Consider the following 50,431-nt stretch of genomic DNA (forward strand, 5'->3'; position numbering starts at 1 on the left):
CGGTGTAACACGCAATCCTAATTATTTATTAGATTGTTCATTATTAAAGAAATGGATTTAATTATGTCTTAGCTTCATATAAACTAATTATGGTTTTAGTATCAATTGATCTCCTTTCGAGCCTGAAAGTGAGGTTTTATGATAATCTCCATTTACCCAGGCGTCAATTTGATCTTGATACCATTCACTCTTGTAATGACCAGCCTGTCCCGGGCCGACAATATGATAGCCGTTCTCCATATCGGAAGTATCGATCGCGAATCTCCATGAAGCTCCGTGATTCACGATACCTTCCTCATTATAACTGGCAGCCTCCACTGTTACCCTGCTTCCTCCCACAGGTACAGGCTCTCTGGCATTCAAGAACTTTTTTAAGATGGGCGAAGCACTTGATAATGGATGCTCAAAATATACTCTATGATACATCCCCCACTCCCATTCATCCATGGATGATCCATATGCTTCCTCAAGCTCGCTCAGTGCACTCGCAAGGGATTTCGCCAAAAATGTCTCGTATCCTTCTTGCTCTGCAAACCACTCGGACTCCTCCCCTTTATGTGCTTTTCGAATAAGCTCATCGACAACACTTTGACGCCCCTCAAAGAGCTTCATCATATCATCCGGTACATCCTTTTCAAAAAGTCCCGTCGATATTTCATTCATCCACTGATGAAAAATCAGAGGGGCGGCTAAGTTCTTATCATCAACATAGTTCCATGAGATTAGGATCTCTATGGCTTTTTTTTGCTCATCGGTCAATGACCCGGTCTCCAAATCCTCCGTAAGGATAGGTACAAACTCACGTGCGTGTAAATTCTTCTGATCCATTTGCAATGCTTTCATATCAGAAATCGTAAGCTCACTTTTTCCTTTTAAGTATTCTGAGATTCTCATATATCGATACGGTTGTGCCCAGTGATGACTGATATGGTAAGGATAATCATCATCTACTACTTTATTATTCGCAGTAGCCACAAATCCTGATTGGGGATTGATCACCTTCGGAAGTTCGTCAAAGGGTATGAATCCCTGCCAATCATAATCAGGATCCCATCCCGGAACAGGCAATAGCCCATCCCCTTTCTTCCTGATAGGAATCTTTCCATTTGCCTTGTATGCTATCGTGCCATCTTTAGAAGCAAATACGAAATTCTGGGTAGGAACATGAAAGTCCTCCAAGGCTTCTTCGAATTCATCCCAGTTCTTCGCCTTATTGATATTGATGATGGCGGAGAGCTCAAGACTGGGATCCAATGCGGTCCATCTCATGGCCATTACTTCTTTTGCCTCATCTTGATGAGCAAACTCTGAAATCACCGGCCCATGCCTCGTTATGGTGACTTTATAAGGTATGGTCTCACCATCCTTTACCTTGATCGGTTCTTGTACGATGGTTGCCTTTTCCCATTTCCCGTCATACAAAAACAGATCTGGATCTTTCTCGCTACGCTTTTCAATATACAAGTCCTGTACATCGGGACCCGTGTTGGTGACTCCCCATGCAATCTGTTCATTGTGACCCAGGATAATCCCCGGAATTCCGGCAAAGATCACTCCACTTACATTGACTTCAGGTGATTCGAGCTGCATTTGATACCATATGGAAGGTGTCCCCAATGATAGATGTGGATCATCTGCCAGTAATGGCTTTCCGCTTTTGGTCTTATCTCCGCTGACAACCCAGTTATTGCTTCCGTTAAATTCCGGCGGTATGACTGCTGCAGCGAATGATTGCTTGAAATCAATCTGTGGCTCTCCTATATCTGAGAGAATGGTAGGCGCATCTTTCGGATAAGTCGGAAAAAGGTCATAAGCCTTCTCCTTCGACAGATTATCCAACGCCCAATACCTGAAGGCCTGGCCCTGCCAATGCCCCCCCAAGTCGAAAGCCATGTATTTCCCTATGGTCAAAGAATCAATCGGTGTCCATTTCTCAGGTTTGTAGCCTAATAGAGTGAATTCAATAGGGAGCCTTCCCCCATCCTGGGCCTCTTCCATATATGCATTGACTCCCTCGGCATACCATTCCAGAAGCTGCTTTGCTTCATCCGGATAGGCGGTAAAAGATACCTCCGCTGCCCTCCTTAAACCAAATGTACGGAAGAACTTGTCCCTATCCACCGCCTTCTCCCCAACAACTTCACTCAATCTTCCCGATGCCTGGCGCCTGCTTAGATCCATTTGGAACAAACGATCCTGCGCTTGAACATATCCTTGTGCCATATAAAGATCTTTTTCATTTTGAGCCTGAATATGAGGCACGCCATCTTCGTCTCTTATGATTGTCACTTCCTTTGATAATCCCTTCAGTGTAAGGGTTCCGGTTGTAACGGGAAGAGACCTGTCAATATAATAATTTGCAAAGATCAAGAGTCCGAGGAGGATAAACAATATACTCCCTGCGGTCCACAGCGTTATTTTCAGACGTTTATTCTTTTTCTGATGCTGAAGCTCAATGCCTCCATCCATTCTAATATCCCCCAGTTTATATATAGAATTTTCTGAAAAATAATTATATCTTTAATATTAGCCCTTCAGGAGAAAAATCCTGCTCTCAAAAAGGAGAATTTTCATAATGGACGAATCAACAGCTAAAATAAAAAAGCATTCGATTGAATGGGGATCAATTGAATGCTTATGATTTCTTACCTTATTTTAGCAATGATTCCATTATGAACTTTAATGTACCCGTGCTGTAAAATATCCGCCCCATTTTCATATAAATACAGACCCATCTGTTCAATGGTCATCAATTCCCTGTATGTGTGGTTCATAACATCCGCCATCACTTCGTAATAGACTTTGGATTTAAGCTGAGCCCTTGGTGTAGTCAAGACCATGTATCCATTTGGCTTCAAAAATTTCCGATGCCACTCTATCACTTCTGACTTATAATCATCGGGAAAATGTTCTAATAGCCCGACACTCAAAACGATGTCAAACTCCCTTCCGAACGATAAATCCCTGATATCCGAGACGATGTATGTTGTCTTAAAGTCACCTTTATAATACGTTTTCAATCCGCCTGTGGAGGGATTTGGCCCGAGGAAGGGGTACGTTTCCGGAAATTCCCGATACCGAATATCACGACAAAACGAATCATAATCGACCATCACGATTTCACTGCCGGGATAGAGGGCAGAAAGCTGCATGGCTTCATACCCTTCAGCTGCCCCTAAAAATAATATTTTCGGCTTAACCACATCCAGTCCGCTGAATAAGGCTCTCTTCCCCCTGGGATCCCAAACACCATCCTGTATTCTGTGCACATAATTCCAGAGATGCAGCCTGAGGTGATCCCCTAATGCTTCCGTGGATTCTTTTATATTTAGTTTCAAAGCATTCCTGACGATGCGACTTCTACTTTCCTTCGTTTCTGCAGGCACATCTTTCACAAACCATTCATGGAAAGAGCGATTAAACATTTCCCAAGACGTATGGACGGGTAGTGATTTTCCTTTTTCTTTTTCCCAATCCTTTTTTTCTTTAGCAAAGGACGTCACCTCATAAGGACGACCAACGTCCTTCCAAGTTAATGTGGACCAATCCTTGACCCCCTTCAACTTTACAAATTTATTATATTCCTTTTCAGAAAACTGCCTTTTATCCACTCGATAAGATGCCGTCAAATATGTTTCTTCCTGAACAGATTCATTGTTTAAAGACGTTTCAACTTCAATCATATTTCTTCCCCCTCAAAAAAGAGCGCTTACATCCTTTCTATATACATTAAAGAAAAGACTTGAAAATCCTCTATTAGCATGAATTTTAATCTGGTTACCATAATATTATTATTGTAACTTTTCACAGAAACTCCTCTTCGTTTATCCGTATTAGGATTATGGGTAGAAGATAGTTAGGAGGTGAGGGTCTTGAGTTTTGATTATGACATGGATTTTGATTCCATAGATTTTCGTAAACACCCTGAAAAATACCGTGTAGGCCGCGGGGAACAAGGCGTTTTACTTGTAGAGCCCTATAAAAGCGAAATCCTTCCAGAATGGCGTTTTAAAACACCGGATATTGCAGAAGAATCCTCAAGTACCATTTATCGCATGTTTCTTCAATATAAGGAGGAGAATGATTTTGTGGGAATGGATATGGCAAGGAAATTCCTTCAGATGGGCTATACGAGGGCGAGAAGGTACGCCAATTATCCTGGGGGAAAAAAATACGATAACGATGGGGATATCAATGATCGAAAGATAGATGAACAGAAAGCTGAATCAGCCGCCATATTTGAAGAGAAATGGAAATTGGCGAGAGAGGATGAAGACTATCTGACAAGAAAAAAGGAACATCAAAACAAATATGGTTGAATGGGGATGAACCTTGTAAAGGCTCATCCCCATTCATTCCATTACATAATCCGTTTAAACATTTTTTCCATTTCATAGGTGGAATAATGAATGATAATCGGTCGACCGTGAGGACAGGTGAATGGATCGCTGGTTCTTCTTAATTCATCCAGCAGCGCCTGCATATCCTCATTCCTCAAATGATGATTTGCTTTGATGGACCCCTTGCAACTCATCATGATGGCTGCTTCTTCCCTGAGCTTTTTAATATCGACCTTGTTCATCTTGATGATCTGCTCAATCATGTCTTCGATGGTTTCCTGCTCTTCCCCTTTAGGAAACCACTGTGGATGGGCACGTACGATAAAACTGTTGTATCCGAAGGCCTCAAGGAAAACCCCTACTTCTTCAAGGAGTGAACGTGATTCATTGATCTTAATATACTCATCCGTGGAGAATTCAAGTGTAAGGGGAACAAGGAGTTCCTGAAGCTCTTTCGCGACCTGCCCCACCTTCTCTTTATAAAATTCATACTTTATCCGTTCCTGAGCCGCATGCTGATCAATGATATAAAGACCACGTTCATTTTGGGCGAATATATACGTACCATGCATTTGCCCGACAAGATAAAGAGTGGGAACCCTGGGTGTTTCCTTTTCCTCGTCGATTACTTGTATAGATTGTTCCCGGGATTCTTCTTCCTCGACAGGGTACCGTTGAAGAGGTTCCTCATTTGATACGATGCTGTCTTCCGCCTCAATGAGAGGTCGCTGCGGCTCATACAGCTTCACCATCTCTTCTTTAGGCAGCGACGGCTCCCGGACGGAGTCACTCTTACCATATCTACTTTCTTGTCGCTTAGCGGCGTGATCGAGATTCAAGTATGTCTGCTCCGACTTCGGTTGAGCCAGTTTAGGTGAGAGGGCTCCTGACGGAATCAGTTCCTTTCCTTTGAACACCCTCTTGATTCCTTCCGTCACCAACGCATTGAGCTCTGCTTCCTTACTGATGCGGACCTCCATTTTCGATGGATGCACATTCACATCCACCAGGATCGGGTCCATCTCGATACTAAGGAGCACGATGGGATGTCGTCCGATGGGGAGAAGTGTGTGATATCCTTCCCCGATCGCTTTCGCCAGTGCATAGTTCTTGATGAATCTCCCGTTGATCATCGTCGAAATATAATTCCTTGATGCCCTGGTGACCTCAGGAAGGGATATGAAGCCTTTTACTTTAAAATCAAGGGACTCCACTTCGATCGGTACCATCTTCTTCGCTATCCCGACACCGTAAATCGCGGCAAGGACCTGCCGGACATCCCCATTTCCATTCGTGTGCAAAAGGGATTTGCCGTTATGGAGAAGCTTGATCGAGACAAAAGGATGGGCAAGGGCAATCCGATTTACTACATCCGTTATATTGCCAAGCTCCGTATGGATGGTTTTCATGTATTTTAACCGAGCAGGGGTATTGAAGAACAGTTGTGAAACTGTGATGTCCGTTCCTTTTCTGGACGACGTGCTTTCAATCGATTGGACTTCTCCACCTTGGAGTTCAATACTCGTACCGGGACCTTCACCCGTACTGGTTTTTAATGTGAAATAAGAAACAGAAGCAATACTCGGAAGTGCTTCTCCCCTGAATCCCAACGTTCGGATACGGAACAGATCATTTTCGTCTTTGATCTTACTCGTTGCATGCCGCTTAAAGGCTGTTTGGACATCTTCCTTCTCAATTCCGTCGCCATTATCGATGATGCGTATGGATTGTAAACCTGCTTCCTCGATATGGATTTCGATGACGGTCCCACCTGCATCGATGCTATTTTCAAGGAGTTCTTTCACCACAGAAGCCGGTCGTTCCACCACTTCCCCTGCTGCAATTTTATTAGAAAGGGAATCATCAAGCTGAAATATTTTCACCACAGTTCCACCTCCTTATTGCTTTAATTTCTTTTGGATTCCGTATAATGTATTCATAGCATCCAATGGCGTCATTTCAAGGATATCCAATTTTTTTAATTCCTCTATACATTTCTTTTCTTTGGAATTCAGCTTTTCCTTCTTTTCCGATTTTTCAGCTCCAAAAAAGGATAGCTGGGCCAAATCTTCTTCACTTGTTTCCCGCTTTTCTACAAACGATTCCCTTGAAGCCGCTACTTCATTAGAAGATGAAGGCTCTTCCTTCCGTTCAAGCTCAAGAAGAATTTCATTCGCTCTCTGAATGAGGGCCTGTGGCAGTTCAGCGAGTTCTGCAACATGTATTCCATAACTTTTGTCCGCCGCACCCTCTTTGATTTTATGAAGAAAAACAAGTTTTCCATTTTGCTCCATCGCACTTACATGAACATTTTTCACTTTTGCCAACTCTTCCTCAAGAACCGTTAATTCATGGTAGTGAGTGGAGAATAAGGTTTTTGCCCCGATATGTTCATGGATGTACTCAATGATTGCCTGTGCCAATGCCATCCCGTCATAAGTGGATGTGCCCCGTCCAATTTCATCGAACAGAATCAGACTTTGTTGAGTTGCGTGAATGATGGCATTCTTGGCCTCAAGCATTTCTACCATGAATGTACTCTGACCGGAGATCAAATCATCCGCAGCTCCAATGCGGGTGAATACCTGATCGAATACAGGAAGATTTGCCTCACTTGCAGGCACATAACACCCGATTTGCGCAAGGATGCTCGTTAGGGCCACCTGTCTCATATAGGTGCTTTTACCCGACATATTGGGTCCAGTGATGAGAAAGACTTCTCTTTCCTCGTCCATATAACAGTCATTCGGAACGTACTCCTGGGCACCCATCACCTTTTCCACCACGGGATGCCGTCCATCCTTCAGCATGATCCTTCTTTCGTCATTGAAAACAGGGCGGGTGTAATGACGTTTCTCGCTGACTGTAGCAAAGCACTGTAGAACGTCCAGTTCACTGACAAGTTTCGCCAGTTTTTGCAGGCGCGGGATAAATTCCTTTACCCTTTCTCGTATTCCAATGAATAATTCATATTCTAAATCCACACTCTTTTCATCAGCCTGGAGGATGAGGGATTCTTTCTCTTTCAATTCCGGGGTGATGAACCGCTCCGCATTGGTTAAAGTCTGTTTCCGTTCATAACGTCCTTCTTCCAAGTGCTGCAGATTCGCTCTCGTTACTTCGATATAGTAACCAAATACCCGATTGAATCCTACTTTAAGTGACCTTATTCCTGTCCTTTCCCTTTCATCGCGTTCAAGCTTCGCAATCCACGATTTACCATTTTTACTAGCATCACGATATTGATCCAGTTCCTCATGATATCCATCCTGAATCAAACTTCCTTCTTTTATAGACAAGGGAGGATTTTCGATCAATGCCTTTTCGAGAAGATCCGTCAACTCTTCACAAGGGTCGAGCCTTGCGACAAGCTCATCGGTTGCATCATTTTCCAGCGATTGGATCAATTGCTTTAAGACGGGGATCTGTTGCAGGGATTTTTTCAACTGGATCAAATCACGTCCATTTACATTTCCGAAGGCGACGCGGCCAGCCAGCCTCTCGAGATCATACACTTCTTTCAGTCGTTCTCTCAGATCCTGCCTTTCAAAGAAGCGTTCCATTAACACCTCCACCACTGTCTGACGCCTTTCGATTTCCTGTTTGTTTATGAGGGGTCGATCGATCCATTGCTTCAAAAGTCGGGCACCCATCGCGGTCATCGTTTCATCCAACAGCCAAAGAAGTGACCCTTTCTTCCCTTTGGAACGGATGGTTTCTGTCAGCTCCAGGTTCCGCTTCGAATAATAATCCATTTTCATAAATTGGTGAAGCTGATACGTTTCCACGATTTGCAGGTGATCCAAACTCCTTTTCTGTGTTCGGAATAAATAATGGAACAGGAGTGAAGAGGCTTGGATGAGTTTCCCTTGCTTCAGTGGTTCCACCAGATGGGTGAAAGCATGTCCTGGATTCGATTCCTGCTCAAAGGATAAGGTAACATCGGTTCTCTCTTTGATCCTGCCCTGAATTTCATCAGAAAGATCAGGATGGATGACCACTTCTTTAGCCCCAATGGTGGCTAATTCATTCATCAACGCCTGGAGGCCTTCTGAAACGACCGTCACCTTGGTTTCACCTGTTGTAAGGTCACTATAAGCAAGTCCATACGTATCATCATCAAAAGCGGTGACGGAAGCAATATAGTTATTTTCTTTGTCATTCAGACCTTTCCCATCCATCACCGTACCTGGTGTAATGAGCTGGACAACTTCCCTTCTCACTACCCCCTTGGCTTGCTTAGGATCTTCGGTCTGTTCGCATATCGCTACTTTAAATCCTTTATCGATGAGCTGCTCTATGTAATTAGGAGCAGAATGATAGGGTACACCACACATGGGGATTCGTTCCTTTCCACCCCCATCACGGCTTGTTAAGGTTATTTCAAGTTCCTGGGATGCTTTGACGGCATCATCAAAGAACATCTCATAAAAATCGCCTAAACGAAAAAATAAAAAGGCATCCTGGTATTCTGCCTTTACTTGTAAGTATTGTTTTATCATTGGAGTGTATTGTGTCATGGTTTCATTCAAACCTTTCCAAGTAAATCTGCTATTCTCGACTATTCATTATATCATACAGATCAGGGTTGGAGCATGTAGTAGATTGAGGAAGCACATGATGTAATGTCCTGTAATCAAAAAAAATCCGCTTCCCATTTTCAGGAGCGAACTTTCCTTTATTTATTCAGCTTGCTTGGCGATAGTTGCTTCATCTTGTAAACAAGCGGACTTTGATTTTGGTTTATACACGAACTTATATAGCAGGTACCCAATCAGGAGCACAGCCCCTCCGATGAGAAGATAGGTCTGAATATGACTCATCAAGGATTGAACGGACTTCAAGTTACCATTTTTCCCGACTATTAACATCGTGAGGGTGATCGGGAATATACCTATAAAGGTTAATCCTCCAAATTTCCACTTATTCACTTTACTGATACCTGCAACATAGGAGACATAATTACCGATGCCGAGGGGTCTCGTAATCGCAATACTCCACAAACCACATTTCCGAAACCACTTCTGCCCCTTTTCAATTTTCTTCGAACTGGTTTTTTCCTTGATCTTATCCTTCAGTTTAAATCCGATACCATAAGGGATGAAACTAAAAATGGTATAGATGGCACTGCTGGTGAGCGCTAATATTAATAGCTTCATCGGGGATGGATCCAAGACGTATCCATAAGTCAGCGTCACAAGGGCGCCTGGAAAAGGCAATGAGGACGCTTCAATGGCATTTCCAGCGAATAACCCCCACATTCCCAATTCCTTGATTAATTTCATGACAAAGTCCACCATCGGTCTTTCCCTCCACGATTCATTTATATACTCTTTTCCCTCTTTCACCTAATGAAAACTCATATAAAGGATAAGATTTCACCCACTGGAGGGAATTAATGTTAGCTGATTCGTCCATTAATGGATTTCATCAGTAAATGTTGGTCCATCTATTTTCCATTGATCCTCCAATGAATCCCTGTGCAAATAAAAAACAGCATCCTTTTCCCCCTGTGAATGATTGGAGCTTATCCATTTCACCTTGAATGGTACTTTCATCGCCACTAGAGCAGGCAAGTCCTCCACGGGAAGTATGGATCTTTGGGTAATCAGGAAATGTTCCACCGAAGCAAGTACCTTTTTAATTGAACGTTTGTTTCCGGTCATTATTTTTGAAAGAAGTCCTTCATCGTGCTGATTAATGGCAATCTCAAGTACACTGATTAATTCATATGGATCCATGCGGTACAGGAAACTGTCCAGTTCCCCACCAGCTTTCAATATCATGACTTTATGGGCTAAGTCAGGATTTGGTGTCTTATGCGTCGTACTTCCGTAGAAATGGACACAGAAATGGCCTGGAAAATTATTTTGGAGTGCTCCGGCACCATGAGGCATTCCATTCATGGAGGCAGAGATGAATTGGTCATGAACCAATACCAGAATGGCACGACGATCCCAACTCCACTTTCCCCCGTAAATGGCTTTCATTATTTTCGTGTCTTTATCTGTGACCGGCTGAACATCCGCGTGTTTACTTCCTGCCCTTCTCTGCACGTTGAAAGACAATCCTGTATCTATATCAATAATCGTAAAATAAGAGTGGTTTGGAATGATTTCCTTTACTTGTTCCCATGGGAGTACCTCTACCTGAAAACTTGGAAAGGCATCGGCCGATTTTACTCCAAAGGCAAGGAGCATTGACAGGACGATTGTAAATCTCATCATAAAAAGCATGTACGAAACCTCATTTTTTTCCTTAGTTTTGGTCACCTTATTGGCGGTTCATTCGCTCAATTTTTGGAAATGGCAGCCGAACATGAAATAGCTATTTTATACGGATACTACCCATGAAAGGGAGGATTCATATGCTTTTGCTTAACCTGACTGCGATTGGTCTGTTAGTATTTCCGGTAATGGGAAGTCATGATCACCTACATATCCAGTCACCAAATCACACACCCATTTCAGTTGACCGCCACTACCTGGAAGTACCATTACTGGATGAACCATTAATGAATGAGAAACACTTTGAAGATGTTGTTTCACAGGTCCAGAATAAGGTCTACACCCCTCCGCAAAATGCCTATATTAATGAACTTAACCGGATAGTACCTGAAGAAGCCGGATATAAGCTTCATGAAAGGAAGTTCCGTGGTCTGGTTGAAGGTTTCTTGTTATCTAAGGGATCGGGAGTGATCGAACCTCCTTTGTTGACGTTATATCCAAAGGTGGACAGTGAAATCCTCTCTCATATACGAACACAAAAGATCGGGCAGTATGTTACGTTCTTTAATAAACGTAATGAAGAGCGAACGCAAAATATTACCCTGGCAACCAAAAAAATCAACAATACGGTTGTATTTCCAGGGGAAGTATTCTCTTTTAATGGCGTGGTAGGAAAAAGAACGAAAGAAAAGGGGTATAAAAAAGCCCCAGTCATTGTAAGGGGGGAACTTTCAGAAGATATCGGTGGTGGTATCTGCCAGGTATCATCAACCTTATATAATGCAGTAGATCAAGCGGGCGTTACCATATTGGAAAGGTATCACCACTCAAAACGAGTGCCATATGTCCCTGAAGGCAGAGATGCTACCGTGAGCTGGTACGGTCCCGATTTCACCTTTAAAAATGCTTATAATCAGCCCCTTCTCATCCGGGCAAAAATTGCAGGTGGGCAAGTGATCATCACCGTACATTCATCTGACCTTATCAATGTAAAAAAAAGAAAGGTCCCAAGCGCCTCACGGGAATTACCCCAGGAAAAACAAGTCGATCATTCCATACAAAATTAAAGGCATCTGCACTTGCAGATGCCTTTAACCTGATTATTTAAGGTGTTGAATCCCCTTGATCACAGTCGATACCAGTCGTTCCAGATCTTCTTCTTCGATGTTTAACGGAGGTGATATGGTCAGGACATTGTTGAATCCTGCCACGGTCGCACCATTTTTTCCGATGATGACTCCATTCTGTTTGCAATATCCTATGACTGCGTTAACTTTATCCAGTTCCAATGGCTTCTTGGTTTCCTTATGAGTCACCATCTCAATTCCGATCAATAATCCCTTTCCTCTGACATCCCCTACATAGGGGTGATCCTGGAGGTGATTTTTCAAGGAATTCAATGTTTTTTCCCCCAGGTCTTTTGACCGTTCAAAGAGTTTCTCATTTTCCATGATTTCAATGTTCTTCAAAGCCAGCGCACAGGCTGCAGGATTTCCTCCGAATGTGTTGATATGACGGAAATAATCATATTCTTCAGATCCCTTAAAGGCTTCATAGATCTCACGTTTTACAGCAGTGGCGGATAACGGAAGATAGGCACTGGTGATACCCTTGGCCATTGTGATGATATCTGGCTTTACGTCATAATTCATAAAGCCGAATGCCTTTCCTGTCCGTCCAAAACCACAAATCACTTCATCTACTATTAAGAGAGCACCGTGCTTCACACACACCTCTTTGGCTGCCTTCATATAGCCATCCTGCGGCATTAGGATTCCACCGCCTGTAATTATTGGTTCCATAATCAATGCCGCGACTGTTTCACTTAATTCCCATGTCATGGCCTGGTCAATCGCTTTCACTCCTGGAAGATCGTGGGGATCCCCCCCTGTCACTTCATCACGGTATGCGTCAGGAGGAGCAATATGATGAAATCCAGGCGCCAATGGTTCATACTTAAATTTACGCTGAGCCTGCCCTGTAGCAGCCAGGGCCCCCATGGAATTACCGTGATACCCTCTATACCGGGAGAAAATTTTATATCTTCCGTGCTCACCGTTTTGTTGATGATATTGGCGAGCGATCTTAAAGGCCGTTTCATTGGCTTCAGATCCACTGTTGGAGAAGAAAATCACATATTCATCACCAAGTAATTGATTTAACTTCTCTGCAAGTTCAATGGCCGGCTGATGACTTTGTGTAAGAGGAAAGTAAGCCATTTTCTTTAGCTGTTCGTAAGCTGCCTCTGCTAACTCCTGTCTTCCATATCCAACGTTAACACACCATAATCCTGCCATACCATCAAGATACTTCTCTCCATCCTGATCAGTTATCCACGATCCGTGAGATTCCGTCACAACCATCGTTCCCCCGGGATTGTATGGTTTCATGGAGTGCCAAATAAGTTTCTCGTCCTGCTTCAACCATACATCTTGAGAGTGACCTGCTTTTACCATGAAGATTCCCCCTAACCTTGATTAAAAATCAAATCGAGAAGTGATCATTTTCTTCCTAGTATAGAAATTTACTCCATCCTTCCCATTTACATGCATATCTCCATAGAAAGAGTCTTTCCACCCTGAAAACGGGAAGAATGCCATTGTCGCAGGAACCCCCACATTAATACCCAGCATCCCTGCGTCTGCTTCCTCCCTGAACTGTCGGACGGCGCCTGCGTCTTTCGTGTAGATCGTAGCCCCATTACCGTATCTTGACTGGCGGATGTAATCCAATCCCCCGTCCAGATCTTCAGCTCTTAAAAGGCTGAGGATGGGTGCAAACATTTCTTCTTTTGCAATTGTCATTTCTGGAGTCACATGATCAAAGATTGTGGCCCCCAAGAAGTTCCCTTCCTTGAAATCTTCCATCTCTTTACGGCCATCCCTAATGAGTGACGCTCCTTCCTGTATGCCTTTTTCTATATAACCGAGAGTCTTCTCCCGATTTTCCTTTCGAATGACCGGAGTCAGCAGCACTTCCTCATCCATCCCGTCCCCTATACATAATTCGTCTGCCTTTTTATTTAGAGCCTTTACAAACTCTTCGTTGTCTCCAACCACCACTACTGCACTGCATGCCATGCATCTCTGTCCTGCACTGCCGAATGCTGAGCTGATGATATGTTCAGCCGCTTTATTGAAATCTGCATCAGGCATGACGATATGATGGTTCTTTGCCCCTGATAGTGCCTGCACCCTTTTCCCTTGTGAGGCAGCTTGTTGATATACATATTTCGCAACAGGCTGGCTTCCGACAAATGATATGGCCGCAATGTCCTTGTTCTCCAGTAAGCCATTCACCACATCGTGTGCACCGTGTACGACGTTTAAGACCCCATCAGGCATTCCCGCTTCCGATAACAGCTCAGCAAGTCTATTGGCTAAGATCGGGGTTCTTTCAGATGGCTTCAATACGAACGTATTTCCACAGGCGATGGCAAGGGGGAACATCCATAACGGGACCATCATCGGGAAGTTGAATGGAGTAATCCCCCCTACAACACCTAGTGGATAGCGGAACATTTCGGAGTCAATATCTTCCGCGATCCCACTGAGCGTCTCTCCCATCATGAGGGTGGGTGCTCCACAAGCGAATTCCACACATTCTAATCCACGCTGTACTTCACCATACGCTTCTTTGAATGATTTCCCATTCTCCTGCACCACCAATCTGGCAAGTTCATCGTGATTGTCTGAAAGCAATGTATGATATTTATACAGAATTCGGGCACGTTTTGGCACCGGGGTTCTCTTCCACGTTTCTGAAGCATGCTTCGCAGCTTTTACTGCCATCGCCACGTCTTCTTTAGTAGATATCGGAACCCTCGCAATTTCTTCATTTGTGGCTGGATTTAAGACTTCCAATGTTTGTGAGCTGAGGGAATCCACCCACTTACCCCCAATGTAATTTTTCAATACTGCTACCTCTTTTTTTATTACAGTCATATTCAGTTCCTCCTTATTATTTTTTAAAAATACCCCAAAGAAGTTCAGAACTTTCTGTATACTCGATAGTTTCATTATGAAAGAAAACGTCAGGTCATTCATTAGACATTGTGTAACATAACCAGGGATTCCCGTTGGACACTATACCTGAAAGCTGTCTTTAATGTACCTTTGTCTTCTTCAATACACTTTGAGGCTGCAAATATTCATGAGCCGCCAATAGAAATTCGATGGTCACACGTTTATCCGATCTCATGAAATCCTCGCCAAGCATATCTTCTATTTTCTTCAGTCGATGATAAAGTGTTTGTCTCACAATAAATAATCTTTTGGAGGTTTCTTGCTTTGACCCCTGACAAGCAAGGAAAACTTTAAGTGTTTTCAATAAATCCCCATCGTGGTCCCTGTCATATTTTATTAACGGAGAAAGAAATTCTTCTATCATTTCCCACATGTTCACATTCTCGTTGACGATTGAAATCAATCTGAATAAATGAAGGTCGTCAAAGAAACAATAATGGTCTCCTCCATCGACTTTCGTTTGAAACTCAAGGGTATCTTTCGCAGTTTCATAGCTTCTATGAATATCCATCATCTCGAGCTGATATTTACCTGTAGCAAATATGGCACCTGACGACTTTTTGAAAAATCCTGATTTTAAAATCTTTTCATAAGCACTGATCAATCGTGCCTTCCAATCTCCGGTTCTCCGGGTATCAAGGAGAATGAAGACTAAATCATGATCGAACCTTTCGGGCACCACTTTGAATCCATATTGTTCAAATATGCTTTTTATTACTAGATTGAAGAAGGTTAAATCAAGCATTTCTTTATCAGCCAGTGTATTCATCTTGCAAATACATACGACACCACCGTGAATCGATACGTTTAGGTCATCCATGAAAGCGGCAAGTCCCTCGTATGATTGCTCTCCTTTTAACCAGGACATGATCCATTTTGATTCTTCCAAGCGTTTTTGTTCATCAAAATACAATTCCCTCATCCAATATTGAGCAAGGGCGGTGGATGTCCGGTCAAGTATCAGTAGCTCATATTCACTAAACGGATGATTGTACCTGCAGATGCAAAGCTCTGCATACTCCTGATCAAATAGGATGACCTTCGTTGAAGCAACATGATGATCTTTACTGTCTTTGCTTTTATAATAGTTTTGCAGGAAGAGCTCTTCTTCAGACGAACACATTAAGGGATGAACCTTAACATCTTGTTCTTTCAATTGAAAAAGTACCGGTACATTCAATTCTTTATGTAATACTTGAAGGATATCCCTGCAGTGCTTGACTGACAGCAGCAATTTATTCAGGTTTTGAGCATAGAAATCAAGTTTCTTGATCATCTCATATTGCTGATTGATGATTACGGCGTGTATATCCTGTGTGATACTGACAAACGGGACTTCTTTTTCAAAAACAATGATGGGAAAATCAAATTCATCCGCCCACTCCAATACAGCTGCGGGTATGGTAGAGATATTCGTATCAAGTTCGATACAAAGGGCCGCTGCATCACAAGCTCCCAACTGTTGAATCAGTGATAGGAAACTCCCTTCCTCCTTCAAGGCAAGACCAGTTGAAAGAATCAATTCATTCCCGTTAAGAAGATTTTTAATAGAAGTGACTTCGACAATGTGTACCCATTTTACTTGTCTGGAGAGACCTCTGTGTCCAGCCATCACCTTAGCGTGTTCAAAGTACTTTCTTTCCAGGATATCTTTCACTGAAAAATAGAAATGACTTTTCATCCTTCTCTCCCTTTTTGTTTGGCGTTGTAAATGGAGAAAAAGGATTGGTAGAACCAATCCTTCACTCCTCTTCGGTATGGGGGATTGCAAACTGTATCTCCTCCCCCCACCACTTCACTAATTGTTCGTCAGTCAAGTGATTAGAAGACAAGACGGATAATATCCAATGTATTAATTCATCCGTCGTTTGCATATTTCCGGGGGCAATCGTCAACTCTATGTCTGCGGGCAGATCCCTCATGCCACTCGGCCCCCTTTCAATGTTGTGCTTGAAATAATAGATTTGAAAAATACTTTCGTGCATTCGCCGTTTTTACATGCAAAGTGGCGCTTCTCTTATTTTCAGTATGTTTAAATACAACAAAAGCCCCACTGAGATTTTCAGTGACCTTTTCTATTTTAAAACCCTTTTGCAGAAGAAAATCAATCTTGTCTCTTTCGCTTAAGAACTCTTGATAATCGGACATTTCGACACCCTTTCATCATCCTATTTGGTACCACTGCAGCCCACTCAAGACAAACTTGTACCTGTTGGGGATTTTTCGATAACGTTTTCCTCTGCTTCCTCAATGATCCAATCACGGCCTACCGACATTCCCAGATACTTCTCATCACTGGGATCGGAAAGTTCTGCCTGCTCATACTTCTTGAACCACCAATACTTAGCCAAAACGTAATAGCAGAGGGCTCCTATACCAAATCCAACCAGAAACGAGAAGTTAGGAACGAAATATGAAGCGACTGCCCCAAGGATCCATGATATGAAGCCAGCAAGATTGATACCTTTCATATAGCTGAATTGTCCCCTGTCTTCATATAATGCGGGGACATTGACCCGGCGTTTTCTTATAAAATAGTAATCTGATATCAATATTCCGACGATGGCGGATAATATCCCCCCTACAAACAGCAGAACGGGAATGATGATATCGAAAAGGTTCCATGGCTGGACTATCGTCCCCACGACCCCGGCTGTCAACACACCGGCCCAAAAAGGAAATTTAGGTCCCCCTACATTTGAAAAAATGGTGGCTGCAGGTACTATATTGGCCGCAATATTCGTAGACCATTGTGCCAGGACGATCATCAGGAGCAGGACACCTAAAACAAATCCGCTTGCCGCCTCCTGCAGGGCAACTACAGGATCATAATTCAGTACGGCTATATACGAAATACCGCCGATTAATACCATAAATGCTTGTGTAATCGGAAGGGCTATAAGATTACCTATGAGTGCACTCCGATTTCTCTTGAACCAATTCCTTTCATTGCTTGGAGCCTTCATGAAGCGTGAAATGGAAGGAATATCTGCTGAAAGTGTTGCCCAAAATCCCATATTACTAAAAATCACAACAAGGAAAGCAGTGAATGTGGCTGCCCCCGTCACCGGACTTTCAACCCAACTCCAGATATCTCTTCCCTGGGAGGCTGCGGAGTCTGATAATGAAGAATACATCCATACGGAGATGAGAATGATGACTGGGGCGGCAAGGTCCGCAAAACGTTCCACAGCTTTAATCCCAAGTGCCGTATTCACCAATTGAAGAATCGCAAAAATCATGAAGCAAACAAACCAGTTATCAAAACCTGATAATATATTAAGAATTCCGTTCATCGCGGTAGCCCCGAAGTATGTGTTGATTCCGAACCACATGGAAGCAGCCAGGCCTCGAACCACGGATGGAATATGCGTCCCGATCGTTCCGAAGGGTGCTCTCATGTATACAGGGAAGGATAAACCATGTTCAATCCCTATATCGCCTGTTAAGGTAATAAATAATCCAATGGCAAGGGATCCTATGATGGTGGCTAAAACAACAAGGGGTAATGGTAACGACACGACGCCTGCCCCACCGATTGCGAAGGTTGCAAGTACGACGACCATCCCCACCCACATAAAGGAATAGCCAAGCTTTGTAACTTTCCTTTCACTTTCTTTGATAGGTAATAGATCGGGAGACTTTAAATAACTTCTTTTCAACATGAACACCCCACTTTGTTTGCTTCGAATGGCTTTACCAATCTTCTTAACAAGAGAGGCGAGCGGGCGCAGTCCCTGCACCCGTCCCGCGAGGAGTCGTTCTAGGATTAGGATGGATGTTTATCTATAATGGTTTTCAGCTCTTAGAGGATTGAAGTGCTGCACTCTCTTCATTTACCAGCAGTTCACCGTATTTCGCTCTCTTAATATACTTGCCGGTACCCTGCTTTCCTACAAACTTTTTATCTTTGATGACATATTCACCCCTGGATAATACAGAAACCGGTTCGCCTTTGATTTTCATGCCTTCAAACGGGTTATAATCTGCTGCCATATGATGGGTCGCAGCAGAGATGACTCTTTCTGCATCCGGATCAAAGATGACGATATCTGCATCCGATCCAACGGCAACGGTCCCTTTCTGAGGATACAATCCAAACAATTTGGCACTCCTTGTTGACATGATATCTACAAACTGATTCAAGCTTATGCGTCCTTTTTCCACCCCTTCTGAGAATAATATGGATACCCGGTCCTCAATGATCGGTCCGCCATTCGGAATTTTAGTGAAATCTTCTTTTCCTAGATCCTTCTGTCCCTGGAAATCAAAAGAACATTGATCAGATCCCAATGTTTGGAGCTGCCCGCTTTTCAATGCGTTCCATAAAACGTCCTGATGCCACTTTTCCCTGAGTGGAGGTGACCATACGTATTTGGCCCCTTCAAAGTTGGGGCGCTCTAAATAGGTTTGGTCAAGGACAAGGTATTGTGGACAAGTCTCCCCCCATACATTCAACCCTTTACTCCTCGCCGCTGAAATCTGTTCCACAGCCTCCGAGCACGAAACATGAACAACATATAATTGGGAATCGGCTAATCCCGTTAATTTAGCTGCTCTGCCGGTGGCTTCCCCTTCAAGTTCAGGAGGTCTCGTCAAAGCATGATAAATCGGTTCCGTTTTCCCTTCATCTAATGCCTTCTCGGTTAAGTACTCAATGACATCTCCATTCTCAGCGTGAACCATGACGAGTCCCCCGAGTTCCCTTGCAGCAACCAGTGTTCTGAATAGGGTTTCATCATCTGCCTGAAATACATTTTTGTACGCCATAAACACTTTGAACGAGGTGATGCCTTCCTGCTGAATGACATCGGGCAGCTGAGAGAGTACCTCTTGATTGATCTCCCCGATCATCAGGTGGAAGCTATAATCGATAACGGCTTTATCCTTTGATTTTGCATGCCATGTATCGATGGCACTTTGAAGAGTTTCTCCTTTATTCGTTAAACAGAAATCTATGAGGGTCGTTGTCCCACCAAATGCAGCGGCGATTGTTCCCGTTTCAAAGTCATCCTTTGAAACCGTGCCACCAAATGGCATTTCCAGATGTGTATGGGGATCGACTCCTCCTGGAAAAATGAATTTCCCACTTGCATCGATCACTTCAGCCTCCCCTGGATCAAACCCTTTTCCAATCGCTGCAATCTTTCCGTCTTGTATCAGGATATCTGCTTTATACGTATCGGTTGCTGTGACAATCGTTCCATTTTGAATGATTTTTTCCATTACGGTACCTCCTGGGTTATTTTACTGCATTTACTTTAGAGCCCGACAGGTTACTCATGACTGCTTGACGTTGGTTCCAGGTCATCGGCATCTGACCACTCGGAACTTCAATCATGTCTATGGCACCATCAACCGGACAGACAATCGAGCATAGATTACATCCGACACAATCTTCCTCCCGCACCTTTAAATAGCTATTTCCATCAGGATCCTTCAGCATATCAATACACTGATGAGATGTATCTTCACATGCAATGTGGCACTTATTACAATTGATGCATACGTCATTATTAATCTGGGCAACTACGCTATAATTCAAATCCAGATTACCCCAATCGGAAAATCTAGGCACTGACTTTCCGACGATCTCCTGAACGCTTGATATTCCTTTTTCATCTAAATAATTATTCAATCCATCCAGCATATCCTCGACAATCCTGAAACCGTGGTGCATGGCTGCCGTGCATACTTGCACCCCGGAAGCACCCATGAGCATGAACTCAACGGCGTCCTGCCAGTTCGACACTCCCCCCATGCCTGAAATCGGGACATTGATCCTCGGATTCCTGGCACATTCTGCCACCATGTTCAATGAAATAGGCTTCACTGCAGGCCCGCAATAGCCACCGTGAGCTCCCTTACCGGCCACATGAGGTATGGTGTTCCATGAATCCAGATCCACTCCCGCAAGACTATTGATCGTATTGATCATACTGACAGCATCCGCTCCGCCTCGGACGGCTGCTTCGGCTGTCACGGTGATATCTGTTATATTGGGTGTCAGCTTAACAATGACCGGTGTCCTGGCCACTTCCTTTGCCCAATGAGTTTGTTTCTCGACAAGCTCAGGTACTTGACCGGAGGCCGACCCCATCCCGCGTTCAGCCATCCCATGGGGACATCCGAAATTCAGTTCCAATCCATCAACGCCTACATCCTCCACTTTTTTGACGATTTCATGCCACTTTTCCTGCTTCGGCTCTACCATTAGTGAAGCAATGATGGCGTGATTCGGGAATCTCTTCTTGGTTTCATATATCTCTTTTAAGTTCACTTCCAATGGACGATCCGTAATCAGTTCGATATTGTTGAAACCCGCTACCCTCTGGCCGTTAAAGCTTACGGCTGCGAACCTGGAAGAAACATTTATGATAGGTTCACCCAACGTTTTCCAAACCGCACCTCCCCAACCAGCCTCGAAAGCCCTTTGAACCTGATACCCTGAGTTCGTTGGCGGCGCAGATGCCAACCAAAATGGATTAGGTGATTTGATCCCCGCTAAATCTATGCTTAAATTCGCCATGGAATTCCCCCCTCTTTAACAGTTTTAATTCATTTTTACTGTCGAACAGATCTCATGTAAATGGTATGCTGCCTGCTTCCCTTGCTCTGCTGCCGTAACAACCATCGCCTCCCCGATACCTTTACCAAATACAATGTCCCCACAGGCAAAAATCGTAGGATTCGACGTTTGAAAAGTACCGGGATCAACCTTCACCACGCCTTCAGAGTGGTCCAACCCGAATTGTTCAATGAGTGTAAGATGACGGGTCTGTCCTATGGCTTTAATGACAACGTCAACAGGTAAAATGAATTCGGAGCCATTAACCGGAATGGGGCGCCTTCTTCCATCAGTCCCTTGTTCACCAAGCTCCATCTTGATACATTCAATCCCAGTAACCTCTCCTTTTTCATTTCCGATAATTCTTTGGGAAGCCGTCAACCAACGAAATTCCACACCGTCCTGCTTGGCAAATTCGTATTCGAAATCATAAGCTGTCATTTCTTCTTGAGTACGCCGGTATAATATTTTCACATTTTCTGCGCCTAGGCGAATGGAGCATGTGGCTCCATCAATGGCTGTGTTTCCTGCACCGATCACCACTACTTTTTTACCGATGTACTCGTGATTCAACTTGCCGCTTTTGGTGGATTTCACAAACTCGATGGCATCATGCACGCCTATCAGTTCTTCTCCTTCAATCCGTAAGTCCGGTACACTTGACATTCCTGCAGCCAGGATGACAAAGTCATGGTTCATTAGGATTTCCTCGGCAGAAATATCCTGACCCACTTTTACACTTGTACGGATCTTTACATTCAGTTTCTTTACCTGTTCCACTTCCCAATAAGAAATGCTCTGAGGAAGGCGGAACGAAACGATGCCATAAGTATTTAAGCCCCCAGCTTCGTTTTCAGCCTCATAAATCGTTACATCATATCCAAATCGCGCAAGTTCCCTTGCTGCAGAAAGCCCTGCCGGTCCCCCTCCGATGATTCCGACTTTCTTTCCGTTAGGCTCTCCCGCTTCAAAGAGCACAGTGTCATTATGTCGTGCCCAATCTGTTGCATAGCGTTGAAGATCGCCGATCATAATGGGTTTGGTTGAAGAATTAAGTACGCATGCTCCTTCACATAGCTCCTCTGTCGGACAGACCCTTGAGCAGCTCGCCCCAACGGGATTGGCAGACATGATTGTCTTAGCGGAACCCTTTAAATTCCCTGAGGCAATCTTTTTAATGAATGATGGTATATCGATGCTTGTCGGGCAGGCTTGAATGCAAGGTGCATCATAACAGTACAAACATCGATTCGCTTCCTCCAATGCCTCCCTACCCGTTAATCCCTTATGGGTTTCCTGAAAATTCTTCTCGAGATTGAGTAATGAAAGTGTGTTAGACAAACTGACTTCCCCCTCTTCATTTCCGATTAATGAATCAAAATGATGGAGCACTCTTTATCGTTCCAGCTTTGTTAAGGAAGTAACGCCGTCATATCGTTATAGGTTTCGGGCCTCCTGTCACGGTAAAACTGCCACGTGTCCCTTACTTCCCTTAATAACTTTTTATTCATTTCCCCGATGATCACTTCATCCTGATCCCTGCTTCCAACTGAAACAAAGCTCCCTCTCGGATCGACGAGGTAGGACTGGCCGTAGAATTCACCCATATTCCAGGGACCTTCATATCCGACACGATTGATGGCTCCCAAATAGTACCCATTTGCCACTGCATGCGCAGGTTGTTCAAGTTTCCATAAGTATTCGGAAAGACCCGCCACGGTCGCTGACGGATTAAAGACAATTTCCGCCCCCTTCAACCCTAATAAACGTGCCCCTTCAGGGAAATGCCTGTCATAACAAATGTAGACCCCTACCTTGGCATAAGCCGTATCAAATACCGGATATCCAAGATTTCCAGGTTTGAAATAATATTTCTCCCAGAACCCGTATCCTTCCTCCCCGACACCCACGTGAGGGATATGCTGCTTTCGATATTTGCCCAAGTATGTTCCATCTGCGTCGATGACAGCTGCCGTATTATAGTAGGTTGCTATTCCTTCCCTCTCATAGATCGGCAGGACGATGACCACACTCAGCTCTTTGGCCAACTCCTGGAATTGTTTTGTAGTCGGACCATTCGGAATTTCTTCTGCTGAGTCATACCATTTAGGATTTTGTTCTGAACAAAAGTACGGCCCATAGAATATCTCCTGCAAGCATATGATTTGAGCACCTTTTTTCGCTGCATCCCTCACTAGTTCCACATGCTTTTTGATTGCATTCTTTTTATGGACGTCCACTGTTTCATTCCCGTCCACATCATGAGAAGCCTGAATGAGTCCGATTGTAACCAAATCTGACATTCCAATTCCCCCATTACATTAAGATTTTTATAAAATAGTAAGCGCTTTCATTGTTATAGTTTCATATGTAAACACTTACTAGATTCACTGCCTTTAAATGAATTCTGAATTTTTATTATTTTCACTTAATTTTAACCCGTCCTAAAATAGATTGCATTATACATTTTGTTACACGAACTACCTTCACCATTTGTCATTATGTATTGTCCTATTTTTATGAGTCTTCTTGTCCGTTTCTCATAAGGTATCATAGGCACTCCGCGAAATTTGTAGAATAATTTGTCTAAATATTATAAAAATTAAGATTTTAATCGACAAAGTTCACATATCTCTCCTTTACCTTATTTTTCATCCACAAAAAAACAGCCTTCTCAAATGAAAAGGCTGTTTCTTCTATTAACGGTATGAATTGACTGATTTCATTTTCAATGACTGCTGTCTTTCCGGTCTGTACTTTACTACTTGTCCAATAAACCAGACCAATACGGCTGCCCAGATGATGACACCAAGAACCATGGAGGTTGAATAGGAAAGACCGAACCCTTCCGGTGCATAAAAAATATACGAACTTACCACTCCTGTCATAAACAGTGCGGGAAGGCTGCAAATCCAGTGAAATCTTGCTTTCTGCAATAAGTAGATGGAAGCGGTCCAAAGCATGACCGTCGCAACTACTTGATTCGACCAGCCCACATATCTCCAAAGAAAAGTATAATCGATTTGAGTCAGCAGGAAAGTAGGTACTGCAACAGGGATGACGAGTAACCCTGGAAGCCATTTCCCTTTCAATTCTTTCTTCCTAAAATCGCTCAGTAAATCTGCGAGCATCATACGTGACGATCTGAGGGCGGTATCCCCTGTCGTCACCGGGAGGATGATGACACCAAGGACGGCCAGTATCCCGCCGAGAGTCCCAAGTGTCGTTTTGCTGATCTCATTAACCACCCCTGCAGGTCCTCCTGAAGCCAATGCTTCTTGCAAACCGGCGGTTCCATTAAAGAATGCCATCCCTGCAGCAGCCCAGATAAGCGCTATGATTCCTTCAGCAACCATCGCCCCATAAAATACTTTCCGACCCTCGCTCTCCCGTTTCAGAGTCCTGGCCAAGATCGGACTTTGAGTGGAATGGAACCCGGAAATGGCTCCGCATGACACGGTGACCATTAAGAGAGGCCATAAAGGCAGGTCGCCTGGATGCATGTTCTCAAATGTTAAATTCGGGACCGGGTGTTCAAAGAAGAATAATCCGATTCCGATTGCCACCGCCATAAATATAAGTATCGCACCGAAAATCGGATAAATCCTACCGATGATTTTATTGATCGGTAAAACTGTTGCAATCAGAAAATATGTAAAGATAATAACCAGAGAGGTCATAAAGTTAAGTGGCGTCACCTCTGCCATAAGTTGCGCCGGGCCAGATGTAAAGGCTGCCGCTACAAGGATCATTAACACGATGGACAAAATGTTCATGACGGACTGAACGGGTTTCCCTAAATATTTCCCTACGATTGTCGGGAACTGTGCCCCATTATGTCTGAGAGAAAGCATCCCGGAAAAATAATCATGTACGGCTCCAGCGAACAATGTTCCTATCACAATCCACAGAAATGCGACAGGACCGTATAAAGCACCCAGGATCGCACCGAAGATCGGACCCAATCCCGCAATGTTCAAGAGTTGTACCAGACTTGCTTTCCACCAGCTCATGGGCATATAATCCAAGCCGTCTTTTTTTGCATATGCAGGTGTGATATTGGAATCATCCACCCCGAAAATCTTTTCTACCACCTTTGAATAAAAGAAATAACCAACTACCAGAATACAGATGGATGCAAGAAATGTGAGCATCACGATGTCCTCCCTTCACTATTTGAAATTAACGTTTATTCTAATACGAAAAACGACAAATAACAACAGAATTTTCTAAAAACATTATTTTTTCAGAATATAAAATCATAAGTAGATCCAGATAAAGCCTATTAAACCAACAATGAAACCGTGTACAATCCATAAAAAATTTTTTCAATATAGCAAAACGCACCCCCACTTGGGAATGCGCCTCATCGGATTCTATATTTTCGTTTTAACAAATTTCTCGTGAGCCTTCAAGAAATCCTTATTATTTCGTTCAGTAGCGATCTCCAAGGGAGATTGGGTATCTTCTGATTGGTTGGCTCGATCGTCTCCATAAGCCAGTAGCAATGACACGATCTCTGCAGAACCATCGAATGCAGCAATATGTAATGGTGTATGACCGGATGAATCACTCTGATTTACATTCGCTCCCTGATCAAGCAGGAATTCCACTAATTCTTTTGACGCTTTACCGGCAATTCCTGCATGTAATGCTGTGTTGGATGGAATATAGGCTACCTTTGAATTGGAAACGGAATTGATATCTGCTCCAAAATTCAGAAGAATCTCCACAATTTCCTTTTGATCAAAATGTGACGCCACCCCGAGAGCAGTTAAACCTTGTTCATTCTCTGCATTACAAAGATTTGTATCATTTCTTAACGTTTGTTCGACTACCGCTTTATCGCCCGTTTCGATTGCCTCAAAAAACTCTTCAATTGTAAAGGATGTCACTGACTTCACCTCGTTTTTTCATAATTACAAATATTCTACCAATTAATTATGATAAAAGATAGGGATGATTGCCAAAATAGGCACTCATCCCCAGGAATGGCTACTGATCCAATTTTAATTTTGCTAAGGCATCAGCTAATGCTGTATTGACCGGCTCTTCCTTCTGTTGTGTTTTTAAATATTTATTAACATCCCTTTTTGTCGCTTTACTATTCTTTTCTTTTTTTCTTCTATCATTGAATGTCGATAATTTTTCTCTATGTCCACAAACACAAGTGAATGTCTGGCCTTCCCCTTCTCCTCTTAAGTCCAGGCGTTTATGGCAATTCGGACACCGGGCATTCGTTTTCTTGCTGATATTTTTCCGGTGACCACACTCCCTGTCTTGGCAAACCAGTTTCTTTCCATGCTTATTCTTAATTTCCAACATTAAATTCCCACAGTCCGGACATTTGGTACCTGTCAGGTTATCATGGGTGAATTTTTGAGTTGAATGTTTGATTTCACTGACGGACTTCTTCGTATATTCCTTGATTTCTTTCAGAAATTCCTGCTTCTTCAGGGAGCCGTTAGCGATTTTCTCAAGCTTTTGCTCCCACACCGCTGTCAAGGTAGGTGACCTGAGATCCAGAGGTGCAAGTTCCAATAGTTGCTTCCCTTTGGAAGTTATATGAATATCTTTTCCTTTTGACTCTATTACCCCTGAATTGAAGAGTTTCTCAATGATATCTGCCCTTGTTGCGACAGTCCCAAGGCCGCCTGCCTCAGAAATGGTAGCGAGCAGGTCTTTATTGCTTTCTTTCATGAACTTCTTAGGGTTCTCCATGGCAGACAACAGTGTTCCCTCATTAAATCTTCCTGGAGGATTGGTTTGTCCTTCCGTTTCTTTGATTGACAGAACCGGATAGGCAGTCCCTTCTTCCATTTTGGAAAGTAGTTGGTCCGCTTCTGTGTTGTGATCATAGAGTTCTTTCCATCCGGAGTCTACAATCCGCTTCCCTTTTGTTTGAAATGTTTCTGACCCGATTGAGGCGTCTACAGTCGTTTGTTCGTACTGATAGGGAGGAAGGAATACGGCTAGGAAACGCTTGACGATCAAATCATATATTTTTATTTCCCTGTCCTGCAGCTTCTGAATAAAAGGTGTTTCTTCCGTCGGGATGATCGCATGGTGATCTGTCACCTTTTGATCATCTACATAAGCTTTTGACAATTGCACCGAGCCCTGTAACGCCCTGTTGGCCATCTTTCGGTATGGTTGAACGTTCACCGCTTTCAATCTGTCCTTGAGTGTTGAAACCATATCACTTGATAAATGTTTACTATCTGTCCTTGGATACGTCACCAATTTATGCTGCTCATACAATTTCTGCATGATAGAAAGCGTTTCTTTAGCAGAAAATCCAAAGATCTTATGGGCATCTCTTTGTAATTCAGTCAAATCATAAAGGGAAGGTGCAACATTTTTCTTCAATGTTTTCTTCACAGACTGAATGACGATTTCCTTCCTGTCTTTTAATGACTCCATGATTGAAGTGATTTCTTCTTTGGAGAACGTTCTCGTATCTTTGTTTTTCCTGTTGGACCACACAAAGGTCCCTTTATCCGTCACAGCTTGTATTCCGTAAAAAGGTTTGGGGGTGAAATTCTTTATTTCCTCCTCTCGCTGCGCAATGATACTTATCGTCGGTGTTTGTACACGTCCGCAAGACAATTGGGCATTGTGCTTGGTGGTCAAGGCTCTTGTTGCATTCATCCCCACGTACCAATCAGCTTCGGATCGTGCCTCGGCAGCAGCATATAAATTTTCGAAGCTTTTCGCATCTTTCAGTCTTTTGAATCCATCCTTGATGGCCTTGTCGGTGACAGATGAAATCCACAACCGTTTTAACGGCTTATTCACCCGGGCTTTTTCAATGATCCAACGGGCGACAAGCTCCCCTTCACGACCAGCATCGGTGGCAATGACGATCTCTTTTACATCAGGGCGGTTCATTTGCGCTTTGACCGTGCTGAATTGTTTTCCTGTTTTCTTAATCACGACAAGATTAAGGGACGGTGGGAGCATGGGAAGATCCTCGAGCTTCCATGATTTATATCGATCGTCATAGCTTTCAGGTTCTGCAAGGGTCACCAGGTGTCCAAGAGCCCAAGTGACGATATACTCGTTCCCTTCCAAGAATCCATTTCCACTTTTCGTACATTGAAGTACTCTGGCAATATCTCTACCGACAGAAGGTTTTTCTGCCAGGACCAAAATCTTTTTCATGTAAAAAATCCTTTCATTACTGGGTCTATATTTTCTATATCTTTTCTATTTTAACATACAATAAATAGAGTAGTGCATTTTGGTTCACGCCATTAGGGAGATTGTACTATACTTATACATGGTCGATTTTAATAAAGGAGCTAATGAATTTTGCAACATGACAAACACAAAGGCTCCATTCTTCCGAGAGAAGCCTGGGGCCTCTTCATCATCCTATTAATCAGTTTATTATCAAGGGGGTTGGGCATTCTTCTTCCACTGATCGGCAGCTTGTTATTTGCGATCTTGATCGGGGCGATCCTCCAAAACACAATAAAACTCCCAAAAGCCTTCGATCCGGGAATACAGTTTACTTTGAAGGTTCTATTGAAAGTGGCCATCGTTTTTCTAGGTGTCGGATTGAGCCTTTATGATATCCTCCATATCGGTCAAAGAGCTCTATGGGTGATATTTTTCTCTGTCACCATAGGCATTTCAGTGACTTATGTTGTCGGGAAATGGCTTCGTATCGATAAAAGGTTGAGCTTATTGATCGGGATCGGCACCAGCATATGTGGAGCCACAGCGATCTCAGCCGTTAAAGGGATCGTCGGTGCTAAAGAGGATGAAACCGCTTATGCATTATCCACGATCGTCTTCTTTAATTTAATTGCATTTGTTACGTATCCCATCATCGGTCAACTTCTCGACATGTCTGATATATCGTTTGGGATCTGGGCGGGTACCGCCGTACATGATACTTCTTCGGCGGTTGCCGTTGGTTATGCATATGGAGACGAAGCAGGTGAAGTTGCGACGACGGTGAAGCTTGCCAGAACATTATTCCTGATTCCTGTGATGTTTATCCTTCCGTTTATCTTAAGAAAGAAAAGTACAAAGGGAGCTCATTATAAGAAGGCCTTTCCGTGGTTCATATTTTTGTTCCTTGCGGTGTCACTGCTCCATACGTTTGGACTGATTCCAATGACCATGGAGTCATACCTTAAGAGTTCGTCCAAGTTCATGATCATCATGGTGATGACGGCTGTGGGTCTTCAAGTAAAAGGAAAAGATATCATCCGTCTAGGAATTAAACCTCTCCTGACGGGATTGATCGCTTCTATCACATGCGCTGTCATCAGTTTATTGCTTATCCTCTAAGCGAAAACAGTAACGACATTTCCATAAAAAAAGAGCATCTGCACAGATGCCCGTTGGTTCATATCCATTTTCCGACTGCTTACGTGCTAAGAAGAAAAAACTAGGAAGAGGCCGTCTTCCTAGTCTATTTTATTCTTCGTCGCCTTCTAAGAAGTCTGGGTCTAACTCTTCAAATTCTTCATCATCCAAGTCGCAATCCCAGTCTTCATCGTCACAACCTTCAGGATTCACTAGGACACATACTTTCGTTTCTCCGATAACTTCCACCAGGAATTCACGTTCGACGTGAACGATGATCTTGTTACCGTTCGGTGAAATGACCGCTTCGCAGCAATTTGGCTGTTGCAGTACTCTCGCACATACTTCAATGTCATCTAAGCAGTCTGGATCACGGTATTTCAATTTAATGCAATCTGTATATTCTACTCTCTCGGTTACAACCGAAGTTTTCGTGTTGTCACTGTGGGAGTACCATACGTTGATTTCGTAAAAACCGTGAACTTCGACCTTCTTGCCGACTTTGTGTGCTTCATACTGATGGTTAATGATCCAGCAGCCTAAAATGCTCGATGGATTATGCGGTGGGCAAATCGTATGATGAGACTGTGTAAATTTACGTCCCTTCGCTACGACCGCTTTAGTGATAATCTCTCTATATTCTGCCATTCGAGCGAACCTCCTCATTCATTTTCAATTCATCTTATGCGACTATCTAGGTGTTTGTGCGAGTAAATTTTATTACATAATGGGATTGTTGCTTAGATAATGTATTGTATGCGAATCCCAATTGAATGTTCCGGAATGCGCTTGACGGGAATGGTGAAATAACAAACAAAAAAAAACGATCTATACAGGAAAGGGAAATCCCTTTCCTGTATAGATCGTTATGACCTGTGTTTGTATGGCGTTTAATATGATCCCTGAATTAGGAACAGCTGCCAGGTGCTGAATTTTTCACATGTGAACCTGTTTCCCCACGGAGTAGGTCACCACCCGTAGTCTCGATGATATGATCTGTCACATTATTTGAAATCACCGAAGCAACGATTTGCAGTAAATCATTCACATCCGTTTGGGATTCCTTAAATTGTTGAACAACCGGAATCTCATCGATTTCCTTTTCAAGGTTTTCAATTTTCGCCTCAACCATTTTCAGGGCTTCGATTTTCCCGTAGTGTTGGAAGTTAACGGCTTGTTTTTGTAAACTCTTGATACTTGCGATCATTTCACGGACTTTTTGATTTTCGTGGATCTGTGCTTCCGCCCGCTTGAAGAAATCCACTTCTTCCGTTTCAGCAATCATCGTTGCCAGTTCTTCTGCACGTTTCATAATATCGTCTTTTGTATACTTTGCCATATTATTTCACCTCTACTGCTTCCTGGAATTCTGTTCCGATTTGGCCTTCTCCTGCCATTTCCCCATCCAATGACCAGGACTTGGCATCTGTGATCTTCACTTTCACTATTTTCCCAATGGCTGTCTTAGGAGCCTTGAAGTTTACGAGCTTACTGCGTCTTGTGTAGCCTGCCAGAATGTCAGGATTTTTCTTGCTTTCCCCATCCACAAGTACTTCAACGATTCGACCCGTATATTTCTTCATCGCTTCAGCAGAATACTCTTTCACCACTGCATTCAGCCTTTGAAGGCGTTCTTTCTTCACTTCCATCGGCACGTTGTCATTCATCTTCGCTGCAGGGGTACCTTCCCGTGGAGAGTAGATGTAAGTATATGCTGATTCAAAGCCAACTTCCTTATATAAAGAAAGGGTTTCTTCAAATTGTTCATTGGTCTCATTGGGATAGCCAACGATAATATCTGTCGTAAGCGCCACGTCCGGCATGGCTTTTTTAATTTTACCCACTAATTCCAGGAATTGTTCCCTTGTATACTTTCGTGCCATGATTTTCAGGACATCTGTCGAACCTGATTGAACAGGTAAATGAATGTGCTCGACCAGATTTCCTTTCTTGGCAAGAACTTCGATTAAATGATCATCGAAATCCCTTGGATGACTGGTAGTGAACCGGATACGTGGAATATCCACCTTACGAAGATCATCCATTAAGTCACCCAACCCATACTGAAGGTCTTCAATATCCTTACCGTATGCGTTGACGTTTTGACCAAGGAGAGTGATTTCCTGGTATCCTTGTGCAGCCAGATGGCGGACTTCCTGAATGATTTCTTCAGGACGGCGGCTTCTTTCTTTCCCTCGTGTATACGGTACGATACAGTATGTACAGAACTTGTCACATCCGTACATGATATTGACCCATGCCTTGATATTGCCACGGCGGACCTTCGGAAGGTTCTCAATGACGTCCCCTTCTTTCGACCAGACCTCAACGACCATCGCCTTGGACATATAAGCATCTGATAATATTTGAGGAAGACGATGAATATTATGCGTTCCAAAGATCATGTCCACCTGTTGATAGGTTTTCAGGATTTTGTTGACAACCGATTCTTCCTGGGACATACATCCGCATACTCCAATTAATAGATCAGGCTTTTCCCGTTTTAAATGTTTGAGATGTCCTAATTCGCCGAACACCTTATTCTCAGCATTTTCACGAATGGCACAGGTATTCAATAGGATGACATCCGCATCATCTGTCGAATTCGTTGCTTCATAGCCGAGTGCCATGAAGATCCCTGCCATCACTTCTGTATCATGTTCATTCATTTGACAACCATAGGTACGGATATAGAATTTCTTTCCTTCCCCGAGTCCTCTATATTGATCATCGATTGTAAAGTCATTATGGTATTGAATTTCTTCTTTCCCACGCTTCTTGGCATCTTTTAACGACGGCGGGATATAGACACTTTCAAAGTACTTGCTGTAATCCTTAACAGATTTTTGGTCTGCTGGAGATACAGACTTCGATTGTTGTCCATGTTTTCGCTGTTCTTCGTTCATGAATAATCCCCTTTCTACCTCTATAACCAAACCGTTTTCTTCTATATATAAAGCCGGCCGAATTAACAGGATAAACATTGTTGCACATTACTATAGTATAAAGGTTTTCAATCCCACATACAATAGAGTCGCTTAACTGTTGAAAAATGTTTCATTCCTATCATAGCTACTGTTTGTTTCGTTTCATTACATATATTTTCTCCTTTCAGCCACTCAGGGAAACACTTTCTTCTATCAAATCCTATACACTGATTAACTACCAATTATGTACCTGAAATCTATTTTTATCACTTTAGGCTAGAGGCTCAATCGAATATTCCCTTATGAACGTATGATAATTAGTAGTAAATTGTAAAGGAGTGTTAAAGAATGAGTTATAGTCAGAAATCAAATGCTCAGGACACCTATTTCCATGAAGATTATCAAAAGAACAAATGCCATGACTCCCGCTCCAGGCATTATGATCATTGTGTCGAAGACGTTTTGGAAGCAATCCTTGAAGCTCAGAAAAAAGCAAAAAAAGATCATGGTTGTGATACTTCGTGTAAAAAGTCCATAGAGGATTTACTTTGTGAAAAAAAGAAACACAAAAAGAATACCATCCCTTTTATTTTGTATTGTGGCTGCGAGCCATTTAAGGGCACTGGTGTTACGACCTATCATTGTCATTCAAAAAAGAAAAAAACCTTCAAGTGCATCGAGACCTATGTCTTTAAGTTAATAGACCTTGATCATAAATGTGCGACTCTTGAATTATTGACCTTTAAATCCGACCACCACAAGGGCGATTCCCATCATCATGAAAGTAAATGCGCACTTTCTTCACCTTGTAAACAGATCGACCACAAAAGTGTGGATGATTTGATGGGAACGGGAATTTGTATAACTGTAGACTTGTCTTGTTTCTGTGCAATCACCTGCCTGCCTGCTGTTCATTTATAGATACATCCCCAATGAAAAAAGGTGAACGAAAGTCGTTCACCTTTTTCATCCTCCAAAAGCTTCAAGTAAATCGTCAATTTCTTTCATTCCAACGGAAGTATGATCCTGTTCTTTTGGACTTTTGACGGTGTATTCGTTCAAGTTCTTGGAGGAATCATTTCCATTTTGAAGCAGCAGTCTCTTCAGTTCCAATAGTTCTTCTAATATGGCATGTTCGGATTGTCTATGAACTTGAACCGGTTTAACGTGGTGCAGGTAATCATCCAGTGCAGAAAAAACAAGATGAATCAATGTATTATTTTTTGCATGATAGGCGACTTGCTCTACAACCTTTGAAGTGATGGCTTTCGTTTCACCGGTTTTAACATTTACGAAGCTCTCGGGGATCGTTAGAATTGTATCCTGAAAGTAATCTGCATATTTTTTAGGCATATTCATCACCCTTTAGCTTTTTGTATATTCAATGTGCGCAGGATTATTTTTTAGTTGATTCAATTTTGCAAGGATCATTAATCCTGATACATTTAATTTTTCCATATTTTGCGGGAAGAATAATTCAATAGGGCGTCCCCTTTCTGCCCATTTAACGGCCGCTTCCCTGATATGGGATTCGGCTATTTTTGCGGCACCGCCAACTGCAATGTATTTGACCGCCCCTTTGATTTCATTTGAGCTGTTCCTGACCCGATCGAAATGTTCCAAGTATTTAATGGCCAATGATTTTAACTGAGGAATGATATATTTACTTATATCTTTTTTCACACCGGCGAATGGTTCTACATACCACTCGGATTGACCTGCGACCAGTTTCTCCTCCAGCTCAGACCTTGAGTCGAACTTGTATAGCTCATACTTACTTACCTTTTGTATGATATGATCTAAAAACTGGTTGATCCCGAAAGGCTCTCCCTCAATGGAGGCTACAGGCTTATTGTGTTTGACCCCTACAAAATCCACTGAATCCCCCCCCAGATCACCGATCAGGATCCCTTTGGCAGAGTCCTGTAAGAGAGATTCATCTTTAACCCCCAGTGTCTCACTATCCCGTGTTAACGCGAGGTACGCACAGGCTCCTTCAGCCCCGATAATGACATCTTTAATCTGAAGTCTTACGATGATTTCTTTTGGGGCAATCATTCCAGGAACCTTGTGTAGATATACTGTATGGGTTCCGATTAAACGGCTTTTTAACGTATCTTTGCGCTCTTTATACTGAGTGGTCGGCAGGGAGACCGCCAATTGATCGATCTCAAAGGATAGATCTGTATCAAAATGGCTGCTCATTACAGCATGATGGGCCAACATACCAAATAAAAGGGTGTAAGTACGGTCTTCATCTACCTTCTGATTATTAAAGGATGTTAAACTTACATTTCGCTGTCTGGCTGCTGCTTTCCCGATATAATATGGATCCCTTTTTTCATGAAGTGCTGAACTGTTCACTTCCACAATCAAATTGTCTTGTAGCAAAACATCCTCGTCGTCGTAAGGTTTCTCATAAAATTCTTCATCAAATAACGCAATTGCATTCGGCATGGAATACTCTTTCACTTTACCTTGAGTTGATACAATGGCTTTATAAAAGCTGTTCCCTAAGTCCACAGCTGCATAATTATGCCTATCCATTACATCCTCCTCCTTCCCTTAAGCTTATGCCGGGAGAGAAAACATCTGTGCACGTACCCAGTCATAAATTTTTCCGGGGGGTAACGTAATATGGATTTATTTCTGCTAATACTTTTTCTCTATTAAATTTCCACTCTTATACTGATTCATATATCCACTCTTAATAGATTCTGTCAGCATACTATAAAGTGTAGTTTAAATATTGTTTATTAAATAGGAGGAAAAAAAATGAGTGATTATAATAAGAATAAAAATTGTGTGAACGTAGACAAGTCTGCTTCACTCGATCACTGCGACAATACTGCCGTAGATCCCATTCTAACCCCGGCAGGTGAAAGAATTGTCCATGTTCCAGTAGATTTGGGAGTATATCGTGTATCAAGTAACCTTGAAGCACACATTAAATTTCCAGAGCCTGTAATGGAAATCAAAGATGTAAAAAAGAAAGTCGAAATCGTACAATGCCGTTTAATGACGATTCCAACCAGCGATGGCGACTTCAGTGAAGATGGTGCACAATTTCCTCTTCTATTATCAGGGTATGTGCGCAAAAACATTCAATATGCTACACCATGCGGAGGGTCGGGATTTGATGGATCCTGTATATCTTCTGACATTAAATCATTAACGGTCCGCGTGCCCTTTAAATGCATGACTACGATTACCCTGGATTCTCCAGTCCAGCTCCCAAGAACGAATAACCGTCAGGAATTTGACTTCTTCAGAGCTCAAGACTTAGGGACAGGCTATCCAGAGAAGGATCAATATTTATCAAATGATATTTCCCAATTCCATCAATACAGCAATCAATACTACAATCAACTTCCTTATTGTGAATTGCTTTCAAGCAGCATTTTAGAATGGGATGAATCAACAGATCGTGTATCCGAAGGTCCTGTAGGTGAAGGATATTTCTACAATATGCTAGAAAAAATGTCCCTCAACTTTACCATTAAAGTCTTACAAAAACAGCAAATCCGTCTTACTGCAGAATAAGCAGTAACCTACCATCATCAGCACTCCCCCTACTGTTATCGATAACAGTAGGGGGAGTGCATTTTCTTTCTGTACATCATTCTCATCAGTATTATTGGCAGGCTTTCCATAATTAGTCTCTATACATATAGGCTCAGGCCCAAACATCTATCAATCTAAATCATAAGATGGCATTATCTTGCTTTAGGAGGCACCTTATGTTTGATAATGATCATAAAATATCCAATTGTCATGCAACATCAAAGATGCATGAGTGTAAAAACCATTGTCACCACCCAAAAGTCAGTATTGGAAAAATCGTGACCAAGGTACCTGTCGTATTGGCTGAACTGACACTACAGGTAAATGTAGATGCAACGATTACCTTTCCAGAAGCCGTTCTGGAAATTAAGGATATTAAAAAGACAATAAAATTAACACAGTGCAGACTGCTTCTTCCTTCTAATAAACTTTTTGTAAAAGGGTTTGTACGAAAAAACATCCTATATGCAAGCCCTTGTAAAGAAATAGAAGAAACATCCCTTACTTCTATTGCATCAGATCTACACTCATACACTGTAGATATACCTTTTCAATGTGTAACAGACATTAAGCATTTTTTATCAATGCCTGTCATGCCGGAAGTGAATAACCGTCAGGAATTTGATTTCTTTATTTCGAAACCGCTGCCTTCCGGATATCCGGAAAAAGATGAACTACAAACCCATGATTTATCTCAATTCCATCAGGAAAGCCATCAATTCTATAACGAAATTCCTTATTGCGAGTTGGTTTCTAGCAAAATCATCGAGTGGGATGAAGCTATCGACCGGTGTCCCCTCCCTCATTCCGGTCCTATTGGAGAAGGATACTTCCGTACAATTGAAGAGAAAATGGTCATAGATATATGTGTAAAAGTCCTACAGAATCAACAAATACGGGTTACCTCCACCACGAATGATGATTGCGAATGAACATGACTATTCAATCATTTTTAGAGAGGAGGTAAATGATTAGGTGTGATGTTAAAGCGCACCGATATCACCATGATTATGAGAGAAGACAATAATGATATAGAAAGCTATTTTCTGAATAAAATGAATGAAAATGAAAAAAACAGCCGAAAATCTCCATCATTTTCTTTATTTAACCTTACTCAGAAGCAAGATCTTTCCTTACAAGATCATGTGACGAATAAAAAAAGTCCCATAAAAGATAACGACCTGCCAAAGGGATCTCAGGAAAAAATTCATTCCCACCCGACGTTTTTCCCTCCACCTAAGGTGATGGATATGGCGGTAAACCAAGAAAATAAACTGAGCAAAATCGATGGTTCAGCTGATGAGCAGGAACAAGGGGACTTGAAGTCCGATAAAACTGTAAAGGAATTATCTGAAACCCTGAACAATACCGCCCCTTCGAATTCAAATGAAAAGAATGAGATCGAGCCCTCTGTGGAGGAAGAAGTTCTTATTGAGGGTTCTGAAGCAGGAAATGAACCTGTATCGATCCGGGAAGAGATATTCATGATGCTGGAGGAAGAGCTGGAGGAACAACGAAATCTCTATCAAGACCAAGAAAACCATCACGAACGAAATCAGAATCCCACCGATGCTTCTCCTCCTGCACTTGAAGAAGAAATGCTTTATTCGGATCATGAATTTGATCATAATGGAAATCACCTACCTTCATTTAGTCATTACTTAGAAACAATATATTGTGAAAATAAATCAAGTCCGCTGACAAGTAAGCAGACTGATTTCGTTCATTGCATTGGTTCCTTAACCTCGGTTCTCAAAAAAATTTCCACAGAGCGGGAAACGTTCATGGAGCATGAAGAGGATATGGACCACAAACATGAACATCAAGAGGAGACCGATGAAGTCAAGCATGAACATCAAGAGGATGTCGAGGAAACCGAACCCGAACAGCCAAATCTGACGGCATTAAAAGAGCGTTTCGAAAAGGAACTATTTTCAGAAGAACAACACCTGGAAATTGGGACTGAAACCACTGTACCCGACTCTCGCTCTTTAACTGTAAAGATTCCCGTTGTACTGTCCACTTTGCAGATTGAGGTCGCCATCTTTGAAGACGTTGAATTACCGTTTCCAATTGAACATATCCTTTCTATACAGTGGTCCATCCAATCTCTTAAAACGAATATTCCCATTCCTGCTGGAGTTGTGTTTGTGAAAGGGACGCTTGTTGCTTCGATTCAATATGTAAAAACAGGCGAAACAGCTTCTATACACTCTATCAACATCCCGATTCAATGGGATCGCACCATTCCCATTCGTTGGATACTTCCGCCTATTATCCCTGTGAGTGAGAAGAGAGAATACACATTCCTGGCAGAAAACACCCAAGAACCAAGCACTCATCATGAATGTCATCATTCCTTCTGTGAACCAATTGAACATTTTCTACAAGATTTCACGTTTATCAGTCACCATGGATCCTTTAAGCAGAATGGCCAGTCAACTTTAAAGATTCAAGGTTGTTTACAGGTAAGCCTTTATTTAACACAAGAACAATTTGTGCACGTTTAGTCAGATGATCTGGTTCAATGATATGTAAAAAGAGGAAGGGGTTCACCTTCAAGGTGAACCCCTTTTCAACTCATCACTCTGCCCTCTCACCGTTATCTTCATAATCTCTTACAATGCTTTTCAAGAAAGCATGCTCCATCATTTAGTCATTATTGTTGGATGATATTTCTGAAACGATTATAGATTACTTCTGGACCTTGCTCTTCTCCTCCACCTGTATCCCCGTCTCCAGCCATTTGCTGTTTCTTCTGAGTTAATTTAATAAGCAGATTGATGTCCATTTTTTCTGTGATTTTATTAAAGCGTCCCCAGTTGTCAAAGTTCTCGGTAATATCCCACTGATTAACAGCAGAAGCAAGAAGTTTGCAATTGATCGGTTCATTATTGATTTCAAACGTCAATGATCCAAATTCGCATCGGTTAGCTCCCATTCCGTCCTTGGCAAGTTCTCTTCTTTGCAATACATTCTTCTTAATGCTGAAGTCAATTCCGAACGGATTGTTGACTGGGGTAGCCAATTGCACTCGATCATACGCTTTAAAAGGAATGTCAACACTATAATCTTTTACAACTCCGTAGGAACCTTCTACATATTGAATGTTCTTATGGACAATCCCTTCTACGAATAATTTCACGTAATCCGGAAACCCTGGTACAGGAATTGCTTTACATTGTGTGAGCGAGACGTTTTTCTCGATGTTTTTAATGGCACTAGCATAGGTTGGCAGATAAATATCCGCTTCTGTTAAAGATTGAAGAAATACATCTCCAAGAACAACTGTTACTTCTTCCAAATCAATGTCTGGCACGTATGTTTCTGTAAATAAGCTTTTTGATTTTGCCTTATCGCTTGATGGTTGTGGAGGGCATCCCTGATGACCAAATCCGCAGCCTGTATTCTTTTTCATATCCATTCACTCCTGATAGTCATAAATTAATCAATGGAAAAGGTCATAGTTGTAATAAAAACAGTGAGAATTCCTTTTCTATTGACTTACTATAATCTATGAATTTTTTGAAGAAATGAGTGGACGACTGTCGGTAGGCTTGAACATATTTCTAGCATTACTTCTAGTAATCTATGATACATGCTATGAACTCATACACAGTAAGCTTTTTATCAATCTTTACAGCTTGGGTATTTGTAACGTTTAGCCAATTGGGTCCATACAATAGAGTAAAAGTCTTTAGGAGGAGATTATCATAAGGGAGGATGCGAAATTACCACCGATGTACACCATTTCCGATCAAGAGGTCCTCTATTTGAAATCTGAGATCGAGAACTTGAATAAAACGATTCGGACTCTGAAAAGCAGTTATTTGTATGCTGAAAATGAGTACCATAAGGAACAACTTCAGAAGGCGCAGGAGGAATTAACGCTTGCTTACCGCCGGATCGATGAGAACGAAACCGTTGAGAGGGAACTCATTAAAGACCGAAACCTGTTTATGGAAGGGAAAGAGAAGTTGGAAAGTCAGGTAAGGGAGCTTCATGACGCCTTACATGGCAAGGATGAGCTGTTGCAGCAGTCGCAAGTGAGCAAAAATGACTTCCAACAGGAACTCCTTTCCATCAAGCTTGAAAATAAACAATTATCTCAAAAAATAACGGAAATTGAGAAGGACCAGCAAGATCTTTTCAGTAAAAATCAATCCCTTTTGGAGGAAAACATCCTGCACCTAAGAAAAATAGACAGCTTAAACAGTGAACTGCAAGGAAAGAAACTTCATATTTCAGATTTAAACTCAGCTTTGGCCCATTCAGAAGATACGAAGAAAGAAATATTTTATAACCTGATAGCTAAAACCGAAGAGTTGGAAAAGGCCCTGTCAGAAAGGAAACATACCCTTGATTCATTGCAATTTGCAAAGGAGCAACTAATTCAAGCAGAAAAGCAAAAGATGGAGTATATTAAAACATTCATCAGTCAATATCAAAAACATTTTGAAGAAAATGAATGGTGGCTTTCCTCCCAATTTGCTGATATCGATCAACGTACCAAACTGCAGGATGAACGAATCGAAGCGGTTGAACAAGTACAGGACATTCACTTTACTCTACAGAATGAGGTACTCGAGGGGAAATTTGAGCAAGTGGAGCAAAAGTTTATTGATTTTCTTAAGGAGGTCGACTCCATACGGGAATATAATGTAACCTTGACCCATAGTCTATTGGAGCTCAAACGGCTGGTAGCGAGCCAAAAACGCAGGCAGGCTCCTATCATTACAACACGTCAAACTGCAGAAAAACTCCCAGCTCCGATGGATTATTACTTCATGGAAAATGAAAAGGAATGAAAAAACGATGCCACAGTCGATTCCGTGGCATCGTCTTCTTGTTAAAATGTAATTTTTATCTTGTTATTTGAGCTTAGCTGAAGCTCCTGCTCTTCAAATAGTACAAATCCTAAAATGGTTGAAACTTCCTGTTCTTCAAGAGGTTCAATCGTAAATTGCAGCCCCTCCACTGCTATCGTTTCACCTGTGGGGATGAATGATTCCTGTATCGATTCTATCCAATATTCTCCAGTGGAATAGGCCTTTTCCAACCAATCCTTCCCCATATACTTCCATCCTTGTGCCCCGTTTTGACCTTGCAGGGAAAAGATTTCGCTCATTTCAGGTGGCAGGATCTGTCCACCTATTTCAATCTTATCCGGCGGATCCATTCGAAAGCAGATCTTCGGATTCATCAAGTCTACATTTCCTGTGTTCTTTATGAAGAAATCGGCTTTGATGGAATAGCGTTCTGATTTTCGATTGGGTATGACATTGTAATCAAAATATATTTCCGCATATGGCTTTTTTTCCTGAGCTTTTTGAACTTTACGATTTGCTTTTCGCATTTTGATTTCTTCGTACGTTTTATCATCCATTTGGATGTCTTTACTTGGCTTCTTCTGATCTTTATGACTGCTTGCTTCCGCTGTCGGATTCCTTACCGTTTGGAATAGATGAAGAACATTAAGATCCAATAAACTTGGCTTCTGATTTCCGAGTAATGTTTTCAACACACAATGTGTTAGTAAGACAGGGCTTTCTTTTAATAGAAATTCCTCATCTTTACACTTAATCGAGCATCTCAGATGGGGAATGGAGTGGTGTTCAGGTATCAAGTAGTATCCCTTGAAGGGAAGTTCATTCTTATATATTAAAAGATTTTTCTTTACATTGATGGAATTCAGCCTTTCATTATAACCGACCGAAACAGACTTGCCCTCACCCTGTGAATGACTGGACACCAATTCAACTAACAAATCCCCCTCCCTGATCCTTTCTGTATCACGTTTTAAAGAAACGTCAATTCCATATTCAGTTAATGCGCCTATCACTTTTTCATTTATTTCATTGTTTATATTTGTATTCTGTGTGTTCACTGATACCCATACTTTCTTTCCATGAAGGGAACTTCTCACTTCCACCCTTTGTTCTTCTTCATCCAAATGAAATTGATGATTATTCTCCGCACAATAAAATTGGATGGCAGCTACGGAATGTGATGGAATCGTCCCCCAATCATGGTTGTTGATAAATAATTTCATGTACAGGCTCACCACCCTTAATTCTTATTTGGTCTCTTTAGCTTATGATTCAAATCGATCAACTATGATGGGATAGCCATTCGAAATCCGGGAACACCAACAGAGTTTATATACATAAGATAAACTGATGGATAAAGAATTGAAGGAGAGAGTATGAAGTGCATAAGGATCATTCAAAGGTATCAATTATCTTTCCTGTGAAAAATGAAGGGTCAAACGTAGAAAAGACACTGGATTCACTATTTTCCACTGTTACTAAAACTGAATATGAGGTTATTATAGTGGACGATGCTTCTGAAGATGGATGCTGTGATTTCTTGGAACACTCCCCTTTGAAAAACAAAGTGAAGTTCATTAGAACGAAGGGAGTGGGACCATCTATAGCCCGGAATATGGGGGCAGAAAACGCTACCTCTGACTATTTGATGTTCTGTGATGCTCATTTAACTTTCCAGCCATTTTGGATAGATAAATTGTTGACCCCTATAGCCTCAAATTTGACGGATGTTGTTTGTCCTGCGATAGCCTCAATGGACGACCCGAAGATTGTAGGGTATGGGCAAACGTTAAATAGTGGCTTAAGAATACAATGGCATAAGAAAAAGCAATGGCTATTTAATACCGCCATCATTCCAGGGGGATGTTTCTTAATTAAACGAGATGTCTTCTTTAAGGTGGGTGGATTCGAAACGGGCTTTAAAACCTGGGGACATGAAGATGTAGAATTATCCATAAAATTATGGTTATTCGGTTATAGATGCAGCTGTGAGCCATCGGTAACGATTCTGCACCTGTTCAGAAAATCCCATCCATACAAAGTTGATTATGACGGGGTGTATTATAACCTACTAAGGATGGCCTACCTTCACTTTGATCAGGAAAGAATCAAAAAGACCAAGGATTTAATCATTCACCGAAGTCCAAAAAAAATCGAAAGTTCAGTTCTCAAGGATGGAGTAGAAAAACAGAGAAGACATTATCTTCAAAAAAGGGCATTTAACGACGAATGGTATTTCAAACACTTTAAAATACCATTTTAAAAGCAACAAACCATTTCTTATTGCATTTATAGAAATGGTTTGTTGCTTTTATTCTTCCATTTATTTAGTTAAAAACCCGTTTACACTCTGAATAATAGATTGTTGAAGTTCAAAAGGAAGGGTGGGATAAATAGGGAGGGAGATAATTTCATCAGAGATTTTTTCTGCTATTGGAAAGTCACCTTTCTGATGATTCAAGTAGTTGAACGCTGTTTGAAGATGTAGAGGAATCGGATAATATATCATAGTCGATATCCCTTTTCCTTTTAAATAATCCATAAATTCTTCTCTTTTTTCTACCCTGAATGAGTATTGATGATAGGTGTGTTCTCTGGATTGTACATGTTCAGTTAAATGAAAGTTATTATTCAATCCCTTATAATACGTTTTAGCAATGAAATTTCTTTTATCTAACATATCTTCAAAATGCTTTAATTTCACTAACAGGATAGCAGCCTGTATTTCATCTAATCTACTGTTAACTCCTATACTGCTATGAACATACCTCTCTTCTGAACCATGATTTCTTAATTGTATGACTTTATCTTTTATTTCCTCTGAATTTGTAGTAAGCATGCCTGCATCTCCGCACGCTCCTAAGTTCTTTGTAGGATAAAATGAAAAACATCCAATGTCTCCTATGCTTCCTGCCTTCTTCCCTTTGTATACTGTTCCTAACGCCTGGCATGCATCTTCGATTACGTACAAGTCGTTCTCTTTGGCTATTTTCATTATCTCATCCATTTTCGCAGACAGTCCAAATAGATGGACAACGATAATGGCTTTTGTTTTATTTGTTACCTTCTTACTGATTTCCTCAGGATCCATATTAAACGTTTCCTCTTCAATATCGACAAAAACCGGTTTAGCACCTACATGGGCTATTGATTCGGCCGTTGCAAAAAAAGTGAATGGAGTCGTTATCACTTCATCACCTTCTTTGATTCCCAAGGCTTTCAACGCCAGTATAAGGGCATCTGTCCCATTTGCTAGGCCTAGTGCATACTTCACTCCCAAGTATTCACTAATTTCTTTCTCCAGCTGTTTTGATTTAGGTCCAAAAATATACTCTCCACCTCTGATCACTTCCAACACTTCTTTAACTATTTCCTCTTCATATAGCTTTAAATCACTCTTTGTATCCAACATAGGTATCATAGTACCACCCCCATTATCTGGCTCCAATGCCAATATATTTCATTCCGTGCTGTTCAATTTCTTTCCCGTTGAACGAATTTCTTCCATCGAGAAAGACCTTACAGTTTTTGAACATAGATAGATCGAGTCCCTTATATTCGGAATGATTGGCCTGTAAAATGACGACATCGATATCACGTACTGAATCTTCATTAAGAGACTTATATTGGACTCCCATGTCATTAACCTCTTTAGAAGTATAAAATGGGTCATTGACAACCACTTTGGCATTTCTCTCATGTAAGATTTCTTTTAGGCGTAATGTAATCGATTTGGTATGCTCTTTTACATTTCCCCTAAACGATAGCCCTAAAATAAGGATATTTTTAGAGTCCAGATCGCCCAATTCTTCCTCTAATAGACCGACAGAATATGCAGCCATACTGTCATTGATTTCTCTGGCTTTGTTTACTAACCCATCTGAATTCAATCCATAATTCAAGAAAAAATAAGGGTATATGGGGATACAATGTCCCCCCACTCCTATACCGGGGTTATGGATATGGGAGAAAGGTTGTGAATTGGATGCCTTAATAATTTCCAAGATATTAACACCTTTTTCTTCCGCGTATACCGAAAGTTCGTTTGCCAGTGCGATATTTACGTCTCTATAGACAGACTCCGCCACTTTGGCAAATTCAGCAGCTTCCGTGCTGCTCATTTCAATCACTTCACATTCTAAAGCCTGTCTATAAAAAGAAACTGCAATGTCTTTACTTTTTTCATTAACCCCGCCTACGACTTTAGGATAATCCTTGAGGTTTTTTATGATCTTATTTGAATAAACTCTCTCCGGGCTATATGCAAGATAAAAATCTGTTCCCATCTTTAAACCTGAAAGCTCTTCGATTTTAGATCCAAACCGATTCCTTGTATCCCCTGTCGGTAATGTTGTTTCGAATATTACTAACGTATCTTTTTTTATGCTTTGTCCAATTTGTTGAACGGCATCATCGATATACTGGTAATCCACAAGATTATCAGCTGTGATTAATACAGGAACGATGACAATTACTACATTGGAGTTTCTTACAGCTTTCTTAGTATCAGTTAAAGCGTTTAGTGTTTTAGCATAATGGTTTTTCATGACTAGTTCTTCCAGTCCAGGCTCTCCTGAAATATGACATTTACCTTGATTAACTGAATTTACTACCATGGGATTTTTATCAACACCGAATACCTTTATACCTTTCCCAGCAATTACTGAAGCAATCGTTAATCCAATTTTCCCCAATCCAATTACCGTCGTTGTGAAGTCATTATTTAGTGAATCCATTTTATCCACCTCTCATAGTCTTTTACTTATTTAGTTTATGAGATTTATATAAAAAGGCTTAGACTATAATCTATAAATTAATAATATATACACTTGTCCACACCAAATATTCAACTATCCATATAATAGTTTTAAAGGCGGTGACTTTGGTGAGAACAAAAAGATTAAAAATTTTGATATTGATTAAACCATTTTGGAAAGACCTTGCAAAACACAAATCTAAATTTGACTTCATAAAATCTCTGGAACAATTTGCAGATATTTATTATTGGCATGAAAATGGATCCATTCTAAACATAATCAAAAAACTAAATATAAACCCTGATTTTATTTTCCATTACGAGGTTGCTAATTACTATAAACTTTCCCCTAAGATTACTGATCTGGATAAAATTGATATACCAAAAGGTTGCTTCATTATTGATTCGCATTATAACCCTGACTTTCGTAGGGACTACATTATTAATAATAAAATTGACCTTGTATTTTCAGTAACTAAAGAAAATTTTTTGAAAGTTTATCCCGATTTACGAAACAAATTTGTATGGTTACCTTGGTCAATTAATACAAGAGTGTTTAGAGATTGGTCACAAAACAAAGAATATGACTTTTTACTCATGGGATTAATCAACCCTCCCCAAGAAGGCAAATATCCTTTTAGGGAAAAAGTGTTGGAAGTAATGAGCAAATATAAGAACTTTAAACACCACAAGCATCCTGGGCATTTGGTGTCCTGGAAAGGTAATCCTATGGTGGACATTAACTATGCTAAAGAAATAAACAAAGCCAAAATATTTTTCACATGTGGCAGTACTTTAAATTATCCAGTATTAAAATTTATTGAGGTTCCGGCATGCAATACACTATTATTAGCAGAACCGAACAGTGATATTATTGATATGGGATTTAGAGATGGAGTAAATTTTGTCGCATGTTCAAAAGAAAATTTTGAAGAAAAAGCAAAATATTATTTAAAAAACAGTCACATTAGAAACCGTATATCACAAAACGGGATGGATTTCGTTCATAAATCCCATTCTAATGAGGTTCGTGCACAACAATTCATTCGTGAAGTCACTAACCTGATAGTAAAGAAAAAGATTAGTAAACTGAAATAGGACTCAAATAAAACAGAGAGATTCTTACGTACCTTATAAAGAATCTCTCTGTTTTATTATTGGTGGGTTTTTCAGCTAGTAGTCTGTATAAAAAATGCTAAGAATAAATAAGACATCAATTCTTAGCATCTGGTTTTTACATAATCTTCTTATAAAGCTCATGGAGCTCCCTTGCAATTTTTATTGAATTGTGGTGATTCTCTACGTACTTTCGGCCGCCTCTTCCAAGATAATTTCGGTAATCGTGGTTGGTGATCAACCTTTTCATTTGAGTATATATGTTAGCGGGGTTTGCATTAACTATCGGCAGATCCTTAGGGTATTTTCTTATTAAATCTTTGCGAATGTAACAGACGACGGGTTTACCAAATGCCATCCCCTCTATACTAAAGGTTCCATATGCTCCGATGCATAATTGATCTATAATAATATCTGCCTTTTGGAAGATCGTCTTTGCAAAGTCATGAGATACGTTCTGCAATAACATAAATTTAAATTTATAGCCTTCTTTTTTTAACATTTCTACTGCTTCTAGAATATATTGTGTTCCTTTAACTTTTTGATTTGTTGGGGCATGTACTATTAGAGGTACTTGATTACCTTTTATTGGGTAGGAAGGCATGATTGAATTCAAGTCAATCGGTTGCCTGATAATATGAACATTTTTGTAGTAATCTTTTACGTAAGGATACAACTCGTGATCTGCTACGATTGCATGATCAAATATTGCACCCCACTGTTGTAGTCTGTTAATAATGATCGTTTCATTTTGCCAATAGTTCTTAACTTGAACATAGGGATTATTAAAATTTCTTGCTACTGATAACCTACGAACCTCTGAACCATGATGCTGAATAACCAAAGGTTTACCTATATCTTTTAAAATCTTTAATTCTTCATACGTTGGTGTATAAACACCTTCAGGCATGTCATGATAATGAAAAACATCATAACTAGACGCTGATCGCCTGATGTACTCCTCTATTTTCTTTCTTGCCATATTGATTGGAAGTCGTTCAAGGTTTAAACAAATATCTGTTTTGAAACCAAATTTATGTGAAAGAAACTGTAAGGAAGTTGATTGAACTCCAATTTCATTTAAAGCTCTACTGGATGTAATCATAGGAATGCCTCTTGGAAATGTTAGTACTCTCAAATTTCTCTCTCCCCATATTTAATCATATTACTATATGTCGTTAACTTTAAAGTGGCCTGCCAGGATTCCCAATAACAATGTCCTTTGGAATGACAGATTTAGTGATTACTGCCCCTGCCCCTACAATCGCTTCCTCTCCAATCGTAACCCCCGGTAATAAAGTGGCGTTATTCCCTATACAAGCCCCGGTTTTAATGATTGGCCCTTTTAGTTCAAATTCTTGTTTACCCATGTATTTATCATTAGACATGGAAACACAAGGACCGATAAAAACCCGGTCTTCGATAATGGTATCACCTGTCACATACACAAGCGTTTGAATGGTACATGCTTTACCGATGGTAGTATTTAATTCAATGATAGCAGCCCTTCCGACTACAGTGTCCTGATCGATTGCTACGTTTTCCCTAATGCTTGCATGATCGCCAATAAAGACATTTTGGCCGATTGAAGTCCCAGAATAAATGCTGACGAGGTTGCCTATTTTCACATTCTCTGAAATTAGTAATGTAGTGGAGCTATTATTCCCTCTCATTCGATTATTTCCTTGTGGTTTTATCCCTATGACGCAATTGTTCCCTATTTTTGTATTTTTCTTTATATGTGTTCCTTTTAAAATCACGCTGTTATGACCTATCTCGACCCCTTCTTCCAACAAAACATCCTCTTCAATAATGACATTGCCCCCTAGAGTCACGCCTTTGAATTGCCCCATTTAGATCACCCCTGTAAATTTTCATTATAAGATAGTGTATGTACAAACCTCGGCATTAGTTTGGACTAATTTATCTTAATTGATGTTTGTCCAATCATTATTATTCAAGATGAATAGAATATTAAAAACAGTGTATAAGAGGTGTTCAGATTGAAGATAGGAGTTATTGGTGCTGGTAATATGGGAGAGAAACACATTAATGCTTTAATGGCACTTAAAGATCAAGTGAAATTACAGGGTATTTTCGATAACGATATAAATAAGAGTCAAGCCATCTCAGAGAAATATCATATTAGGAGCTTCTCCAACATGATTGATCTAGTCAGGAGTGTGGATGCGATCAGTATCTGTGTTCCCACTAAATATCACTATGAAGTTGCGATTGCATGTTTAAATGAAAATGTACATCTCTTGATAGAAAAGCCTATAGCTGCAAATAGTTCTGAGGCTGAATTGATTGTTCGGAAGGCTCAGTTAAAAAACGTATACGTCCAAGTGGGCCATATAGAATTATACAATCCTACCTTCAGATTATTGAGGGAACTATTGAAACACGAGGATATTTACTCCATCAATTTCAATAGGTTGAATCCGACCGCTATCCAAATGGAGTCCCCGGAAGTCGTCAGTGATTTAATGATCCATGATGTCTATTTGTTAGAGGAAATAACGAAGGGTGACTCGATTAAAGAAATAGTTTCTTTTAAATCTAATAAAAACAGCCACCAGGGAAATGATCATGTTACATCTATCGTGACATTTCACTCTGGACTGATTTGCACATTATCAGCAAGCTATAAGTCTAAATTCAAAAAGAGACAGATTGAAATTATTACAAACAATTCCTACTTTGATGTCGATTTGATTAACCACACAATAAAAACGATTCAAGTTTCTACCCACTATCCTGAATTACAAGACCTTGTCAGCCAAGACAAAGTATCTACCATAGATATTTCCGCCCCTGAATATGACCCCTTACAGATGCAATTATTAGATTTTATCCAAAATGTTAAAAATTGCAAGCAACCTAAGGTATCCGCTGAACATGGGACGAAATCACTTAAAATAATTGAAAAAATACTTTCAAATTTAAAATAACCCCGAAACATTTTCTAAGGAAAGGATGTGATTAAAGATGATACATTTTTCGATAATTATTCCTTTTCATTCAAAGGATCCCTATCGAAAAAAAGCTTTGAGTATTGTAATGAACTACTATAAAACTTTTTTTCCCAACAATGAAATTATCGTCGCTTCGGATGGGAACTCTCCTTACTCAAAATCTGCAGCAATAAATAAAGCAGTAAAGAAAGCTAAAACTGAACTAATTGCCATTATTGATGCAGATATCCTTTGCCCAAAGGAAACAATTCTTTCAGGTTTAAAGCTGCTTGAGCTTTATCCGCTAATTCTTCCATATAACAAGGTCATTGATTTATCACAAAATCTGTCACAGGTGCTATACAATAAATCTCATTTCTCCCTTAACCCCTCCATATTACACGGCAAAAACCGTCATAGTAAAAAAGCTATTCCTGTTGGCGGAATCAATTTAATAAAGAAAACGTGCTTTTTAAAAATCAAAGGCTTTGATGAACGCTTTATTGGTTGGGGCGGCGAGGACGATGCATTTGTGGCTGCCAGCGATACAATATGTGGTACTCATAAAAGATTAACCGGCGCCATCTATCATTTATGGCACCCTTCAAAGAAAGCTGAAGGGAACCCCCACTATTCAAAAAATCATCGCTTTACTGTTGAATATTTTAAAGCCTATAATAAGAAGGAAGAAATGATGAAAATCCTTTCCAATAGAAAGGATGTTTAACTATTGCACACTTGAAGGGGAAGAATCATTCTTCCTCTTTTTTATGGGTTAATACATTATCACTAAAAAAAGA

The 50,431-nt window shown here is 41.1% G+C and carries 42 protein-coding genes; 12 read left to right on the forward strand and 30 right to left on the reverse strand.

The features are described 5' to 3' along the window. Window positions 1-87: 87 nt before the first annotated feature. Together BVI01S_RS14440 and BVI01S_RS14445 are read right to left on the reverse strand one after the other, a co-directional pair. Entirely contained in the window at window positions 88-2,457 is a 2,370-nt protein-coding gene (locus tag BVI01S_RS14440; RefSeq protein WP_061810760.1) for a penicillin acylase family protein, read from the reverse strand. Between the two features lie 188 nt (window positions 2,458-2,645). Further along, entirely contained in the window at window positions 2,646-3,683 is a 1,038-nt protein-coding gene (locus BVI01S_RS14445; RefSeq protein ID WP_034759929.1) for a class I SAM-dependent methyltransferase, read from the reverse strand. A 189-nt stretch (window positions 3,684-3,872) separates the two neighbouring features. Between BVI01S_RS14445 and BVI01S_RS14450 the strand changes: the two genes are divergently transcribed. Continuing rightward, complete coding sequence (locus BVI01S_RS14450) at window positions 3,873-4,319, forward strand: DUF4385 domain-containing protein (RefSeq protein ID WP_034759932.1); 447 nt, start codon at window positions 3,873-3,875, stop codon at window positions 4,317-4,319. A 41-nt stretch (window positions 4,320-4,360) separates the two neighbouring features. On the opposite strand, the gene mutL is transcribed toward BVI01S_RS14450, so the two are convergent. The 4 genes from mutL to BVI01S_RS14470 form a co-directional block, all read right to left on the reverse strand. Beyond that, window positions 4,361-6,226: a DNA mismatch repair endonuclease MutL gene (gene mutL / locus BVI01S_RS14455; RefSeq protein ID WP_034759937.1), complete on the reverse strand. Its 1,866-nt coding sequence runs from the start codon at window positions 6,224-6,226 to the stop codon at window positions 4,361-4,363. 12 nt (window positions 6,227-6,238) lie between these two features. Then, on the reverse strand, window positions 6,239-8,860 hold the full coding sequence (gene mutS, locus BVI01S_RS14460) for a DNA mismatch repair protein MutS (protein ID WP_034759944.1): 2,622 nt from the start codon (window positions 8,858-8,860) through the stop codon (window positions 6,239-6,241). Between the two features lie 162 nt (window positions 8,861-9,022). Then, window positions 9,023-9,625 (reverse strand): DedA family protein, encoded by a 603-nt coding sequence (locus BVI01S_RS14465; RefSeq protein WP_224520184.1) that lies wholly within the window; start codon window positions 9,623-9,625, stop codon window positions 9,023-9,025. Between the two features lie 132 nt (window positions 9,626-9,757). After that, on the reverse strand, window positions 9,758-10,576 hold the full coding sequence (locus BVI01S_RS14470; RefSeq protein ID WP_079534148.1) for a hypothetical protein: 819 nt from the start codon (window positions 10,574-10,576) through the stop codon (window positions 9,758-9,760). A gap of 131 nt (window positions 10,577-10,707) precedes the next feature. Between BVI01S_RS14470 and BVI01S_RS14475 the strand changes: the two genes are divergently transcribed. Next, entirely contained in the window at window positions 10,708-11,634 is a 927-nt protein-coding gene (locus BVI01S_RS14475) for a VanW family protein (RefSeq protein ID WP_034759950.1), read from the forward strand. A gap of 33 nt (window positions 11,635-11,667) precedes the next feature. Here the strand turns inward: BVI01S_RS14475 and BVI01S_RS14480 are convergent, their stop codons facing one another. The 13 genes from BVI01S_RS14480 to BVI01S_RS14540 all read right to left on the reverse strand — a co-directional run bounded on the left by BVI01S_RS14480 (window position 11,668) and on the right by BVI01S_RS14540 (window position 28,324). Next, window positions 11,668-13,023 (reverse strand): aspartate aminotransferase family protein, encoded by a 1,356-nt coding sequence (locus BVI01S_RS14480; protein WP_034759953.1) that lies wholly within the window; start codon window positions 13,021-13,023, stop codon window positions 11,668-11,670. A 21-nt stretch (window positions 13,024-13,044) separates the two neighbouring features. Then, complete coding sequence (locus BVI01S_RS14485) at window positions 13,045-14,511, reverse strand: CoA-acylating methylmalonate-semialdehyde dehydrogenase (protein WP_061810740.1); 1,467 nt, start codon at window positions 14,509-14,511, stop codon at window positions 13,045-13,047. 160 nt (window positions 14,512-14,671) lie between these two features. Next, window positions 14,672-16,273: a PucR family transcriptional regulator gene (locus tag BVI01S_RS14490; RefSeq protein ID WP_061810741.1), complete on the reverse strand. Its 1,602-nt coding sequence runs from the start codon at window positions 16,271-16,273 to the stop codon at window positions 14,672-14,674. Window positions 16,274-16,334: 61 nt separating this feature from the next. Beyond that, a complete protein-coding gene (locus BVI01S_RS14495; protein ID WP_034759962.1) occupies window positions 16,335-16,514 on the reverse strand; it encodes a hypothetical protein in 180 nt (59 codons plus the stop codon). Between the two features lie 16 nt (window positions 16,515-16,530). After that, window positions 16,531-16,740, reverse strand: coding sequence for a hypothetical protein (locus BVI01S_RS14500; RefSeq protein WP_034759965.1), 210 nt, complete (start codon window positions 16,738-16,740; stop codon window positions 16,531-16,533). 44 nt (window positions 16,741-16,784) lie between these two features. Further along, window positions 16,785-18,257 carry an NCS1 family transporter gene (locus tag BVI01S_RS14505; RefSeq protein WP_034759968.1) on the reverse strand — a complete coding sequence of 491 codons (1,473 nt, stop codon included), beginning with the start codon at window positions 18,255-18,257 and terminating at the stop codon, window positions 16,785-16,787. Window positions 18,258-18,390: 133 nt separating this feature from the next. Beyond that, on the reverse strand, window positions 18,391-19,818 hold the full coding sequence (hydA, locus tag BVI01S_RS14510) for a dihydropyrimidinase (protein WP_034759970.1): 1,428 nt from the start codon (window positions 19,816-19,818) through the stop codon (window positions 18,391-18,393). A 16-nt stretch (window positions 19,819-19,834) separates the two neighbouring features. Beyond that, the gene (preA, locus tag BVI01S_RS14515) at window positions 19,835-21,121 is read right to left on the reverse strand and encodes an NAD-dependent dihydropyrimidine dehydrogenase subunit PreA (RefSeq protein ID WP_034759973.1); all 1,287 of its coding nucleotides are present in this window, start codon (window positions 21,119-21,121) and stop codon (window positions 19,835-19,837) included. A 24-nt stretch (window positions 21,122-21,145) separates the two neighbouring features. Beyond that, window positions 21,146-22,501 (reverse strand): NAD(P)-dependent oxidoreductase, encoded by a 1,356-nt coding sequence (locus tag BVI01S_RS14520; protein ID WP_034759976.1) that lies wholly within the window; start codon window positions 22,499-22,501, stop codon window positions 21,146-21,148. A 71-nt stretch (window positions 22,502-22,572) separates the two neighbouring features. Beyond that, a complete protein-coding gene (locus tag BVI01S_RS14525) occupies window positions 22,573-23,463 on the reverse strand; it encodes a nitrilase-related carbon-nitrogen hydrolase (RefSeq protein ID WP_034759979.1) in 891 nt (296 codons plus the stop codon). 396 nt (window positions 23,464-23,859) lie between these two features. Continuing rightward, window positions 23,860-25,314: a carbon starvation CstA family protein gene (locus BVI01S_RS14530; protein ID WP_034759982.1), complete on the reverse strand. Its 1,455-nt coding sequence runs from the start codon at window positions 25,312-25,314 to the stop codon at window positions 23,860-23,862. 222 nt (window positions 25,315-25,536) lie between these two features. Further along, window positions 25,537-26,055: an ankyrin repeat domain-containing protein gene (locus tag BVI01S_RS14535; protein WP_051758289.1), complete on the reverse strand. Its 519-nt coding sequence runs from the start codon at window positions 26,053-26,055 to the stop codon at window positions 25,537-25,539. A gap of 100 nt (window positions 26,056-26,155) precedes the next feature. Next, window positions 26,156-28,324 carry a DNA topoisomerase III gene (locus BVI01S_RS14540; protein ID WP_034759989.1) on the reverse strand — a complete coding sequence of 723 codons (2,169 nt, stop codon included), beginning with the start codon at window positions 28,322-28,324 and terminating at the stop codon, window positions 26,156-26,158. A gap of 150 nt (window positions 28,325-28,474) precedes the next feature. Between BVI01S_RS14540 and BVI01S_RS14545 the strand changes: the two genes are divergently transcribed. Then, window positions 28,475-29,464 (forward strand): YeiH family protein, encoded by a 990-nt coding sequence (locus BVI01S_RS14545; protein ID WP_061810742.1) that lies wholly within the window; start codon window positions 28,475-28,477, stop codon window positions 29,462-29,464. A 129-nt stretch (window positions 29,465-29,593) separates the two neighbouring features. Here the strand turns inward: BVI01S_RS14545 and BVI01S_RS14550 are convergent, their stop codons facing one another. From BVI01S_RS14550 to miaB, 3 genes are all read right to left on the reverse strand, one after another. After that, the gene (locus tag BVI01S_RS14550) at window positions 29,594-30,130 is read right to left on the reverse strand and encodes an outer spore coat protein CotE (RefSeq protein ID WP_034759992.1); all 537 of its coding nucleotides are present in this window, start codon (window positions 30,128-30,130) and stop codon (window positions 29,594-29,596) included. Window positions 30,131-30,389: 259 nt separating this feature from the next. Further along, entirely contained in the window at window positions 30,390-30,821 is a 432-nt protein-coding gene (locus tag BVI01S_RS14555; protein ID WP_034759994.1) for a YlbF/YmcA family competence regulator, read from the reverse strand. 1 nt (window position 30,822) lies between these two features. After that, complete coding sequence (gene miaB, locus BVI01S_RS14560) at window positions 30,823-32,388, reverse strand: tRNA (N6-isopentenyl adenosine(37)-C2)-methylthiotransferase MiaB (RefSeq protein WP_061810743.1); 1,566 nt, start codon at window positions 32,386-32,388, stop codon at window positions 30,823-30,825. Window positions 32,389-32,757: 369 nt separating this feature from the next. On the opposite strand from miaB, the gene BVI01S_RS14565 reads away from it, so the two are divergent. Then, window positions 32,758-33,330: a CotY/CotZ family spore coat protein gene (locus tag BVI01S_RS14565; RefSeq protein ID WP_061810744.1), complete on the forward strand. Its 573-nt coding sequence runs from the start codon at window positions 32,758-32,760 to the stop codon at window positions 33,328-33,330. 45 nt (window positions 33,331-33,375) lie between these two features. Here BVI01S_RS14565 and BVI01S_RS14570 read toward each other — a convergent pair whose 3' ends face one another. Together BVI01S_RS14570 and BVI01S_RS14575 are read right to left on the reverse strand one after the other, a co-directional pair. Continuing rightward, entirely contained in the window at window positions 33,376-33,762 is a 387-nt protein-coding gene (locus BVI01S_RS14570; protein ID WP_061810745.1) for a hypothetical protein, read from the reverse strand. Window positions 33,763-33,774: 12 nt separating this feature from the next. Continuing rightward, window positions 33,775-34,956, reverse strand: coding sequence for a ParM/StbA family protein (locus BVI01S_RS14575; RefSeq protein WP_061810746.1), 1,182 nt, complete (start codon window positions 34,954-34,956; stop codon window positions 33,775-33,777). A gap of 228 nt (window positions 34,957-35,184) precedes the next feature. Between BVI01S_RS14575 and BVI01S_RS14580 the strand changes: the two genes are divergently transcribed. The 3 genes from BVI01S_RS14580 to BVI01S_RS14590 all read left to right on the forward strand — a co-directional run bounded on the left by BVI01S_RS14580 (window position 35,185) and on the right by BVI01S_RS14590 (window position 38,483). After that, window positions 35,185-35,952 carry a CsxC family protein gene (locus tag BVI01S_RS14580; protein ID WP_061810747.1) on the forward strand — a complete coding sequence of 256 codons (768 nt, stop codon included), beginning with the start codon at window positions 35,185-35,187 and terminating at the stop codon, window positions 35,950-35,952. 197 nt (window positions 35,953-36,149) lie between these two features. Beyond that, entirely contained in the window at window positions 36,150-36,905 is a 756-nt protein-coding gene (locus tag BVI01S_RS14585) for a CsxC family protein (RefSeq protein ID WP_061810748.1), read from the forward strand. A gap of 45 nt (window positions 36,906-36,950) precedes the next feature. Beyond that, window positions 36,951-38,483: a hypothetical protein gene (locus tag BVI01S_RS14590; protein ID WP_156477340.1), complete on the forward strand. Its 1,533-nt coding sequence runs from the start codon at window positions 36,951-36,953 to the stop codon at window positions 38,481-38,483. 149 nt (window positions 38,484-38,632) lie between these two features. On the opposite strand, the gene BVI01S_RS14595 is transcribed toward BVI01S_RS14590, so the two are convergent. Beyond that, window positions 38,633-39,391: a CsxC family protein gene (locus BVI01S_RS14595; RefSeq protein WP_174523039.1), complete on the reverse strand. Its 759-nt coding sequence runs from the start codon at window positions 39,389-39,391 to the stop codon at window positions 38,633-38,635. 355 nt (window positions 39,392-39,746) lie between these two features. On the opposite strand from BVI01S_RS14595, the gene BVI01S_RS14600 reads away from it, so the two are divergent. Further along, the gene (locus tag BVI01S_RS14600; RefSeq protein WP_156477341.1) at window positions 39,747-40,781 is read left to right on the forward strand and encodes a coiled-coil domain-containing protein; all 1,035 of its coding nucleotides are present in this window, start codon (window positions 39,747-39,749) and stop codon (window positions 40,779-40,781) included. A gap of 41 nt (window positions 40,782-40,822) precedes the next feature. Here the strand turns inward: BVI01S_RS14600 and BVI01S_RS14605 are convergent, their stop codons facing one another. Further along, window positions 40,823-42,025: a hypothetical protein gene (locus BVI01S_RS14605; RefSeq protein WP_061810751.1), complete on the reverse strand. Its 1,203-nt coding sequence runs from the start codon at window positions 42,023-42,025 to the stop codon at window positions 40,823-40,825. A gap of 158 nt (window positions 42,026-42,183) precedes the next feature. Here BVI01S_RS14605 and BVI01S_RS14610 point away from each other — a divergent pair, with 158 nt between their 5' ends. After that, window positions 42,184-43,065 carry a glycosyltransferase gene (locus BVI01S_RS14610; protein WP_061810752.1) on the forward strand — a complete coding sequence of 294 codons (882 nt, stop codon included), beginning with the start codon at window positions 42,184-42,186 and terminating at the stop codon, window positions 43,063-43,065. A 60-nt stretch (window positions 43,066-43,125) separates the two neighbouring features. Here BVI01S_RS14610 and BVI01S_RS14615 read toward each other — a convergent pair whose 3' ends face one another. Together BVI01S_RS14615 and BVI01S_RS14620 are read right to left on the reverse strand one after the other, a co-directional pair. Next, window positions 43,126-44,223 carry a DegT/DnrJ/EryC1/StrS family aminotransferase gene (locus BVI01S_RS14615; RefSeq protein ID WP_061810753.1) on the reverse strand — a complete coding sequence of 366 codons (1,098 nt, stop codon included), beginning with the start codon at window positions 44,221-44,223 and terminating at the stop codon, window positions 43,126-43,128. 13 nt (window positions 44,224-44,236) lie between these two features. Next, complete coding sequence (locus BVI01S_RS14620; RefSeq protein WP_061810754.1) at window positions 44,237-45,538, reverse strand: nucleotide sugar dehydrogenase; 1,302 nt, start codon at window positions 45,536-45,538, stop codon at window positions 44,237-44,239. Window positions 45,539-45,687: 149 nt separating this feature from the next. Between BVI01S_RS14620 and BVI01S_RS14625 the strand changes: the two genes are divergently transcribed. Beyond that, window positions 45,688-46,656 carry a glycosyltransferase family protein gene (locus tag BVI01S_RS14625; protein WP_061810755.1) on the forward strand — a complete coding sequence of 323 codons (969 nt, stop codon included), beginning with the start codon at window positions 45,688-45,690 and terminating at the stop codon, window positions 46,654-46,656. Window positions 46,657-46,792: 136 nt separating this feature from the next. On the opposite strand, the gene BVI01S_RS14630 is transcribed toward BVI01S_RS14625, so the two are convergent. Next, the gene (locus tag BVI01S_RS14630) at window positions 46,793-47,779 is read right to left on the reverse strand and encodes a glycosyltransferase family protein (RefSeq protein ID WP_061810756.1); all 987 of its coding nucleotides are present in this window, start codon (window positions 47,777-47,779) and stop codon (window positions 46,793-46,795) included. Between the two features lie 79 nt (window positions 47,780-47,858). After that, window positions 47,859-48,527 carry an acyltransferase gene (locus BVI01S_RS14635; protein WP_061810757.1) on the reverse strand — a complete coding sequence of 223 codons (669 nt, stop codon included), beginning with the start codon at window positions 48,525-48,527 and terminating at the stop codon, window positions 47,859-47,861. 150 nt (window positions 48,528-48,677) lie between these two features. Between BVI01S_RS14635 and BVI01S_RS14640 the strand changes: the two genes are divergently transcribed. Both BVI01S_RS14640 and BVI01S_RS14645 read left to right on the forward strand, forming a co-directional pair. Next, the gene (locus tag BVI01S_RS14640) at window positions 48,678-49,628 is read left to right on the forward strand and encodes a Gfo/Idh/MocA family protein (protein WP_061810758.1); all 951 of its coding nucleotides are present in this window, start codon (window positions 48,678-48,680) and stop codon (window positions 49,626-49,628) included. Window positions 49,629-49,665: 37 nt separating this feature from the next. After that, window positions 49,666-50,358: a galactosyltransferase-related protein gene (locus tag BVI01S_RS14645; protein ID WP_061810759.1), complete on the forward strand. Its 693-nt coding sequence runs from the start codon at window positions 49,666-49,668 to the stop codon at window positions 50,356-50,358. Window positions 50,359-50,431: the final 73 nt, after the last annotated feature.

The sequence above is a fragment of the Rossellomorea vietnamensis NBRC 101237 genome (assembly GCF_001591825.1).
Classification (GTDB): domain Bacteria; phylum Bacillota; class Bacilli; order Bacillales; family Bacillaceae_B; genus Rossellomorea; species Rossellomorea vietnamensis.

Coding starts and splice junctions, on each gene's coding strand:
- BVI01S_RS14500 (WP_034759965.1), bottom strand. CDS start 16,740: ATGTCCGATTATCAAGAGTTCTTAAGCGAAAGAGACAAGATTGATTTT.
- BVI01S_RS14505 (WP_034759968.1), bottom strand. CDS start 18,257: ATGTTGAAAAGAAGTTATTTAAAGTCTCCCGATCTATTACCTATCAAA.
- BVI01S_RS14620 (WP_061810754.1), bottom strand. CDS start 45,538: ATGGATTCACTAAATAATGACTTCACAACGACGGTAATTGGATTGGGG.
- BVI01S_RS14480 (WP_034759953.1), bottom strand. CDS start 13,023: ATGGTAAAAGCAGGTCACTCTCAAGATGTATGGTTGAAGCAGGACGAG.
- BVI01S_RS14540 (WP_034759989.1), bottom strand. CDS start 28,324: ATGAAAAAGATTTTGGTCCTGGCAGAAAAACCTTCTGTCGGTAGAGAT.
- BVI01S_RS14645 (WP_061810759.1), top strand. CDS start 49,666: ATGATACATTTTTCGATAATTATTCCTTTTCATTCAAAGGATCCCTAT.
- BVI01S_RS14585 (WP_061810748.1), top strand. CDS start 36,150: ATGTTTGATAATGATCATAAAATATCCAATTGTCATGCAACATCAAAG.
- BVI01S_RS14570 (WP_061810745.1), bottom strand. CDS start 33,762: ATGCCTAAAAAATATGCAGATTACTTTCAGGATACAATTCTAACGATC.
- BVI01S_RS14465 (WP_224520184.1), bottom strand. CDS start 9,625: ATGAAATTAATCAAGGAATTGGGAATGTGGGGGTTATTCGCTGGAAAT.
- BVI01S_RS14615 (WP_061810753.1), bottom strand. CDS start 44,223: ATGATACCTATGTTGGATACAAAGAGTGATTTAAAGCTATATGAAGAG.
- miaB (WP_061810743.1), bottom strand. CDS start 32,388: ATGAACGAAGAACAGCGAAAACATGGACAACAATCGAAGTCTGTATCT.
- BVI01S_RS14550 (WP_034759992.1), bottom strand. CDS start 30,130: ATGGCAGAATATAGAGAGATTATCACTAAAGCGGTCGTAGCGAAGGGA.
- BVI01S_RS14555 (WP_034759994.1), bottom strand. CDS start 30,821: ATGGCAAAGTATACAAAAGACGATATTATGAAACGTGCAGAAGAACTG.
- BVI01S_RS14595 (WP_174523039.1), bottom strand. CDS start 39,391: ATGAAAAAGAATACAGGCTGCGGATTTGGTCATCAGGGATGCCCTCCA.
- BVI01S_RS14490 (WP_061810741.1), bottom strand. CDS start 16,273: ATGAAAAGTCATTTCTATTTTTCAGTGAAAGATATCCTGGAAAGAAAG.
- hydA (WP_034759970.1), bottom strand. CDS start 19,818: ATGGAAAAAATCATTCAAAATGGAACGATTGTCACAGCAACCGATACG.
- BVI01S_RS14635 (WP_061810757.1), bottom strand. CDS start 48,527: ATGGGGCAATTCAAAGGCGTGACTCTAGGGGGCAATGTCATTATTGAA.
- BVI01S_RS14580 (WP_061810747.1), top strand. CDS start 35,185: ATGAGTGATTATAATAAGAATAAAAATTGTGTGAACGTAGACAAGTCT.
- BVI01S_RS14495 (WP_034759962.1), bottom strand. CDS start 16,514: ATGAGGGATCTGCCCGCAGACATAGAGTTGACGATTGCCCCCGGAAAT.
- BVI01S_RS14575 (WP_061810746.1), bottom strand. CDS start 34,956: ATGGATAGGCATAATTATGCAGCTGTGGACTTAGGGAACAGCTTTTAT.
- preA (WP_034759973.1), bottom strand. CDS start 21,121: ATGGCGAATTTAAGCATAGATTTAGCGGGGATCAAATCACCTAATCCA.
- BVI01S_RS14475 (WP_034759950.1), top strand. CDS start 10,708: ATGCTTTTGCTTAACCTGACTGCGATTGGTCTGTTAGTATTTCCGGTA.
- BVI01S_RS14565 (WP_061810744.1), top strand. CDS start 32,758: ATGAGTTATAGTCAGAAATCAAATGCTCAGGACACCTATTTCCATGAA.
- mutS (WP_034759944.1), bottom strand. CDS start 8,860: ATGACACAATACACTCCAATGATAAAACAATACTTACAAGTAAAGGCA.
- BVI01S_RS14485 (WP_061810740.1), bottom strand. CDS start 14,511: ATGACTGTAATAAAAAAAGAGGTAGCAGTATTGAAAAATTACATTGGG.
- BVI01S_RS14630 (WP_061810756.1), bottom strand. CDS start 47,779: ATGATTACATCCAGTAGAGCTTTAAATGAAATTGGAGTTCAATCAACT.
- BVI01S_RS14445 (WP_034759929.1), bottom strand. CDS start 3,683: ATGATTGAAGTTGAAACGTCTTTAAACAATGAATCTGTTCAGGAAGAA.
- BVI01S_RS14470 (WP_079534148.1), bottom strand. CDS start 10,576: ATGCTTTTTATGATGAGATTTACAATCGTCCTGTCAATGCTCCTTGCC.
- BVI01S_RS14530 (WP_034759982.1), bottom strand. CDS start 25,314: ATGCTCACATTTCTTGCATCCATCTGTATTCTGGTAGTTGGTTATTTC.
- BVI01S_RS14525 (WP_034759979.1), bottom strand. CDS start 23,463: ATGTCAGATTTGGTTACAATCGGACTCATTCAGGCTTCTCATGATGTG.
- BVI01S_RS14605 (WP_061810751.1), bottom strand. CDS start 42,025: ATGAAATTATTTATCAACAACCATGATTGGGGGACGATTCCATCACAT.